Raw genomic sequence first — 57671 nt, 5'->3', positions numbered from 1 at the left:
GCTTCCCCAGAACACCTACAAGCTTGCACTGGCGCAACGCGCCATCGTCCGGGCGCTTGGCATTGCCGCAGGAGACACCACATGAGCGTGATTGGCGCCCCGCTTGACCGCACGGACGGCATTCTCAAGGTAACCGGGCAGGCGCGCTACGCCGCGGACCATCCGCTGCCGGGCCTGCTGCATGCCGTGCTGGTGACCAGCACCATCGCCAGCGGCGAGATCGCGGCCATGGACACCGCCATGGCCGAGCGCATGCCGGGCGTACGCAAGGTGATGACGCCGTTCAACGCGCCGCGGCTGCCGGAACACGGCAAGGCCGCATCGGGCACCCCGCCGGCCGGGCGCGTGCTGAACCTGCTGCAGGACCCGGTCGTCCACTACAACAACCAGCCCGTGGCCGTCGTCATCGCCGACACGCTGGAACAGGCGCGCGATGCCGCCGCGCATCTCGTCATCCGCTATCGCGCGCGGCGGCCAGCGCTGGATTTCGCCGCGGCGCGTGCGGGCGCCTACAAGCCGAAACAGGCCAAGGATGAGCCGGCGGATACCACGCGCGGCAGCCTGTCGGGCGCGGAAGGTGCGGCGGCGACGATCAATGCCACCTATTCCACGCCGTTCGAGAACCACAACCCGATGGAGCCGCACGCCACCGTGGCGGCCTGGCAAGGCGACATGCTCACGCTGTACGACGCCACCCAGTACGTCAGCGGCGTGCGCAAGACCGTTGCCAAGACGCTGGGCGTACCGCCCGCGCAGGTGCGCGTGGTCTGCCCCGTCGTCGGCGGCGGCTTCGGCTGCAAGGGTTCGACGTGGTCGCACGTGGTGCTGGCGGCGATGGCCGCACGCGAGACCGGACATCCGGTCAAGCTCGTGCTGGAGCGCCCGCAGATGTTCGGCCCGGTCGGCGGGCGGCCCCACACCGAGCAGCATGTCGTGCTGGCAGCGCGGGCCGACGGCACGCTCACGGGCATGCGCCACGAGGTCGTGGCCAGCACCTCGTTCATGGAAGACTGGCTGGAGCCGTGCGCGCTGCTTACACGGATGCTGTATGCCGTGCCGAACCAGCAGACCAGTCACCGGCTGCTCAAGCTCAATGTCGGCACGCCCACGTTCATGCGCGCGCCGGGCGAGGCCTCGGGCAGCTTCGCGCTGGAGTGTGCGATGGACGAACTGGCCTACAAGCTGGGCATGGATCCCGTCGCGCTGCGCCTGCGCAATTACGCGGACACGGACCCCGGCAAGGGACTGCCGTTCTCGAGCAAGTCGCTGCGCGAATGCTACCGCGACGCGGCCGAGCGCTTTGGCTGGGCGCATCGCAATCCCGCGCCGCGCTCCATGCGGGCCGAGGGCCGGCTGGTGGGCATGGGCATGGCCACCACGACCTATCCGGCCAATCGCTCGGCCGCCAGCGCGCTCGCGCGCATCCTGCCGGACGGCACCGCGCTGGTCCAGTCCGGTTCGCAGGACCTGGGCACCGGCACCTTCACCGTGATGACGCAGGTGTCCGCCGACGCGCTCGGCCTGCCGCCGGACAAGGTGCGCTTTGAACTGGGAGACACCAATTTCCCCGAAGCCCCCGTGTCGGGCGGCTCGCAGTCCGTCGCCAGCGTGTCGCCCGCGGTGCAGGCCGCCTGCGCGGCGGCGCGGCTGGAACTGGTGAAGCTGGCGGTCGCCGACCGGGCGTCGCCGCTTGCCGGGGCGTCGCCCGAGGACGTGGATATCGTCGATGGCTGGCTGCTGCGCCGCTCCGACCCGTCGCGGCGCGAGCCGATCGCGGCGCCGATCGCGCGCCGTGGCGGGCAGCCTGTCGAAGCCCGCGTGACCGCGCGGCCCGGCGACGAGCGCAAGGCGTTCTCGATGCACAGCTTCGGCGCCGTGTTCGCCGAAGTCCACGTCGATCCCGATCTCGGCGAGATCCGCGTGCAGCGGATCGTGGCGACCTACGGCGTGGGCCGGCTGCTGAACCGGAAAACCGCTCACAGCCAGCTCATGGGCGGTATCGTATGGGGCATCAGCATGGCGCTGCACGAGCAGGCCGAACTGGACCCGGCCAGCGGCCGCATCGCCAATGCCAACCTGGCCGAGTACCATGTGCCCGTCAATGCCGATATCGTCGCTATCGACATCGTCGTGCTGGACGAGGATGATCCGCATATCAACCCGCTCGGCACCAAGGGCATCGGCGAGATCGGCATTGTCGGCGTGGCCGCGGCGGTGGCCAACGCGGTGTATCACGCCACCGGCCGGCGCCTGCGCGACCTGCCGATGACGGTCGACAAGTTGATGACCTGAGCGGCCATGCGCCTGCAAGAACAACCAACGAATAAATGAATCAACGGGAGAAACCATTGGCAGAGCTGGAAACCCTCGGGCCGCGGGGCGGCTTGCGCGCGCTTGTGCCGCGCGCGGTACGGCCGTGGCTGTTCGCGCTGTCCGCCTGCGCGTCGGCTCCGGCCTGGGCCCAGACACCGGCCCCACTGGCCGAATGGCAATTCTCGGTCGGCATACCGCTTGAAAAGCTGTACGAAGACACGATTCCGGAATGGGAAGTCCGCCTCGGCGCCGCGGCAATGCTGCGCCCGCGCTATGACGGCTCGTCGAAATACATCGTGATCGCCGGGCCCAGCATCGATATCCGCTATCGCGATATCGCGTTCGCCTCGATCGGCGAAGGCTTCGGCGTCAACGTCCTGCGCGGCAAGAACTACCGGGCAGGGATTGCGCTGACCTACAACCTGGGCCGGCGCGCCGAGGAGAATTCGCCGCTGCTGGACGGCATGAAGAACATCAACCCGGCGCCGGAAGCCAAGCTCTTTGCGGAATACGCCGTGTCCAAGGAGTTTCCGCTGGTGATGCGCGTCGACGCGCGGCGCAGCATGGGCGGCTCGGACGGCTGGATCGGCGATATCGGCGCCTACATGCCGCTGCCGGGCAGCTCCGAGAAGTTCTACTGGTTCGCGGGCCCGACGCTGACGCTCGCGGACTCGCGCTACATGAATGCCTGGTACGGCGTGAGCGCGTCACAGGCGCGGGCCGGTCGCCCGCAGTTCAACCCCGCTGGCGGCGTGCGTTCCTACGGCTTCGGCCTCAGCGCGGTCTGGTTCTTCGACAAGCATTGGTTCGCCAGCAGCGACGTGTCAATCGTACAGCTCGTGGGCGATGCGAAGCGCAGTCCGCTGACGCAGAGTTCGACTGGCGGAGCCTTCGATCTGTCGATCAACTACCAGTTCTGAGCGGCGCGGCAAGAAAAGACGCGGCGGGCCTCCTGCCGAGGCCGCGCCGCGCGGCAAACCCATCAGCCGGGCACTTATTGCGCTGCTGCCTTGTCGGCGGCAGGCTTCTTCGCGTGCTTGTGAGCGTGGGTCTTCTCCTTGTGGGTGCTCTTCTCCACCTTGGCGGGTTCCTTCGACTCCGGCGCGGCAGCCGGCGCTTGCGCATACGCACCAGCGGCAAACAGGCCCAGGGTCAGGATGGCAAGTGCTTTCTTCATTGTCGGTCTCCGGATGGACGCGCGGTGTTGCGCGCTGATTGTGAAAACGTCGACCCGCGGCGCACTGTTGACGGTCCATCGACGGATGTGTGTAACGGAATATTTCAGTCCATCGGACTTCCTTGCGCTGCCGCAATGTTCTATGGATGTGACTTAAAGCTGGCAATCTGCTGCCGATAACGGTGAAATCCCCCGCGTAGACTTTTTACCCTCGTACCTACGTTGCCCCCGGCGTGGCGTGCGGCAACCCGCTGTCCGTCAACAGGAGCGCCTCATGAGCATGATCGAAGCCACCATGGCAAGCCCGCCTGCCTCCCTCTCCATGGAGGCCAGTGCCACGGCAGAAGACCTTTCCGCTGATCCCGCGAACGCCGCCAATGCGGCCGGCAACACGACGGGCAGCGCCACGGCGCAGCCCAGCGCCGATGTCAGGATTTCCATGCCCGGCAGCGCCCTGGCTTCCGGGCACGCGGCTGGCAAGTCAGCCGCCAGGGACAGCGACATCGACGACAGCAGCCTGCCCGACAACGTGAAAAAGCTGGTCAAGCGCCTGCGTGAACTGCGCGAGAAGCTTGAGCAGAAGGCCCAGGAACTGCAGGAACTGAGCAACAGCACCACGGGCAACGCCGAGCAGCGCCGCATGCGCATCGAAGCGCTACGGGCCGAAGTCGGTGCGCTGACCTCGGCCATGAACAGCGTCAGCGCCGACCTTGCCCAGGCTACGCGCAAGTTCAGCAGCGATGAGAAGGCCGCCTTGGCCGGGCTGATCATGGGCTAGACCTCGCGGCAAGGCAACGTCCAGGCCCCCACACCGCTCCCCAAATCGCCTAGTCTGAGAGTGACACCAGCGTTTCGGGGAGACCCAGTGCCCGCAGCCAGATCCACGCGCCAGTCCGGCAAGCAGCGCCGCCACGGCCGCCATGCGCGACGCTGGTCAAAGCAGGTCAGCGAGCACAGTGACGCGCTCGACCTGCAACCAGATCTCTTCAAGCATACCGACCCGAAGGAAATCGCCGCTTCGCTCAAGCGCTCGGCGGAACACAGCCGCCGGCGCAAGGGCACGGCGTTCCAGTCGGCCATGTCGATGCTCAATTTCTATATCAACCGCGCGGGCCGCAATCTGCCCAAATCGCAGCTGGCCGTCCTGCAGCGTGCCAAGGGCAAGCTGCGCGAGGCCTTCGGGCGCGCGCCGTGAACGCACTCCAGGAGATGCCATGGATACCGCAAGCGAACTGCAGGCCACGGTGAAGGCGATGGTGCAGCCAGGCAAGGGATTGCTCGCGGCCGATGAAAGCGGCCCGACCATTGCCAAGCGCTTCGCCACGATCGGCGTGGAATCCAATGAAGAGAACCGCCGTGCGTGGCGCAGCCTGCTGTTATCGACGCCGGGCCTCGGCGCGCATATCAGCGGCGTGATCCTGTACGAGGAAACGCTCGGCCAGCGCGCCGACGATGGCACGCCCCTGCCCGAACTGTGCGCGCGCCAGGGCATCGTGCCCGGCATCAAGGTCGACAAGGGCAAGGTGCCCCTGGTGAATGCGCCGGGAGACGAGATCACCGAAGGGCTCGACGGCTTGCCGAAGCGGCTGGAGACCTACCGCCAGCAGGGCGCGCGCTTTGCCAAATGGCGCGCGGTGATCAATGTCTCGGACACCTTGCCCGGCACGCTTGCGGTGCAGGCCAACGCGCAGGTGCTGGCCGCGTATGCGGCCATCTGCCAGGCATCGGGCATCGTGCCGATCGTCGAGCCGGAGGTGCTGATGGACGGCGACCACAGCATGGCGCGCTGTGCGGCCGTAACCGAACGCGTGCTGCACGCGGTGTTCCATGCGCTGCATCGCTATGGCGTGGTGTTCGAACACATGGTGCTCAAGCCTAGCATGGTGATTGCCGGCAAGAAGTGCGCGCAGCAGGCGGCCGTGCAGGATGTGGCCAGCGAAACCGTGCGCGTGCTCAAGCGCACGGTGCCCGCCGCGGTGCCTGGCATCTTCTTTCTCTCGGGCGGACAGACGCCCGAACAGGCGACGGCGAACCTCGATGCCATGAACCGGCTCGGCCCGCTGCCGTGGCCGCTGAGCTTTTCCTATGGGCGCGCGCTGCAGGAGCCGCCACTGGCCGCGTGGGGCGGGCAGGCCGCCAACGCCGGGCAGGCGCAGCAGGCGCTGCTGAAGCGCTCGCTGCTGAATGGCAAGGCGTGCCTGGGGCAGTATGATGCGATGCAGGAATCGATGGGGAAGGTAGGCTGATCCGGGTGCGTCCTGCATTCGCAACCCGCTCGCCTGTTGAACCGCACGCGTCCTCTGGTCCGTGGGGCTTCCGATCGACAAGGAAGCCCCATTCCGTTCGCTCGCCGGATGCACCCTTCAAGTCAACCACATGTTCCTTATGCGAGAACAGCCACCTTTTTCGCTGCTGCGCCTGTTCGACTATGGGCAAAGGCACCTGAGCCTTAACATCAAGCGCGGCCTGCTGGCGTTGTTCCTGCTGCTCCAGGCGATATTCATCGGTGGCTACCTTGCTCTCGAGCGTGCAAGAATCGAGGACGACGTGGTGCGAGTGCTGCGCAACACGGCCCTGCTGGCGTCGCAGAACTTCGAAACCAGTATGGATGCCATGCGTTTTCAGCTCCGCGGCATCGGCAGCGCGCTATTGCTGAATCATATTGTCGCCCCGCAAGCTTCTCAGGGGTACTTGTTACAGGAATTGAAGAAGGACTGGCTGGATGCGGTGATTGTCACCAATCCGGACGGGGATTTCGTCGCGAAGAGCAGCCTGTTTCCCTTTGAGCAAGCGTTGGATTCATCCATTCTCGGCCGCGCAACATTTCGAGACCGCCCTCAGTTCAGTGGCCTAACCCGCGATGATGCGAACGAACGGCTGCGTTTCTGGCGCGGCGATGGCACCGACCCGAATTTCAGGGGCTTCTTCATCTACAGTTCTGTGCGTGATAGCCTGGGCCAGAACCTTGGTGGCGTGATTGGCTTTCTCAATTCTGCCTCTCTCCAGCGCCAGTTCGCCGACCTGGAAAAGAGAGGCCTTTATCTCGGCCCCGGGGGTGTTGTGGTTGTGGTCGATCGCGACAGTGGCCAGCTCCTTGCCCGCATCGGAACGCCAGCGTCCGACACGCCGTCCGCCCAACACCTGATGGGATATGCAAGCGATACCGCGTTGCAGGCGCACCACTATGTGTCGCCGTTCGACGGAGTGAATCGCCTGGGGGTCTTCCTCAACATCAACGGTCACAGATGGGTGGTCCTGGTCGCCGCTGCGGAGCACGACTATCTTCGTGGGTGGTATCTTCGCACCGTTCTTGCCACTGCCGCGTTTGCCGTGATGGCAGTGTTGCAGTGGATGCTGCTGCATTATGCCCACGCCAACTTCGTGCAGCGCGAACGCCTCGCGCGCCAGGCCCGCTTTGATCCGCTGACTGACCTCGCCAACCGACGGCATTTCGACGAGTGGGCGCGGGGCGCATGCAACCTGGCTCGGCGCCAGGGACAACCACTGAGCGTCCTGTCATTTGATCTGGACCGGTTCAAGAATATCAACGACACATACGGGCACGACGCCGGCGACGTTGTACTTCAGCGCGTGTCACAGACTGTTCGCGGCATGCTGCGCGATGGTGATATCGTTGCCCGGTTCGGGGGCGAAGAATTCGTCGTGGCCCTGCCTCAGACCGCTCTGGACGAGGCGGCGCAAATCGCGGAGCGCATTCGCGTTGCCTTCGGTGCTCAGGAGGTGAAATTCAACGGCCAGATCATCCGCTTCACTGCCAGCTTCGGCGTCGCCCAGACGACGCCGGGCGAACTGGAAGCCAGCGATGGCATCCATGCCGCCGTGACCCGATCCGACCAGGCACTCTATCAGTCCAAGCAAGCCGGCCGCGATCGCGTGACGGTAGCGCAATAAGCCCCTGGAATCGCCCTGGGCCCGGTATCCAGCCAGGCCCGTGCGCTAATCGCGGGGATTCTTCCGCTTGCGACCGGTCACCATGGCCAGCACCAGGTTCTCCCTGCCGGCCACGCTGAAGACGATCGCAGCCAGCACATGCACGATGACCAACCCGGTCAGCATGTCCGCGAGCGCGGCGTGGAGGTCGATCGGCCAGTCCTCGCCCCACAGCGCATCGAGCCGCGACATCCATCCGGTAACGGCCAGCGCCAGGATCAGCGCCCACATCAGCAGCATCATGACTGCGCCGAGCGGCGTGTGGCTGAGGAATCGCGGCGCGCGGCGCTGCACCAGCGCCTTGCTGTAGGCCAGCACCCCAGCCGGCCGCGGCACCCAGGCGCGGAAGCGCGCGTGTTCGCTGCCGACGAGGCCCCAGACCATGCGCAACAGTACGAGACCGGCAGCCACATAGCCGAGCACGCGATGCAGGCGGCCGCCGGAATCTTCGATCAGGTCCCAGAAGACGATCGCGGCCACGCTCCAGTGCGTGATGCGGACGATCACGTCCCAGACACGGACCGATGCGGTGTCCGGCATGGTGGCAGCGAGCCGGAGGGGATTACTTTCCAATCTCGGACTTCACGATGTCCAGGGTCTTGGTGTCGAAGTAGATCTCGGCCTTCTTGCCGTCCTTGGTGGTGCCGTAGATCTCGTAGCAGTTGCCGTCCACCTTGAATTTCTTGATGACATAGCCCTGCGCTTCGATCTTGGCGCGCGCGTCGGTCTCCGTCATCCATTCGGTCTTGGGATGGGCCACGCATTTGGCGCTGGCCAGCGCACCGGTAGACAGCGCGGCGGCCGCGGCAAAGGCGATGATTTTCAGCATGGGAAGTCTCCGTCAGGGTCGCCCGGATCGGGCAATTGTCAGATCGTACCGCTAAACGGGAACCATTCTCAAATTCGGATTTCCCCACATTGCCTCGCGCCGCCATTTGCGTAGCTTCCCCTCCCATCCAAGGCGCCCGCCCGGGGCGATGGCGGTGACCCCCAGGCGGCGCGGAGCTCCATCAGAGCCCGAGGTCCGACAGCCCCGGATGATCATCCGGACGACGGCCGAGTGGCCAGCGGAACTTGCGTTCCGCCTCCTTGATCGGCATGTCATTGATGCTGGCGTAACGGTTGACCATCAGGCCGTCGTCACCGAACTCCCAGTTCTCGTTGCCATACGAGCGAAACCAGTTGCCCGAGTCGTCGTGCCACTCATAGGCGTAACGCACCGCGATACGGTTGCCGCCGAAGGCCCACAACTCCTTGATGAGGCGGTAGTCCAGTTCCTTCTTCCATTTGCGTTCCAGGAAACCGCGTGCCTCGTCGCGGCCATTGGCGAATTCGGCGCGGTTGCGCCAGCGGGTATCGGCGCTATAGGCAAGCGATACCTTCGCGGCATCGCGCGTGTTCCAGCCATCTTCCGCAAGACGGACTTTCTCGATGGCAGTTTCGCGCGTGAACGGCGGCAGCGGCGGACGGGTTTCAGCATTGGACATTGGCAGCACCTCAATGGTGGAAGGGAGATGGCCCGTTTCCGGACCGGGAAGATTCGAGCAGCAGGGCCGCGGCCCTGCCGGCGCTGTCGGCGGCACTGGCGTCGCCACTGACCATGGCGACAGCGGTGGCCCCGTCGATCAGGACCAGCAGCTGGCGCGCGGTCTCGCGCGGATCGGGCAGGCCGCAGTCCTGCGCCAGTACATCGAGATAGTCGAGCAGCCGTTGCTTGTGGAGGCGGGAAACGGCGCGGATCTCGCTGTCCGGATCTTCGATCTCGCCCGCGGCATTGATGAAGGCACAGCCGTGAAATCCGTCGGATTCGAACCATAGCCGCAGCGCCGGGAAAACGGACATCACCCTGTCAAACGGATCGTCCGTAGGCGGCGTCGAACGGATAAACCACGCCATCCAGCGCGCATCGCGGTTCAGCAACGCAGCCGCGACCAGTGCTTCCTTGGTCGGATAGAGCCGGTAGATGCTCTTGCGGGCCACGCCCGACGCCTTGACGATGGCGTCCATGCCTGTGGCATGGATGCCGCCGGAATAGACCAGTTGCTCGGTGGCCTCTAGCAGCCTGGATTGCGTGGAGGAGTCGTCGGACATAGGGTCTTCCTGCTTGCTTGAGAACGATCGTTCTCCGTATGCAGGATAGTAGAACGATCGTTCTCCAAGGTCAAGCCTTGCTCGCGGGGGCCCTGGCATGAAGCGCATCCGCCGCTCGCGCGAACGCGCCGTGGGCCGAGGTGCGGCTACTGGTTTATCCCTGCAGCGAAGCCTGTCCGCTGCGCAGCGCGTCGACGATCGGCGCGACGCTGGATTCGACGCGATGGATCGGCCCCGCTACGGACATTCCGTACACCACGCCGCCGATCTCCACCGGCACCGCGATCGCCCCCAGGTCGGGGAACGACTCGCCGAAGTTGGGATACCAGCCCTGCTGCCGCCACTGCGCGATGTCTTGCTCCAGGGCTGCGCGCGAGGCCACGGTGCGCGCCGTGCGGGGCTCGAACGAGACCTTCGCCAGTACCACGTCCCGCGCCGGCCCCGGCATGACTCCGAGGATCGCGCGTCCGATCGAATTGATATGCACATCGCGCAGTTCACCGGGCGTGGCAATGTAGCGCACCGGGTTCTGCGACTCGCGCACGTCGAGATAAAGCACGCGCCCGTCATCCTGCAGCTTGCCGAAGATGACGGTTTCGCCCGTGGCATCGCGCAGCGCTTCCAGCACGGGCTGCACGCGCTCCAGCAACGGGTCGTTGCGCGAGATGCGCTGGGCGATGCTGAGCAGGCGGCTGGTCGGGTAATAGCCCTGCCGCCGGCCAGTCTCGTAGAGATAGCCGAGCGATGCCAGCGTGCGGATCAGGCCGAGGCAGCTCGACATCGGCGCGCCGAGCAGTTTCGCCAGTTCCGTCAGCGTGAGCGAGCGGCCTTCGCGCGCATAGATCTCCATGATCTCGATCACGCGCAGCGCCGTCTTCACGCTGGCCTGCCCTGCCTTGTCGCCCGTCTCGGATTCCGCCATCTCCCTGTTCCTGTCAGCCTTGCCGTGCGCGGATTGTACGCGTCTTCAGGCGTCGTCCGACGACGCCGGCGGCAGCGGCTGCGCCCACGTGCGGATATTGCCGGGCGTGCGCGAGAAACGCGTCGGGATGCCGATGCCGCGCAGGCGACCTTCGCTCGGATGCTCGTACTCGAACACCATGCCGGTGGCGCGCAGGTGCGGGTCCTCCATCACCTCTTCGAACGCCGGCACTTCGCTGTGCGGGATATCGGCGCCTGCCAGCAATGCGAGCCACTGCGCCGTGGTCTTGCGGCTCACGATATCGGCCAGCGTCGCATACAGCTCGTCGATATTGGCGCTGCGCGCGGCCGGGTCGAGGTAGCGCGGGTCCCGCGCCAGTTCCGGGTGACCGGAGAGCGCGAAGAAACGCGCCCATTGCGGCGTGGTGTACGGCAGCAACGCGATATAGCCGTCCTGCGTGCGGTAAGGCTTGCGGTGCGGCGACATCACGCGCGGATAGCCGCACGCGCCCTGCCCGGGCACGAACGTCTGGCCGGCCAGTTGTTCAGGCGCCAGGAACGACACCAGCGTCTCGAACATCGGCACCTCGATGGCCTGCCCCTGCCCCGAGCGCTCGCGCTCGTACAGCGCCATCGGGATGGCATAGGCCACCGTCAGGCCGGCGACCTTGTCGGCCAGGATGGTGTTGACGTACTGCGGACCCTCGGTGCTGTTGGCGCCCTGGAACTGCGCCAGGCCGCTGCGTGCCTGGATGATGTCGTCGAACGCGGGCATGCCGGCATACGGGCCCGTTTCCGAGTAGCCATAGGCACCGCAGTAGATCAGGCGCGCGTTGGAAGCGCGCAGCGACTCATAATCCAGCCCCAGCTTGCGCAGCGATTGCGGACGCACGTTGGAGATGAACACGTCGGCCCCGGCGATCAGGTCCTTCAGCCGCGCCAGGTCTTGCGCGCGCTTCACGTCCAGCACCACGAACTGCTTGTTGCGGTTCAGGTTCAGGAAGGTGGCGCCCATGCCCGCGTGCAGCGCCGGCTCCGCATGGCGGAAGACATCGCCGGCCGGCGCCTCCACCTTGATCACTTCGGCGCCCATGTCGGCGAGGATCTGCGTGGCATACGGCCCCATGCCGACCGAGGTCATGTCGACCACGCGCACGCCTGCCAGCGGACCGGTTGCCTTTGCCGCTTCCGCGTTTTGCATCGTCATCGCTGGCTCCCGCTCAGTACGACTTTGGCAGGCCCAGCACGCGCTCCGCAATGAAGCACATGATGAGTTGCGGGCTGACCGGAGCGATGCGCGGGATATACGACTCGCGCAGCAGCCGCTCGACGCGGTATTCGCGCGAATAGCCCATGCCGCCCAGCGTCAGGATGGCGGTCTGGCAGGCGTTGTGCCCGGCTTCGGCCGCAAGGTACTTGGCGGTGTTGGCCTCGGCGCCGCAGGACTGGCCCGCGTCGTAGCGCGCGGCGGCCTTGAGCATCATCAGGTTGGCCGCTTCGAGCTGCATCCACGCCTGCGCGAGCGGATGCTGCACGCCCTGGTTCACGCCGATGGGCCGGCCGAACACCACGCGCTCCTTCGCGTACTGCGTGGCAATGGCGAGCGCCGCGCGGCCCAGGCCGATGGCTTCGGCCGCAATCAGGATGCGCTCCGGGTTCAGGCCATGCAGGATGTACTCGAAGCCTCGCCCTTCCTCGCCGATGCGGTCTTCATCGGGGATGAACAGGTCGTCGATGAACAGCATGTTGGTATCGACGGCCGAGCGGCCCATCTTGTCGATCTCGCGGATCTCGATCTTGCTGCGGTCCACCTTCGTGTAGAACAGCGACAGGCCTTCGGTCGGCTTCTTCACCGCTTCCAGCGGCGTGGTGCGCGCCAGCAGGAGCATGCGGTCGGCCACCTGCGCGGTGGAGATCCAGATCTTGCGGCCCGTCACCGAATAGCCGCCCTCCACCTTGCGCGCGTAGGTCTTGAGCTTTGTGGTATCCAGGCCCGCGTCGGGCTCGGTCACGCCGAAGCAGGCCTTCTCCTTGCCGGCGATCAGCGGCGGCAGGAAGCGCGCCTTCTGCTCGTCGGTGCCGAACACCACCACCGGGTTCAGCCCGAACACGTTCATGTGCACCGCCGACGCACCGCTCATGCCCGCGCCGGACTCGGAGATGGTCTGCATGACCAGCGCCGCTTCCAGGATGCCCAGCCCCGCGCCGCCATACTGCTCCGGCATGGCCACGCCCAGCCAGCCGCCTTCGCACAGGCTCTTGTAGAACTCGTGCGGATAGGTGTGGGAGACGTCGAGCTTGTTCCAGTACTCCATGTCGAACTGCGTGCAGACCTGCTGCACGGCTTCGACGATCGACTGCTGTTCGGCGGAGAGATCGAAATTCATATTGGTGTTCCTTCTGTTTTTTATTCGGCCTGGATGCCGGCATCCTTCACCAGCCGCGACCATTTCTGCAATTCCGCCACCACGAACTGGCCCAGTTCGCCCGGCGTGCTGCCGAACGGTTCGAAGCCGAAAGCGTGGAATTGCGGCGCGTATTGCTTGTTGGACGCAATCGCAACCAGCTCGTGGTTCAGGCGCTCGACCACCGGTGCGGGCGTGCCGGCCGGCGCAAACACCCCATTCCACGACGTAATGTCAAAGCCCTTGAATTCCGGCTCGCTCGCCAGCGGCGGCAAGTCAGGCAGCAGCGCGCTGCGCTGCGCGGTGGTCACGGCCAGCGCATGCAGCTTGCCGGCCCTGACGTTGGCGATGCCGGCCGCGAAGTCAACGAACATCACCTGCACTTGCCCGCCGATCACGTCGGTCATGGCCGGAGGCGTGCTCTTGTACGGCACGTGCAGCATCTTCAGCCCGGCCATCTTCGACATCGTCGCGCCAGCCACGATGCCGGTGCTGTTGCCGCTCGCATACGACATGCCCGGGTGCGCCTTGGCATAGGCGACGAATTCCGGCAGCGTCTTGACCGGCAGCGACGGGCTGACCACCAGCATGAACGGCAGGTTGCCCATGCGCGAGACCGGCGTGAAATCCTTCACCGGGTCATAGCGCAGTTGCTTCATCAGCGACGGGTTGGCCGAATGCGTGGTGTTGGTGGTCATGAACAGCGTGTAGCCGTCCGCCGGCGCCTTGGCCACGAACTCCGCGGCAATGGTGCCGTTGGCGCCGGGCCGGTTGTCGACCACCACCGGCTGCTTGAGTGCTTCGCCAAGGTACTTGGCCGTCAGGCGCGCGACGGCATCCGTGCCGCTGCCCGCGGCAAACGGCACCACCAGCCGCAGCGGCTTGGACGGGAATGGATCGGCCGCGCCCGCCGGGGAAATCATCGCCATGGCGGCACCACAGCCCACCGCCAGGGTGAGCAAAGCCTGTTTTGCGAACTTCACGATGCTGGTCTCCTGTTTTCAGCGTGTCCGTGCCGGTCTGTGGCGCCGGCTGCCGGACGGGTAAATCGGAAGCTGGGCGCGCGGCGCTATGCGGGCCGCACGACGCGCTCCGGGGATTCTTCGTAAGGCGGGGAATAGATCACGAGGATCTTGGCGGGCTTGTCGCTCACGACGGTGAAGATGTGCATGGTGTCCGGCGGGAAAAAGCAGCAATCGCCCGGCCCCATCTCCTTGCGCTGGCCGCCGACTTCCGCAATGGCGCGGCCTTCCAGCACGTAGACGACCTGCTCGATGCCGGGGTGCGCGTGCGGCAGTGCGCCCTTGCCTTGCTCGATCGTGCCGTGCAGCACTTCCAGGTGGCGCGCGCCGACCGTCTCGGGGGAAATAAGACGTCGGTTGAGCGTGCCGGTGTGGTTGGCCGGGTGATAGCCCGGGGTGTCCTCGGTGGAAACGAAGTAGACGGGAGGCTGCGGCATGTTGCGTGTCTCTAATTCATTTCTGTGAATTTAAGTTTATCACCATGAATTTACGAGGCAAGCCCGATGGGGCCCGATATCGGGTTTACACCGGTGCCGGATACTGCGCTCAGTTCTCCAGCGCCATGGCGACCAGCTGCCGCAGCCGCGGCACCACGTCGGTCTCGAACCATGGGTTGCGCCGCAGCCAGAGCCGGTTGCGCGGGCTCGGGTGCGGCAAGGGCAGGAATTGCGGCAAGTAATCGGCGTAGGCCGCGACCGTTTCGGTCAGCGTCGGCCTGGCGTTGTCCCGCAGGTAATACGCCTGTGCGTAGCGGCCGATCAGAAGTGTCAGCCGGATATGCGGCAGGGTCGCAAGCAACTGCGCATGCCAGAGCGGCGCGCACTCGGGCCGGGGCGGCAGGTCGCCACTGGCGCCCTTGCCGGGGTAGCAGAACCCCATCGGCACGATCGCCACCCGGCTGGCGTCATAGAACTCGTCGCGCGTCATGTTCAGCCACGCGCGCAACTGGTCGCCGGACGGATCGTTCCATGGGATGCCGGTTTCATGCACGCGCCGTCCGGGCGCCTGGCCGACGATCAGCACGCGCGCGCTGGCGGCGGCACGCACCACCGGGCGCGGTCCGAACGGCAAGTCGCAGGCGCGGCAGCCGGTGATGTCGTTGAGGAGGATGTCGAGCGGGGAACGGGGGTTGGCAGGCAATGTGGCGCGGCGGGGTTTCGGTCGGGAGTTTCAGTGTAGTCCCGCACCTGCGCCCACCACCGATCCGAAGGGACGGTCTCCGATGATCGTTGCGCGGTCCATCCGCCGGTGGCACGGCGGATAGTCCATGACGGCGTAATGCTGGGTCGACCGGTTGTCCCAGATCGCCACGCTGTTCTTCTTCCAGCGCCAGCGGACCTGGTACTCGGGGATGTATGCCTGCGTCACGAGGTAGCGCAGCAGGTCGGCGCCGCCGGGGTTGTGGTCCTGCCCGAAGCGCACGCGTGCCGGCGTGTGGAAGTTGGTGAAGTGCGTGGTGAAGCCATTGACGAACAGCACCTTTTCGCCAGTCTCCGGATGGGTTCGCACCACCGGGTGCTCCGCGTCGGGGAACTGACTCTTCAACGCCAGGCGCTTTTCGATCGGCATGGCGGCGCCAAAACTCGCCTCGATGCTGTGGCGCGCCCGCAGGTCGGCGACCTGCTCCTTGACGTGGGCCGGCAGGTTTTCGTACGCCAGCGCCATGTTGGCCCACATGGTGTCGCCCCCGAAGGGCGGGCACTCCCGGCACCGCAGGACGGCGCCGAGCGGCGGTGCTTCGCGCCAGGTGGCATCCGTGTGCCAGGCGTTCTCGTAACGATCCGGCGGGTTCTCGGGCGTCTTGTAGATCTGCACCAGCCCCGGGTTCTCCGGGTCGCTACCCGTCACGGGGTGATCCTCCAGGTCCCCGAAGCGGCGCGCAAAGGCCACGTGCTGCGCGGCCGTGATGTCCTGGTCGCGCAGGAACAGGACGCGATGCCGGAGCAGCGCTTCGCGGATGCCGGCGAACAGGCCGTCGTCATGGATCGCATCGGCCAGGCTGACCCCAATGAGTTCCGCGCCGATTGCGCAGGTAAGTTGTTCAACTCGCATGGTCGATCGGTGTCATTCCGGCTGGATATGGAAGGTCTTCACGATTCCGGCATTCCGCTCGAAATCGGCGCGCAGATCGTGGCTGAGCTGGCCAATGCTTTGAGGCGGCAGCGGCTCGAACCCGAGCGCGGCAATCCGTTCCTGCACACTGGCCCTCGAGGCTGCCTTGTAGACCGCGGCCTGGATCTTCTCGGTCAGCTCCGCCGGCATCCTGGACGACACGAACACGCCGGACCAGTTGCTGAAGTCGACTTCCGGATAACCGAGCTCGGCGAACGTGGGCACCTGCGGAAGCAGCGGCGACCGCTGCTTCCCTGCCACGGCATAGGCTTTCAGCTTGCCTGCCTTGAGATACGGCAGCGAGGTCACCATGCCGTCATACATCACGGCGATCTGCCCGCCCATCACCTGCGTCAGGGCCGGCGGCGATCCAGGGAACGGAACGTTCTGGAGGTCCATGCCGGCCTTCTGGTTCATGATCATGCCGGCGTACTGCGAAGCCGTGCCCGGGCCATAGGTGGCGAAGCTCAGGGTGCCCCGATGCGCCTTCGCATAGCTGATCAGCCCCGGCAGGTCCTTCGCCGGCAGGCTGGGCGCACTGACGAGCAGCAGCGTCGATCTGGCCACGGCTGCAACCGGTTTCACGTCCTTCATCGGATCGTAGGGCACCTTCATCACGTGCGGGATTTCCGCCAGCACATTGGTCGCCGACACCAGTATGGTCTGCCCGTCGGGCGGCGCCGCCAGCATTGCGCCGATCGCGATGGCGCCGCCGGCTCCGGGCTTGTTGTCGACGATCACCGGCTGCCCCAGGTCCGCCGTGAGTTGCTCGGACAGCATGCGGGCCATCACATCCATCGTGCCGCCGGCCGGTGCGGGCACCAGCACCCGCACCGGTTTGCTGGTCCACGCCATGGCGGCAGGCATGGCAAGCGCCAGGATCGTCGCGGCGGCAACGCGGCGCGCGCGCGGGAAGGCAGGTCGATTCGACATCTCTAGTCTCCGTTTCGGAACTTCCGGCAATGTGCACTTGCCTTGTTGGAAGCAGGCGCCTTGCCAGGTGAGCGAGGCGCCTGCCGGTTGGATTGCGTCAGCACTGCATCCGCTGGAACAGCAGCCTCGCCTTAAGGCACCAGTACCGTCGCGCCGCTCGTCTGCCGGTTCTCCAGCGCGCGATGGGCCTGCGCGGCGTCCTCCAGTGCAAACTGCTGCTTCGGCTCGCTGGTGATCTTTCCGGCCATCACCATGTCGAACACCTCGTTGGCCATGGCGAGCATGTGCGAGCGCGGCGTGGCGTAGTGCACCATGGCCGGACGCGTGACCCACAGCGAGCCTTTCGCCGCAAGCGTGCGGCTGTCGATCTCGACGGGGCCGGAAGTCGTGCCGTTGCTGACCAGCGTGCCGCGCACCTGCAGGCAGGAGAGCGACGCGTCCAGCGTCGACTTGCCGACCGAATCGAACACCACCGGGACCTTCTTGCCGTCGGTGAATTCCATCACGCGCTCGACGATGTTCTCGCGCGAGGTGACGATGACGTGCGAGCAGCCGCTGGCCCTGGCCAGTTCCGCCTTCTCGTCGGTGCTGACCGTGCCGATCATGTTCACGCCAAGCGCGCGTGCCCACTGGCAGGCGATCAGTCCCACGCCGCCGGCCGCGGCGTGATAGAGGATGGTCTCGCCGCCCGTGAGCGGATAGACCTGGCGAAACAGGTATTGCGCCGTCATCCCCTTCATGATGAGCGTGGAGGCAACGCGGTCAGAGACGCCGTCCGGCAGAGGGATCAGCCACTCGGCGGGCATGACGCGCACATCCGAGTAGGCGCCCTGCGGGCCGAGCAGGTAGCCCACGCGGTCGCCCACGCGGACGTCCGTCACGCCCGGCCCCACCGCCTCGACGACACCAACGGCGTCGGAGCCCAGTCCGTTAGGCAGTTCCAGCGGATAGTGGCCAGTGCGGAAATAGATGTCGATGAAGTTGACGGCGATATAGGTATGGCGTACGCGAGCCTGCCCCGGGCCGGGATCGCCCACCTCCACGGACTCAAGCTTGAGGACATCAGCGCTGCCTGTTTCGTGAAATCGAATTGCCTTTGCCATGCTTTGTCTCCTGCAAACTTGGCCGGCTCAGGCGGCGTTGCGCAGCGGCACGTTCTTGACACCAGGCTTGCGGTTCGGCGTCATACCGTTGGCGGCCAGGGTTTCATCGACATCGCTGTACCAGGTACCAATGCGGTAAATTTCACGCGCTTCCTTGCCATTGGCGATTTCGCGGCCCAGTTCCTTGGCGATACGCACGATCTGCTGAATCTGCTGCACCGAGGTGAAGCGATTGCCGTGCTGGTCGATGAGGGTGTCCTCGATGCCGCAGCGCACGTGCATGCCCATTGCCAGCGCCATCGTGTTCCACGGCAGTACGTTCTTGAACAACGACTCGGCGGTGATGGTGCAGCCATCCGGCGCACGCTGGATAAAGTCGAACAGGTTGTACGGATGCGGTCCGTGGTGGCCACCGCCGATGCCGATGCAGGTCAGGTTCAGCGGGCCCTTGTAGAGGCCTCTGCGCACCATGCGGTCCAGCGTTTCGAGCGCATGCATGCCGACCAGCTGGAAGTGCGGCTGGATGCCGGCCTCCTGCAGGCGGCGCAGGTGCTCTTCCGCCCAGGCCGGACCGGCCGGAACGATCATTTCCCGGTACGCGTCGTAGACGGCCGGGTTGGCCATGTGCGTGCTCTCGTAGAACTCCGGATAGATCAACTCCATGATGTTCATCTGGATGGTGTTGAGTGCTACCGTCACCTGGTCCGGCTTGGGGTCGAGGTCTGCCAGCGCGTGACGCGTGTCATCATCGAGCCATTTCGCCGCCTGGCCTTCGTCTTCCGGTGCGAACGAGATCGAGCCGCCGACCTGGATGATCATGTCCGGCACCGCCTTGCGCACGCCGGCGATCAGTTCGTTGAACATGGACAGGCGCTTGGAGCCCTTGCCATCCGGCTCGCGCACGTGCAGGTGCAGCACGCTGGCGCCGGCTTCATAGCAATCCACCGCCTTCTGGATCTGCTCTTCCATGGTCACCGGGATGTCTTCCGGGAAATCCTCAGGCATCCACTCGGGGCCATACGGGGCCACGGTGATGACGACCTTGTCCATGTTTTCCGGGTGCAGCGAATCGTCCAGGAATTGCATTGCTCTTCTCCTTGATAAGGGATTTATTGATTGGCGTTGCAGCGAGTTGCGCCGGCCGGGCCGGATATGTGAATGCCGCCCGTTACGGCGAAGCCGACCAGGAGCTTGTTCCGAGGGGCTGCCATCGGGTTCCGCCGGTCGTCGATTTACGCGATCAGTCTAGTAATCCCGGGGCGGCCGTATCCTCTCATTTCACGACATTCGTGTCTCATTTCGTGACAGAATGTCGAAGCCTTCGGGTTTCCCCGGAATAATGGTTCCGGGGAAACCCGGATAAGGGAGCGGCAATGGGCACACTGATTCGCACTGGCGTACTGACGCACTATTTGAAGGTTGCACAGCAACTGAAGCTGGAACCGCGGCCGTTGCTGCGCAAGCTTGGGTTGAGCAGCGAGATGCTTGCGGATCCGGACCACTGGATTTCAGGAAGTGCGGCCGTGACCTTGCTGGAAGCGTCAGCGCGACTCGCGCAATGCCCGACATTCGGGCTGCGCATGGCCGACCTGTGGCAACTGTCCGACCTCGGTGTCGTCAGCGTGTTGCTCACGCATCAGAAAACGCTGCGGGACGCGCTTGGAACCATGGTTCAGTATCGGCACCTGATGAATGAGTTCCTGGTCATCCGCATCGAGGAAACACGCGGGAAGGTCATCGTGCGGGAGGACGTCGTCGCGGATGAAGCGGGACCGACCGTGCAGTCGGTCGAGCTGGCACTGGGCACGCTTTCACGTCTGTGCAGCACCCTGATCGGCACGTCCTGGCAACCGATTGGCGTTCATTTCACCCATGACGCTCCCGATGATCTGCGGCTGCACCGCCGCATCTTCGGGGGAAAGCTTGAGTTCGCAAGCGCTTTCAACGGCCTGCTCTGCCGCGCTGCCGACCTGGACTTGCCCAATCCCATTGCCGACCCTGTCATGGCACGCCATGCGCAACGCCTGCTTGCAGGTCTGCCAGGGGCCAACGAGCCGTCAATCGTGCTCGAGGTACGCAAGGCAATCTACCTGATGCTGCCGGCAGGGCGCGCGACGATCGAGCAGGTTGCCCAGGGCCTGGGGATGAACGTGCGTACCCTGCAGCGCCAGCTCGAAGGCGCCGGGAAGGTCTTCTCGGACATGGTCACCGGCGTGCGGCGCGATCTCGTTATCCACTACATGGAAAACCGAAGCGACTCGCTCGGACGCATTGCCGAATCGCTTGGCTACTCCACTTATGGCTCGTTCGTGCGCTGGTTCGCTGCGCAGTTCGAGATGACGCCGACGCAGTGGCGCAACAGCAGGCCGGCAAGAACGAAGTGAGCTGCAAGCCCTGGCTGGCGCGCCCTTCCCGCGCCGCGCTCAGAGCTCAAGCACGATCTTGCCGAAATGCCGCTGTGCCGCCTGGTAGCGAAACGCCTCGGCGATCTCATGCAGCGGAAACTGGCGGTCGATGACAGGCCGGATGCCCGTGGCGTTCAGCGCCCGCACCATGTCGAGCTGGTGGCGGCGGCTGCCGACAAGCAGGCCCGTGATCCGCAACTGCTTGCGCAGGATCATCCTGACGTTGAACGGCGAATCCGCGCCCGACAGGACGCCGATGATGGCCACGTGCCCGCCCGTACGTACCGCGGTGACCGACTGTTCCAGAGTCGCAGCACCACCCACTTCAATGACGTGGTCCACGCCGGCGCCGCCGGTCAGCGCACGTACCGTCTCGCCCCACGCGGGGTCGTCGCGGTAGTTGATCACATGGTCCGCGCCAAGACTGCGCAGGCGTGCAAGCTTGTCGTCCGAGCCGGAGGTCGCAATCACGCAGGCACCTGCGGCCTTGGCAAACTGGAGCGCGAAGATCGACACGCCACCGGTACCGAGGACCAGCACGGTTTCTCCGGGCTTGAGCGCGCCGTCAACGAACAGTGCGCGCCAGGCAGTCAGTCCCGCAGTCGTCAGCGTCGCAGCCTCGGCATGGCTATAGCCAGCGGGCGCATGCGTGAAAGCGGTTGCGGGCAACGTCACGATGTCCCGTGCAAAGCCGTCGATGCCATCACCGGGAACGGTGGCAAAGTCGGACAGGGAAGGCTCACCATCGAGCCATGTCGGGAAGAACGTGCTGACCACGCGGTCGCCCGTCGAGAATCCCTTCACGCCTGCGCCCACTTCCGTGATGACCCCTGCGCCATCCGACATCGGAATGCGCCGCACGTCCCCGACTCCGCGGCTGACGACGCCAAAGTCGTGATAGTTCAGCGAGCTTGCGTGAATACGCACCGTGACTTCGCCAGTTCCAGGCGGCTGCGCTGCGGCGGTTCCCAGGACCAGGCGGTCAAGCCCTCCAGGTGGATCGAGGTAAACGGCTTTCATGACGGTCAACGTTGTTTCCTCCGCAGGCTTTCACAACGGAACCTGCTTGCTCGTAACGGCTCATGAGTATGGGCGAAGATGCGGCTCGCCGTTTGACAACTCGGGACCGCCGCTTGATGCGTTGGGACACCCCAGGGGAAACCCCGACACCGAGGCTTCTGGCGCACCGGCCCGTCAACTCAGTGAAAATCACGACTCCCCACCATCAACCGCCCCAGCATCGGACTCAGATCGATCAGCTCCTGCGCCACCAGATGACGCACCTCGCCCTGCCGCTGCCAGATGCCGACCACGCCCAGCAGCGTCGCCCCAAGCACTTCCTTGCGCTGCCGCTCGATCAGGTCGGGCCAGTAGATCAGGTTGACGGTGCCGGTTTCATCCTCGATGGTGGCGAAGATGGTGCCGCTGGCCGTGGCGGGCCGCTGCCGCACGGTGACGATGCCGCAGGTGCGCACGCGCCGGCCATTGCGGCAGTGGGACAGCTGCTCGGCCGTGGCGTAGTCCATGGCATCGAGCTTCGCTCGCAGCAGCGCAAGCGGATGGGACTTGAGCGACAGCCCCGTGGTGGCATAGTCGGCGGCCACCTCTTCACCGAGCCGGGGCGCCGGCAGCGACAACTGCTGCTCGATCAGCGGCGCTTCATGGAGCAAGTCCCGATGCGCCACCTGCAGCGCCGCGGCGCTGGCCTGCCAGCGGGCCTGGCGCCGGTTGCCGGCCAGTGCCGAGAGCGCGTCGGAGGCAGCGAGGACATCGATATCGTGCCGGTCCAGCCGGGCGCGCAGGGCCAGGTCTTCCACGCTGTCGAACCGGCGTTGCGCACGCGCGGCCTCGATGCGCAGCGCGGCGTCTTCGCGCATGCCCTTGACGCGGTTCATGCCCAGGCGCACCGGCGGCTTGCCGGCGCCGGTCTGGCCGGGCGCGGGTTCCAGCGTGCTGTCCCAGTTGCTGACCGTGACATCGACCGGCAATGCCACCACGCCATGACGCGCGGCATCCTGCACGAGTTGCGACGGCGAATAGAAGCCCATTGGCTGGCTGTTCAGCAGCGCGCACAGGAACGCCGACGGATGGTGGCGCTTGAGCCACGCGCTGATATAGACCAGCTTGGCGAAACTTGCCGCATGGCTTTCCGGAAAGCCGTATTCGCCAAACCCCTCGATCTGCTTGCAGATGCCCAGTGCGAAGGACATCGGGTAGCCGTGCCCGGTCAGGCCCTTGATCAGCGCCTCCTGATGACGGCCCAGGTCGCCGCGGCGGCGCCAGGCAGCCATCGAACGGCGCAGCTGGTCGGCCTCACCAGGCGTGAAACCCGCCCCGTCGATGGCCAGCTGCATCACCTGTTCCTGGAAGATCGGAATGCCCAGCGTGCGGCCCAGCACCTTCTCGATCACGTCGTCATAGTAGGCCGGCGGCTTCTTCGTGCGGCGAAACGCTTCACGCCGCTTCAGGTACGGATGAACCATGCCGCCCTGGATCGGGCCCGGACGCACGATGGCCACCTCCACCACCAGGTCGTAATAGGTGCGCGGCTGCAGGCGCGGCAGCATCGATTGCTGGGCGCGCGATTCGATCTGGAACACGCCGACGGTGTCGGCGCGGCAGATCATCTCGTAGGTGGCCTTGTCTTCCTTCGGGATATCTTCCATCCGCGCCGGCACGCCGGCGCGGGCCAGGTTTTCGTCCGGATTCGGAATCATGGCCAGCCCGCGGCGGATGGCCGACAGCATGCCCAGCGCGAGCACGTCCACCTTGAGCAGGCCCAGCGATTCCAGGTCGTCCTTGTCCCACTGGATCACGCTGCGCTCGGCCATGGCCGCGTTCTCGATCGGCACCAGCCGGGACAGCTTGTCGCGCGCCATCACGAAGCCGCCCACGTGCTGCGACAGGTGGCGCGGAAAGCCATGCAGTTGCGTCGTCAGGCTGGCCCACTGCTGCACCGCCGGCGATTCGCGATCCAGCCCATAGCGGCCGATCCGATCCAGGAAGCCCTGCCCGCTTTCCCACCACGCCTGGCCCTTGACCACCTGCTCCACCACGCTGGCATCGATGCCCAGCGCGCGCCCGACGTCGCGCAGCGCGCTGCGCGAGCGGTAGGTGATCAGCGACGCGGCCAGCGCGGTGCGGTCGCGGCCGTACTTGCCGTAGATGTACTGGATGATCTCTTCGCGCCGCTGGTGCTCGAAGTCGACGTCGATATCGGGCGGCTCGTCACGTTCGCGCGAAAGAAAGCGGCCGAACAGCAGGTTGGCCTGCTCGGGGCTGACCTCGGTGATGTAAAGGCAGTAGCAGACCAGTGAATTCGCCGCGGAGCCGCGGCCCTGGCACAGGATGCCCAGCCTGCGCGCCTCGCGCACGATGTCATGCACGGTGAGGAAGAAATGCTCATATTTCATTTCCTCGATCAGCTTCAGTTCGTTTTCGAGCTGTTCCTCCCACTCCGGCTTCAGCCCGTTGGGGAAGCGCACGCGCTTGCCGGCCTCCACTTCCTTGCGCAGGTAGCTGATCGGCGTCTCGCCTTCGGGCACCAGTTCCTGAGGGTACTCATAGCGCAGCGAATCGAGCGAGAAATCGCACAGTGCGGCAAGCTTCAGCGTCTGCGCCAGCGCCTCGCGCGGATACAGGCGCGACAGCACCTGGCGCATGCGCAGATGCTGCTCCGCATTGGGCGCGAGCGCCATGCCGCATTCGGGCAGCGGCTTGCCCAGCCGGATCGCGGTCAGCACATCGGACAGCGGCTTGCGCGAACGCACGTGCATGGTCACCGCGCCCGATGCCACCAGCGGCACGCCGGACTGCGCGGAAGCCGCCTCGATGCGGCTGCGATGGAGCGCATCGGCATGGCCTTGCAGCTGCTCCAGCGCGATCCATGCGCGCTCGCCAAAGACCTCGCGGCACCATTGCGCCTGCGCCAGCAAATGCGTCGGATCGGGGCAGTAGTCGGGCAGCAGCACGGCCAGGCAACCCGGCATGCCGCGCAGGTGCTCCAGCTTTTCGCCTGGCGCGGACAGGTCTTCCGGATGCAGCCGGTAGCTGCCCTTCTGCGCGCGCATGCGGCCCAGCGTGATCAGCTCGCACAGGTTGCCGAAGCCTTCGCGATGCTGCGCAATCAGGACCAGCCGCAGCGGCGGCCGTTCGTCCGCGCCCCATGGCGCGGTCAGGCTGAAGCGGCTGCCGATCAGCAACCGGAAGGCATTGGCGGCGGCGGCGTGTTCCTTCAGCGCGTTGAGTTCGCCGTCGTCCTGCGCGTCGCCGGCGGCCTCGCAACGTTCGACTGCTTCGTGCAGTTGCTTGCGCAGTGTCTTGATGGCGTCATGCGCACGCGCGGTGCCGGCCACCGAGCATTCGTCGGTCAGCGCGATGCCGCGGTAGCCGAGCTGGAAGGCGCGCTCGACCAGTTCGACCGGATGCGACGCGCCGCTGAGGAACGTGAAATTGGAGATGCAGTGCAGTTCCGCGTAATCGGGCAGCGTGGGCAGCCATGCGGACAGCTCGGGTACGCTCATGCGAACAACCCATGCAGGAACCAGCGGTACTCGCCGCCATCCTCCTGGCCGTCGCGTCCCGGATGGCCGGGGCGCTCGCGATAGACCCAGCAACGCAGGCCGTCGGCGCGCTCGGCGATGAAATAGTCGCGCGTGGCCAGCGCGCCGTCCCACCAGCCGGCTTCGATGCGCTCCGGCCGGGTCAGCATGGATAGCGGCCCGCCGTGGTTCGGACGGTGGTTGCGCACCGGCAGCGGCTGCGGTTGCGGCAACAGCCACAGCGGGCGCTCCGGCCATGGCGGCAGCGGCGCGTCCGCCGGCTTGCCGGCGGCCTCGTCGAGCGGGCGCCAGCGGTTAGCGCACTCGGGCCGGTGGTCGGCCAGTGGCTGCGGCTGCAGCACGTTGTCGCGGCCCAGGCGGGCCACCAGCGTGTCGAGCACGCGGCCGAGTTCGGCCGGCGTGCCGCCGGGCTCGGGGAACAGCGCGTCGCTTTGCGGCAGGTACTCGGCCATGGCTTCCACGCGCAGCGCCAGGCCTGTTACCGGGGCATGGAAATTCAGCTTGTCGAGCTTTTCGCGCAGCAGGCGCGACAGGTGCGCCGGATCGCGGCTGGGCTGGGCCAGGCCCACCATCACGGGCGTGCCCACGGTATCGGCGCCGAGCCGGTAGCGCTCATGTTCGAGCACCAGCACGCAGCGCGTCACGCCGGCCTGCTGCACCACCAGCCAGCCGGCCAGCGCCAGCAGCAGGCGCTGCGCGCCGGCCAGCACGCCTTCGGCCGATTCGATGCGCCCCGGCAGGTCCATGCGCTGCGCGAACGCGGGCGGCGCGGCGAACCAGGTGAAGCTGGCCGTGGCGTCGCCATAGGCCTGGTCCAGCCGGGCCAGCAATTGCGGGCCCAGCCGGCGTGACAAGCCGGCGCGCGGCAGGCGCCGCACCTCGCCCAGCGTGCGGCAGCCGATGCCGTCGAGCCAGGCCGGATCCGCCAGCAGGCGCAGCGCCTCGACCGGCAAGCGATCCAGCAGGCGCCCCATGCGCGCGGCCTGCACTGCCCGCCGCGCCGGCCGCACGATGCCGCGTCGGGTGCGGCGCATGGGCTGGCGCGCGAGCCATGCCGCGCCATGGGCCGTGGCCCCGCTGCCCACCTGCGCGAACGTGCCGAGCTGCCGCACGCACGCGCGCACCGCCCGGCACAGCGCGCGGTGGCCGCCGAACAGGCGCAGGCTGGCGCTGACGTCGAGCATCAGCGTGGCCGCTTCCGGGTCTTCATCGAACGTGACGAGCGGCGTGAAATGCAGCAGCGCCAGCGCCGCCGCGTGCAGCAGCCCGGCTTCGGCGGCCGGGTTGCGCTCCAGTTGCACCACCTCGGCCGAGAGCGCCTGCACGCCGCCGCGCCGCATGCCGAAACTCACGCCCAGCGCCATGGCCGGGGCGTTGGCCAGCATCACGCGCTCGCGCTCCATCACCACCACCGGCAGGGCATGGTGCAACGTGCCGAGGGGGGAGGAAGGCGTGGAGGAAGGCGCCGTGGCCAACTCAGGCCAGCTCGGCTGCAGCGCGTCCAGCGACAGGCGCGGCAGATGCACCGCGATCCAGTACGACATGGGCGGAACCTCCCGCAACAACAGGTGAAACATTTGGGGCCGGCGTGGCATGGCCGCCGCGGCGGGCGCCCTCCAGGCCATCCAGCCGCAAGCGCAGCGGTGCTTCGCGCACCGGGCCGCGCCGCTTGTGGAAAACGATGGACAGTTCGTTGCCCGGCAACGGCGACAGCAGCAAGCGCAGCACGGCCGGCGACGACTCGCGCAGTGCCGCGGCCGGGCGCATGGCCCACACCGCGGCGTCGCCGGCCTGTGCCAGCACTTGCAGGCGGCGCATCGCCTCGGGCCGCGCGGCCGGCAGCCACACCAGCACTGCGCCGAACGCCTGGCTGCGCAGCATCTGTTCGGCTGCCCACAGCACATCGGCCTGCTGCGCGTGCTTGCCGGCGCCAGCGGCCGGGCGCACCCAGTAGAGCTGGCGTGCCGGCAAACCCGCCGCGGCCAGCCCCAATGCATTGGGCAGGTAAGGCGGCCCCACCAGCCCGATGCGCCGCCCCGCCGCCGCCAGTGCCCGCAGCGCCGGCAGGAGCAGGCGCAACTCGCCCGACCCGCCCTGCGTGGTCAGCAACTCCGTCACCCCGCCCACCGGCCAGCCGCCGCCGGGCAGTTCCGCCGCCAGCCCGGCATAGCCGGCCGGCCACACCGGCTGGCTGCCGGCGCGGCCAAGCTGGCCGGCGCGCCACAAGCTGGGGTAACGATGCTCGAGCGCCGCCATGGCCTCCTCCCGGCTTGGCGGGGGCTGCTGGTCAGGCGAAGGGAAAGCGGGAGCCTCCGCGGCGGGGGCTGCGGGTGCGGTCATGGGGATGTTTGGGTTTCGCCTGGAGGGGCGGTGGTGATTTTTACGATAACTGTATATTTATACAGTATTCGCAGGAACGCAAGGGGCTACGTGGAATGTGACGGGGTCGGACTTTCGAGGGGCATCGGCGGGGGCTTCTGGTTATGACAGGCCCGTCGCTCTTGACGCCGGCGTAGCCGGCGAAACAGCAGTGCCTGCCAAGAGCGACGCCCCAGTCATAACCAGAGAACCTCTCCCCTCTCACTTCTCCGGCATCGCCGAAGAATGATGACTCGTAATCAGCCACTGCGATCCGTCCCAGCGATAGGTATAGGTATATCGCGCCTTAACAACAGCCCCCGTCCGCGCAAACGTAAACGTATAAAGCCCCGCATCCACCGCCGAATTGCACCCCAGCTCGATCCGCCGGAAATCGATCCTCCCCGAAGGCCGGTCCTGCAGGAAATGCTGGAAGTAATCTTCCCGCTCCGCCACCGTCAGCCGGGGCTTGTTGGATACCGTCGCCAGCAGAATCGACCGTTCCGCATAATTGGCCGCGACCTTGCGCGGATCTCCCGTCTGCAGCGACTGGTTCCACCGGTCGAACAACGCCGCGATCTCCTGTTCCGAGGTCGCCTTGCAGCTTGCCGCGGGCGCTCCCTGCGCGTTGCCCTGCGTACCCTGATTCATGGCGCACCCTGCGAGCGCGGCCGCCAGCACTGCAATGGGAATCAGCTTCATGGCAACGTTCTCCGTTTGGTATCCGGCGCCTGACCCAGGCTCACCGCATCAAAAGTATGGAACATCCCGCCAGCAAGTGTTAGGCCTATCCGGCGGGCCTGTCCGGCGAGCACCATCGCCGCGCCGGATGCCCCGCCACCCTCAACGGTCCCCTGCGCTGTTGTATCCTCCCGGCACTGTTTCCGGAAATGGCATGTCCGACCCCAACACCCCCTCTTCGTCCGGCCCGGCCGACAGGCCGCGCCGCCTCACCATCCACGATGTCGCACGCGCGGCCGGCGTTTCCCTGACCACCGTTTCGCACGCGCTCAATGACCGTGGCGTGGTGGACCCGGAAACGCGCGCACGCGTCAAGCGCATTGCGGCCGAGCTTGGCTACCGGCCCAGCGTGCGCGCGCGGCGCCTGCAGTCGGGCCGCGCGAACTGCATCGCGCTGCTGTCGTCGATGCCGTTCGCCGTGGCCGGCGGCACGTCGCGCCTGGGCTTCATGATGGAAGTCGCGGCCATCGCCGCGGAAGCGGCCATGGCACGCGGGCTGGGCGTCGTACTGGTGCCGCCGCTGGAAGGCGCCGGCGGCTTGCTGGAAACGCTCGACATCGACGGCGCGGTGGTGATCGAGCCCGTGGCCGGCGACCCGCATATCGCACGCCTGCGCGATCGCGGCGTGAGCATCGTGTCGATCGGCCGCGAACCGCTGACCGATCATCCGGTGCCGTATGTGGACCTGCAATCGGCGCAGACGGCACGCCTGCTGCTGGAACATCTCCATGCGCATGGCCGCAGAAGAATCGGACTGATGATCGGCGAGACCGCGCGGCAGTCCTATGTGGAAACCGAACGCGTCTACCGCGAATTCACGCGCGACATGGATCTGCCGTGCGAACTGGTCAAGGCGCCCGAGGCGCTCGGCGAGGCCGCCGGCGCCGAGGCTTGCGCGCAGTTGCTGGCGCGCATGCCAGGACTGGATGCGCTGTGCGCGCCCGTGGATGCGTTCGCCGTCGGCGCCATGGGCCATCTCCATGCAATAGGCAAGCGCATTCCGGAAGACGTGCAGGTGGTGACGCGCTACGACGGCATCCGCGCGCGCACCGCGCAACCACCGCTCACCGCCGTGAACCTGCACCTTGAACGCGTCGCCGCGCTGGCCGTGGAACTGCTGTTCGCGCACCTGTCGGGCGATCGCAGCCAGCATGCCATTGCCGCGCCGGCACCTGAGTTGATGGTGCGCGCGTCGTCGGCAACGGCCTAGCCGCGCAGCAGCACCACCGCGCCCGATACCAGCGCAAACACCAGCACGCCCACGCGCAGCATGCGCTGGTTGATGCGCCGGTGGACCAGGTGGCTGGCCACCATGCCCGCCGCCAGCACGGGCAGCAGTTCCATCGCATAGACCACTTGCTCCATACCGAGACGGCCGCCGACGGCCAGCACCACGAGCGAAAGCGTCTCGCCCACCAGGAAGCACAGCGCCACCGTGGCACGCAGCGTCGCCACGGGCGCGTGCTGGTAAGCCAGCGCCAGCGGCGGCCCGCCGACACCGGTGGCGGTTTCGGTCACGCCCGTGATCAGCCCGGTGGAGGCGAAGGTCAGCCGGCCCGGCGTGAACGCCGGCGCCAGCAACGACACGAGCGCGGCGGCAATGGTGCTGCCGCCCACGATCATGTTGAGCCAGGCCATCGGCATCGCCACCAGCACCCACAGCCCGCCAAACGTGCCGGCCACGCGCCCCGCACTGATCCACCCCGCGCCGCCGAGGTCGATGGCGTGACGCTCGCGCCAGGCCACGTAGGCGTTGAGCGGCAGCATGGCGAGCAGCAGCGCGCCGGGCAGCATGTCCGGCGCCGCCAGCGCCAGCACCGGCACGACGATCAGCGCGAAGCCCATGCCGGTCGCGCCCTGGATCAGCGCGCCGGAGAACACCGCGACGCAGACACTGAACAACGTCATATCCATGGTCATGCTCCCGCCTGGCCAAAACGCGGCGTTTGCGCGTGGCGCGCGCGGTGCGCATCGGCGGGCTCGTGCAGCTTGCGGATCGGCGCGCCGGCAATGGTGTCGCCGGCCATCGCGCGGATATCGCGCATCAGCGCGCGCGCGTCCCAGTCCACCGGCCAGCCGTCCCACAAGCGCAGCCTGCCGTCGACGAACACCGCGCGGATCTGGTCGCGGCTGGCCAGGCGCACCAGTTCCCACGTCAGGTCCCACGAAGGCGTCAACTCCGGCACGTCGAGGTCGACCAGCAGGAAGTCGGCGCGCTTGCCGGCGGCAATCTCCCCGGTCACGGTGCCAAGGCCCGCGGCGTCGGCAGCATCGTGCGTCGCCATGTCGAGCCAGCGCCAGCCCGCCCCGCAGGAAGAATCGCCCACGCCGATGCCGAAGGCGTAGCGTTGCGCCGCTTCGGCATGGTCGAGCAGCCGGAAGCCGTCGCTGCGCGTGCCATCGGTGCCCAGCCCCAGCCGCACGCCGAACGTCGCCATGGCTTCGGCCGGCGCCACGGCATTGCCCTTCCACGCGCTCGCCACCGGGTTGTAGGCCACGGCGGCGCCGCTATCGGCCAGCAGGCGGATTTCATGCGGCGTGACCAGCGTGGCATGGGCCAGCAGCGCGGCCGGCCCCAGCGCGCCGACGGCCGCCAGGTGTTCGATCGGCCGGCGGCCACACGCATTGAGCGAACGCTCCACTGCCACCAGGTGCTCGTTCGCGTGCGTCTGGAAGACGCGGCCCGATTCCATGCACAGGTGATGGGCGTGGTGCAGCATGGCATCGCTCGCCACTTCGGGGATCGAGATCGCGAGCGACGGCGTCACCAGCGCATGGTGATCGTAGCGGCCGAGGTGGTCGACAGCGCGGCGCAGGATGGGACCGGCATCGAGCGTTTCGGCACCCGGCCTGTCATTGCAGATCAGGCCCAGCACGCAGCGGCCCCCTGCATCGGTCACCGCCCGCGCGATGGCGTCCAGCCCCGCGTCGCTGCGCGTGCCCGCATCGACCACCGTCGTGAAGCCGCCGCGCAGCGCCTCCAGCGCCGCGAGCTTTGACGACAGGTAGAGATGTTCGGCCTTGAGGCTGCCTTCCAGGGGCACCCAGACGCGCCGGAAGATCTCCGACGGTTCGCCGAAGACGAGCGACTTGCCGAACGATTGCGTCAGGTGGTGATGGGTGTCGATCATGCCCGGCATCAGCAGCATGCGCGGCAACGCCAGCGTCTTCAGCGACGGAAACTGCGCGGCAACGTCCTCGGAACGACCCACTGCCGTGAAGCGCCCACCTTCGACCACGGCCGCATGGTCGCGCACGGCACCGTGGCGCAAGAGCATCCATTCGGGTTGCAGGATATGCGGTTCGGCAAAGCTTGCCGGGTCCAGGGAAGGCGCCACGGCGCCGGGCCATGCAGGTTGGAATTCAGCTTGATAAGTCATACGGATTGACGGATACGGGTTCAGTGCGTGGCAGGTGCCACCTCGGCCACGCGCCGGGCGCCCGTGTGGAAGAACAGGAAATTGAGCAGGGCCGCGGTGAAGGCGCCCATCGCCACGCCATTGCCCAGCAGGATGCGCAGGTTGGCCGGCAGTGCGCCGTAGATGCCGGGCACGAGGATCGGCAGCAGGCCCGCCGCCAGCGCCACGGCCACCACGTACATATTGGCGTGGTCGCGCAGGTCGACGCGGCGCAGCACGTCGATGCCCATCGTGCCGACGATGCAGAACACCACCAGACCCGTGCCGCCGACCACCGCCTCGGGGATCGCGCTGATCAGCGCCGACACCGGCACCAGCAGCCCGAACGCGACCAGGATCGCACCCGACATCGCCGTGACATAGCGCGAGCGCACGCCGGTGGCGCGCACGATGCCGATGTTCTCGCCGCTGGTGATGATCAGCGACGTGCCGAACACACCGCCAAGCAGCGACGTCAGCGCATCGCCGCGGATCGTGCGCGGGACGTCGCGCTCGCCGTCGACGGGCCGGCCCACGGCATCGCTGATTGCCAGCGTCTGGCCGGTCGCCTCGACCATCGAGATCACGGCGAACACCATCAACGGGATGGCTGCGATGACATCGAACTGCGGCCAGCCGAACGGGAACGGCGTGGGCAACGCCAGCCACGGCGACATCGCCACCTGGCCGGTGTGGAACGCGCCGAGCGCCATCGCCGACAGCGCACCGCCCACCAGCCCGAGCAGGATTGCTAGCCGTGCGAGCGTGCCGCCGAACCAGCGTGACGCGGCAACGGTGCAGGCGATGGTCACGAAGGCCAGCAACAGGTTCAGCGGGTCGACCGCCGCGCCCGCCGCCGGGTGCCCGGCGATGAGCCGGCCGGAGACCTGCGCGAGGTTGATCGCCACGAGCAGCAGCATGGTCCCCACCACCACTGGCGGGAAATAGCGCAGGCAACGCCGGAACACCGGCAACGCGCAGAAATAGAACACGCCGGTCAGGATCACCGCGCCGGCCGCGGTCTGCACGCTGGTCTGCTGGGCGATCAGGATGAACAGCACGATGGGCGCGCCACCGGGCAGCATCACGAACGGCAGGCGCGCGCCGATGCCGCGCCGCCCCAGCGACTGCAGCAGCGTGCCGAGCCCGCAGACCACGAAGGTCGCGCTCAGCAACTGCACCGACAGCGCGGGCGCAAGGCCCAATGCCTTGCTCATCAGGAAGACCGCCGCGATCGGCGATGCGGCCATCACCAGCACGTGCTGGAGGCCGAAGACGAACAGCTGCCGCCAAGGCAGGCGTTCGTCCACGGGGGCGGGGGCGGTTTGGGACATGTCGTTTTGCTCCTCGATTTGGTGGGTCAGTCGTGCACCGGTGACCGTCTCGGGCGCTGTCTTGCGTGCATGCGCAATTCGCCACTTATTCTGACGTTTTTTCTTAACCAAAACGTTTTGGTTAATGTAATCGATGCTGGATGGAAGCGCAAGGAACGACTTCGCGAATTGGCGACAGCGGAATTGACGCCCGTGAATCGGCGCTGGGGTGGCGAAAAACCCATATCATGAAACTTTGGTTTCACACTTTCTTTTTTTTGACACCAAAGTTTCATTCACCTATATTTCTGAAACCGAAGTTTCATTCGGACCCGATCATGACCCCATCGTTGCAAGACAAGATCCTCGCGCTGAACGACCAGCTCACCGAAAGCGAACGCCGCCTGGCCGCCGTCACCCTGGAGTGCATCGGCAACCTGGCCGCCTATTCGGCGACGGAACTTGCGCAGAAAGCCGGCGTTTCGAAAGCGACGGCCGGGCGCTTCTTCCGCCGGCTGGGCTATGAGAACTTCAACGAGGTCCGCGCGCTGGTGCGCGACGAGGCAGACCGTGGTTCGCCGCTGTATGAACTCGCCGGCGTGCAGGCGCCTTCGGAGGAAGACCAGACGCCGCTGGCGTGCCATCTCTCCAACGACCTGCAGAACCTGGCGCAGACCTTTGACCGGCTGAACGTGGCCGACGTCGAACGCGCCATTGCGCTGTTCGCCGAGTCGAAGCGCGTCTTTATCGCGGGTTTCCGCAACGGCCGCGTTCTCGCGCAATACGCGTGGGCGCTGCTCACGCAGTTGCGCCCCGGCGTAACGCTGGCCCCCGGCGCGGGTCTGAACCTTGCCGAAGACCTGGCCGACCTCGGCGCGGGCGACGTGCTGCTGGTGATGGATTTCCGCCGTCGCGTGACGCTGCTGTGGCCGATGGTCGCGCACGCCAACCGCGTCGGCGCCAAGGTCGTGATCCTGACCGACCCCAGCGCCACGGACCTGCCCGCGCGCTCGCACGTGGTGCTTCGCTGCGTCAACCATGGCGCGGCGGTATTCGACTCCTACGTCGCCGCCGTCAGCCTGATCAACCACCTTTGCACGAACCTCGCGCTCGTCCTTGGCGACGCGGCGCGCGAGCGGCTTGAAGAAATCGAGTCGCTGCATGACCACTACGGCGATCTGCATCGCTAGCGGATCGCTGCCCCAACCCGAACCCAGGAGACTGTCTTGAACCATCCGCTCCCCAACCTGAAGCTGCAATGCGCGCTGAACCCGGCCGCCCGCCCCCGCACGCCATACGGCGCGCGCCAGCAGGCCGTGCTCGGCGGCGAGGCTTTTGCCCGCGCCGCCACGCAGATCCGCCGCTGGCCCGGTTACGCGCCGACGCCGCTGGTCGCGCTCGATGGCCTCGCCCGTGCGGCCGGTGTCGCGCGGATCCTCTACAAGGATGAAGGCGGCCGCTTCGGGCTGGGCAGCTTCAAGGCACTGGGCGGCGCCTACGCCGTCAGCCGCCTGCTGGTGCGCGAGATCGGCAGCCGGCTCGGCATCGCCAACGTATCGTTCGACGACCTGCTCGCGGGCCGCTACGCCGACACGGTGCGCGACATCACCGTGACCTGCGCGACCGACGGCAACCACGGCCGTTCGGTGGCCTGGGGCGCGCAGCGCTTCGGCTGCCAGTGCGTGATCTATATCCACGCCACCGTCAGCGAAGGCCGCAAGGAAGCCATCGAGCAATACGGCGCGCAGGTAGTCCGCACCGCGGGCAACTATGACGACTCCGTGCGCCAGGCTGCGCAAGACGCGGCACGGCTGGGCCGCTTTGTGGTGTCCGACACCTCCTACGAAGGCTATATGGAAGTGCCGAAGGACGTGATGCAGGGCTACGCCGTGATGGCCGATGAAGCGCTGCAGCAACTGCCGGCAGGCGAGCTTCCGACCCACGTATTCCTGCAAGGCGGCGTGGGCGGCCTGGCCGCCGCCGTCAGCGCGCATTTCTGGGAAGTGCTGGGCGACGCGCGCCCGCGCTTCATCGTGGTGGAACCGGACAAGGCGGCCTGCCTGTACGAAAGCGCGCGCGCCGGCAAGCCGGTGGCGGTGCATGGCGATCTCGACACGGTGATGGCCGGCCTGGCCTGCGGCGAGGTCTCGCTGCTGGCCTGGGAAATCCTGCATCCGGGCGCGCATGCGTTCCTGACCATCGACGATGACTCGGCACTGGACAGCGTGCGCCTGCTTGCTGACAGCCCTTATGGCGACGTCCCTGTGGTGGCCGGCGAATCGGCTGTCGCCGGCCTGGCCGGATGCCTTGGCGCCCTCGCCGATCCCACCACGCGCGACGCGCTCGGCCTCGATGCCAACAGCCGCGTGCTGGTGTTCGGCAGCGAAGGCGCCACCGATGTCGCGCTGTATGAACGTATCGTAGGCCGCCTGCCTGAAGATGTGCGGAACGTGAGGAAAGCAGCGTGATCCCGAACCACGACCTCCAGCAGACAGCGCGGATCGACCTGCCCCGCCTGCTGCGCCGGATTGCCGCACTCGGCGAAGTCGGCGCGATTGACGGCGGCGGCGTCTGCCGGCTCGCGCTGACCGACGAGGACCGCGCCGGGCGCGACCTCGTGCTGTCGTGGATGCGCGAACTGGGCCTCTCGGTCAGCGTCGACGGCATCGGCAACGTGGTCGGCGTGCGTGCCGGACAGGAAGACCTGCCACCCGTCATGACCGGTTCGCACATCGACACCGTGCGTACCGGCGGGCGCTACGACGGCAACCTGGGCGTGCTTGCGGGACTGGAAGTGATGGCCGCGCTCGACGATGCGTGCATAGTCACGCGCCGTCCGCTCGCGGTCGCCTTCTTCACCAACGAAGAAGGCGCGCGCTTCGCCCCCGACATGATGGGCAGCCTCGTCTATCAGGGCGACCTACCGCTGCAGCAGGCACTGGACACGCGCGGCATCGACGGCACCACGGTCGGCGACAACCTCGCCCGCATCGGCTATGCCGGCCCGGCGCCGGTTGGCTGCAACAGCGTGCATGCCTTTGTCGAACTGCATGTGGAACAGGGCCCGGTGCTGGAGCATGAGGAAGTCACCATTGGCGCCGTTACCGGTGTGCAAGGGATCCACTGGACCGAGTTCACCGTCGAAGGCACATCGAACCATGCCGGCACGACGCCGATGCGGCTGCGCCATGACGCGGGGCTGGTGGCCGCGCGCGTGGCCTGCTTCGTGCGCGACCTGTCGCGCGAACTGGGCGGCGCCCAGCTCGCGACGGTTGGACAGGTGCAGGTTTTCCCGAACCTCGTCAACGTCATTCCCAACCGCGCGGTGTTCACGGTGGACCTGCGCAATACCGACGGCGCGTTGCTTGCCGAAGCGGTGGCCCGCACGCTTGCCTACGCCAGCGAGGTGGCGAAGGCCGAGGGCGTGCGCCTGTCCCAACGCACGCTGGCCGATTTCGCGCCGGTGGCGTTCGACGATGGCATGGTCGCCCGCGTCGAGTCCATCGCGCGACAGCACGGCCACAGCGTGCGGCGCATGCCCAGCGGCGCCGGGCACGATGCGCAGATCCTGGCCCGCCTGTGCCCCGCCGGCATGATCTTCGTGCCAAGCGTGGCCGGCCTGTCGCACAACGTCGCCGAACTGACCCACGACCACGACATCGGTGCCGGCGCCGGCGTGCTGCTCGACCTGATGCTCGAACTGGCCGCCTGACGGCCGGACAAACTGACATTCACCGCATAACAGGAGACTCCCGCTCATGTCCCGCCTTGTCCATGTCGCCGCAGCGCAACTCGGCCCGATCCAGCGCAGCGACTCGCGCCGCGACGTCGTCGCGCGCCTGCTGGCGCACCTGCACCACGCCCATGAAATGGGCTGCCATCTCGTGGTGTTTCCCGAACTCGCGCTGACCACCTTCTTCCCGCGCTGGTTCATGGAAGACCCCGAGGAACTGAACGCCTTCTACGAACGCGAGATGCCCGGCCCCGAGACCCGCATCCTGTTCGACACTGCCGCCCGCCTGGGCATCGGCTTCTATCTCGGCTATGCGGAGCTGGCAGTCGAACAGGGCGTCGAGCGCCGCTACAACACCGCGATCCTGGTCGGCCGCGACGGCAAGATCATCGGCAAATACCGCAAGGTCCACCTGCCCGGCCATGACCAGCACGAACCGTGGCGTGCGTTCCAGCACCTGGAAAAGCGCTACTTCGAGCCGGGCGACGACTTCGGCGTCTGGCAAGGCTTCGGCGGCGTCATGGGCATGGCGCTGTGCAACGACCGCCGCTGGTCCGAGACCTACCGCGTGATGGGCCTGCAAGGCGCCGAGATGATCCTGCTCGGCTACAACACGCCCGTGCATAACCCGCCCGCGCCGGAGCACGACGACCTGTCGATGTTCCACAACCACCTGGTCATGCAGGCCGGCGCGTACCAGAACGGTACGTGGGTGGTCGGCGTGGCCAAGGGCGGCAAGGAAGAAGGCTGCGAGATGATCGGCGGCACCTGCATCATCGCGCCGTCCGGCGAGATCGTCGCGGCGTGCTCGACCAAGGGCGACGAACTGGCCATCGCACGCTGCGACCTGGACCTGTGCCAGTCGTACAAGAGCACCACCTTCAATTTCGACCGGCACCGCCGCCCCGAGGCCTACGGCCGCATCACCAGCCAGCGCGGCGCCACGCCGCCGCAAGCCATGGCCGCATGAAGAAGCGCTAGCCGCCCCCTTCCCCCGACCCATAAAAAAACCACGATGCAGGCGCTTCCGGGCGCCCGCAGGGGGGCGTTTTTGTCTCACCAAATCCAAAGGAGGAACATAGTGAGCGATTCCCTGCATTCCGCGCAGACGCTGCGCAACCCGGCCACGACCACGGCGACGACGGACACGATGGATGCGTACGACAACACGCTCTACCGCAAGGTGGCCTGGCGGCTGCTGCCGTTCCTGATGGCCTGCTATATCGCGGCCTTCCTGGACCGCGTCAATGTCGGCTTCGCCAAGCTCCAGATGCTGGACCAGCTGAACTTCAGCGACACGGTCTATGGCCTGGGCGCGGGCATCTTCTTTATCGGCTACTTCCTGTTCGAAGTGCCGAGCAACGTGCTGATGCACCGCATCGGCGCGAAGAAGACGCTCGCGCGCATCATGATCCTGTGGGCCTGCATCTCCGCCGCCATGGCGCTGACCCAGACGCCGACGCAGTTCTATATCCTGCGCTTCCTGCTTGGCGCCGCCGAGGCCGGCTTCTACCCGGGCATCATCCTGTACCTGACCTACTGGTTCCCGTCGCACCGCCGCGGCCAGGTCATCGCCGTGTTCATGACGGCGGTGCCGTTCGCCGGCATCCTCGGCGGCCCGCTGTCTGGCTGGATCATGGAATCGCTGCATGACCATCACGGCTTCGCCGGCTGGCAGTGGATGTTCCTGATCGAAGCGATTCCGTCGATCGTGCTAGGCCTGGCCGTGCTCTGGTATCTCGACGACCGCATCACTGACGCCAGCTGGCTGAGCACAGCCGAGAAGAACCGGCTTGCGCACAACATTGCAGCGGAGAAGACCACCAAGGTCGAGCACGTGTCGCTGCTGAAGCTGTTCCGCGACCGTCGCGTGATCCATATGGCGCTGATCTGCTATTGCACGGTGTCCAGCCTGTCGGGCCTGGCCTTCTGGATTCCGTCGGTGATCCGCTCCACGGGCGTGGTCTCGCTGCTGGATGTCGGGCTGCTGACCGCGATCCCGAACGCTTGCGCGGTCGTGTCGATGATCCTGGTGTGCCGCCATTCGGACCGTACCCGCGAGCGCCGCTGGCATATGGTCATCCCGTTCCTGGTCGGCGGCGCCGGCCTGGCGCTCAGCACGCTGTTCAGCCACAACCCGACGCTCGCGGTGGCCATGCTGTCCGTCGCCGCCGCAGGCTGCATGGTTTGCTCGCCGCTGTTCTGGAGCCTGCCGACCGCGTTCCTCGAAGGCCGCAGCGCGGCGGCCGGGATTGCGGCGATCAACGCCTTCGCCGGACTTGCCGCATTCGCCAGTCCGTATGCGATCGGCTGGATCAAGGACCTGACCGGATCGACCGACTGGGGCATGTACTTCCTCGCCTCCTTCACCGTGATCGGCGCGCTGCTGGTGCTGCGCGTGCCGGCCACGCTGGTCAACCGTTGATTGCACAAGACCTCCCACCATGATTGATCAGACTACAAGCAACCCCGGTGAACTCAGCGACGTCACCGCGCTGACGGGCGAGCTGGTGCGCATCCCCAGCCTCTCCGGCCGGGAAGGCGATGTGGCCGCGCTGCTGGCGCACCGCATGACGGAAGCCGGCTTCACCTCGGTGACCACGGATCGCAATGGCAGCGTGCTTGGCTATATCGGCCCCGAAGACGCCGAGGTCGCCCTGCTCTTCGACGGGCACATGGATGTCGTGCCCGTGACGGGACAGTGGCGCTTCGACCCGTTCGGCGGCACCGTCCACGACGGCCGGCTCTATGGACGCGGCAGCACCGACATGAAGGGCGGCATTGCCGCGGCCATCTGCGGCGTGGCGGCCGCCGCGCGCGAACGTCCGCTGCGCCGGCGCATTGCCGTCTCCGCGAGCGTGCTCGAGGAAGTCATCGAGGGACACGCGCTGTCCACCGTGCTCGATCGCTGCCAGCCCGCGGCGGTCGTGATCTGCGAGCCCTCGCAGCTGCAGGTCAAGCGCGGACAGAAAGGCCGGCTCGAGATCCTGCTGACAATCCACGGCAAACCCGCGCACGCGGCCACGCCGCATCTCGGCGTGAACCCGCTGCATGCCGCCGCGCGGGCGCTTGACGCGCTGGAAGGACTGCGCCTGCCGACCGATCCGGTGCTCGGCCCCGCGTTGCTGGTGCCGACGGATATCGTGTCGTCGCCCTACCCGTCGATCTCGATGATCCCGACATCCACGACGATCCGCTTCGACCGCCGCACGCTCGACGGCGAAACGCGCGAGGACGTGCTGGGCGAGATCGACGCCTGCCTGCGCACCGCCGGCCTGCATGATTTCACGCTGACCGTGTCGGACGATGAGGTCCGCACCTTCACCGGCGAATCGGCGCGGCCAACGCGCTGGCTGCCGGCGTGGCACCAGCCGGACAACGCGCCGCTGGTGCAGGTTGCAGTGCGGGCCATCGAGCAGGCCGGCCGCACGCCGCAAGTCGGGACCTGGGCCTTCTGCACCAACGGTTCCGAATCCGCGGGACGTCGCCAGATCCCGACCATCGGGCTGGGGCCTGGATGCGAGGAAGATGCGCACACCATCGATGAATCGATCGCGCTGGAGCAGCTGGAAGGCGCTCGGGAGATCTACCGCAACCTCGTGCTGGCGATGGCGTGACCGGCCGGCCCGAGGTCATTCGCCAGATGAACACGGCCGACCTTTCGTCGGCCTTTTGAAAAGCCCCCTGGCGCGGGTGGCTGCGAGATGCCGAAGGCCTGTCGCAGGAGGACGGCGCCTGCGCGGCCATTGTTCTGCGGCTGCCGGCACCGAGCCTCACCCTGTCCATCCCGATCCATTCGCGCCCTGCCGAGCCTCCGATCGGGCTAAGCGCCTAAAGCCTGGGCAAGTCCGCGATCAGCTCAAGAGCGCCGTCGTAATCGAAATTATCGACAACCGACACCAGCTTGCCTGTTGCCGATTCGAGCTCACTTCCCTTCACCGTGTCAGCCAACTCCTTAACGATGCCTCCGGCACGGGAATCGCTGGCTTCGAGCAAGACCTTCAGGCTTTCCAGCAATTCGGACACCCGCCTTGCATCAAACGGCTGGCCGGAAGCTTCCGTCCCACGTGCGCCGGCCAGGCGGTCCAGCCCCGCCAGCACTGGCTGCAGTTCGGCCAGGACATGCGCCAACCGTTCCGCGATCACGGGTTCGCTGCCTGCGTCCATGCAGCTTTGCTCCAGCAGAGCCGCCGCAGCTTGTACGCGTTTGGCTCCGATGTTGCCAGCGGTTCCCTTGAGCGTGTGCGCCACTCTTGTGGCGGCAGCCGGGTCCGCCTCGGTACGCGCCGCCGAAAAGATCTTCGCGAAGTCGCGCTGGCTGTCACGGAATCTGAGAAGCTGCTTGCGATACAGCGGTTCGTTGTCCATGGTGGTCGCGAGTCCGACGCGTGTATCGATTCCCGGCAGGCTCGCCAACTCTGCGCAGGCCGTCAGTACCGGCGAAGCCGGCACCGGACTCCCCCGGTCTGCGTTGGGGCTGGCCGGAGTCACCCAGCGCGCGATCGTGTCAAACATCTCGGCGATCTTGAGTGGCTTGGCAATATGGTCGTTCATCCCCGCTTCCCGAACTTTCTCGCGGTCGCCGACCATGGCGTTGGCCGTCATGGCGACGATCGGGAGATGCTTCCAGGATGGGTGTTTGCGGATTTCCCGGGTCGCCGTGTAGCCATCCATGACGGGCATCTGGCAGTCCATCAGGATGCCGTCAAAGCGGGTATCGAGCCCGAGGATCTCCAGCGCCTCCTGACCATTGTTCGCCAGCACCGCGTCGATGCCGGCATTGGCCAGCAGTTCGAGCACCAGTTCCTGGTTCATCTCGTTGTCCTCGACCAGAAGCAGTCGCGCCCCCCTCAGCTTGTCCATCGCCCCCTGGCGAATGTCCGCCTTCTCGTGTGCCCGCGTTTCGGTCACGAAGCCCTTGTCCAGTGCCTGGCCGATGGCTTCGAGGAGCGTCGACGGCGTCACCGGCTTGGCGAGAAAGTGCCGAAGCTCGACGCCACGCATTTCGGCTTCTGACAGCGCTTCCTCGCGACCATAAGCCGTGACCATGATCACCGCGGGAGAATTGGGCGGGACATCCTTCTGAAGCTTGCCGACGGTCTGGATTCCATCCATGACCGGCATCTTCCAATCCATCAGGGTGAGATCGTAGGGACACGCATTCGCCGCAGCTTGCCTGATCATGCGCAGCGCCTGGGCACCGTCGCTGGCCACATCGGCCTCCAGGCCAAAACTGCGGACCATGGTGGACAGGATCTCGCGGGCCGAAGCGTTGTCATCCACGACCAGCAACCGCGCCCCCTTCAATTCCTCGGCCCGGAACATCCGGCGCGGCATCGGTTCGGCCTGCATCTCGAAGCGGGCAAGGAAGTGGAACGTGGAACCCCGGCCGGGTTCGCTTTCCACCCAGATGCGCCCGCCCATCATTTCCACCAGGTTCCTGGAGATGGTCAGGCCCAGACCGCTGCCGCCGTACTTTCGGGTCGTCGAGGCATCGGCTTGACTGAACGACTTGAACATCTTTGCGCACTGCTCCGGCGTCATGCCGATCCCGGTATCCCTGACCCAGAAATGCAGTTCGATATTGGCACCCTCTTGCGCCACCTTCTCGATGCCGATCACGACCTCCCCGGCTTCCGTGAATTTCACGGCGTTGTTCCCGAGGTTGGTCAGCACCTGGCCCAGGCGCAGCGGGTCGCCGATCAGCGCCGTGGGCACATCAAGTGCGGCACTGAACAGCAATTCAAGCCCCTTGTCTTCGGCCTTCATGCCCACCAGGTTGGCCAGGTTCTCCATGACGTCTTCCAGACGAAACTCGACGCTTTCCATGGACATCTTGCCGGCTTCGATCTTGGAAAAATCCAGGATATCGTTAATGATGCCAAGCAGGTTCTCGGCGGCGCGGTTCACCTTTTCGATGTAACTGCGCTGTTTCTTGTCGAGCTTGGTTTCCAGCGCCAGTTGTGACATGCCGATAATGGCATTCATCGGCGTGCGTATTTCATGGCTCATATTGGCCAGGAAATCGCTCTTGGCCCGAGTGGCCTCTTCGGCCAGCTCCTTGGCACGCAGGATCTCGGCTTCGGCCTGCTTGCGCTCCGAGATATCCACGATCCAGCCCAGGATGCCCTCTTCGCCGTCGTACACGATCGGCAGGTACGTGACCAGCATGTCGCGGGGCTCGTCATTTCGATCGAACATCCGGGTTTCCCTGTTCTGCACAATGCCGTCGCGCTTGAGCATGTCGACCAGTGCGTCGCGGTCCCCAGGGTTCACGTAGAGCTGTGGCGATGCCTCTCCGGCCTTCGCGCCAAACGTCTCGATGAACTTTGGATTGGCGAACCGGATGCACCCCTGAGTGGAGAACGCGATATTGACGGGGCTGGTATCGAGGATGTTCTGAAGCCGTTCACGCTCGTCGGCAATCGCCTTGTGCACGGCCTTGCGTTCCGTGATGTCGCGAAAGACGATAACCGTCCCGGTCAGCACAGCGTCCTTGAAAACCGGCGTGGTCGAGTATTCCGCCGGAAAAGCGACGCCATGCTTGCGCCACAGCACTGCGTCGTCAACCGTACGCGGCTTTCCGTCCCGAGACGTGAGGTACAGCGCGCAGTCTTCGCGGGGAAGAACCCTGCCATCGTGGCGGGAATGATGAACCAGGGCATGCATTTCCGCGCCGATCAGTTCTTCAACGGCGTAGCCGAGCATTTGGCCGGCCGAGTGGTTGGCGAAGGTCACGGAACCGCTCTCGTCCATGCCAACGATGCCGTCGTTCACGGATTCCAGAATCAGGCGACTCCGCTCTTCGAGGATGGCCAAGGTTTCGGCGGTGTCCTTGAGCGATTCGCGCTGCGCTTCCAGTTCCTCGGTCTGCTCCTCCAACAGTGCTGCCTGTTGCTCCATGTGCCGGGCCTGGCGTTGAGTGTCCTCGAGCAGTTGCTGCGTCCTGGCGCTGCGCTCCTGGATTTCGAGGCTCATGGCGAGGATGGGCATCAAGCCATCCAGTAGCGCTTGCCCGTCGGCGCCTATCGCTTCCAGGGTTGCCAGTTCGACTACACCCAACAGGCGCTCGGCGCTTAGCACCGGCAACACGGTGATTTCCCTGGGAACCGCCTCACCCAACGCCGAACCGATCCGGACATAGTCAGCCGGCGGGCGCGTGATGACGATCGGCTGACGCTCCATGGCACATTGGCCCACCAGTCCCTGGCCAAGGTCGAAATACTGGTCGATGTCTTTCAGCTCCCGGCAGGCATACCCTCCCAACCGGCGAAGTTGCCGCCGCTCGTCATCGTAGACATAGAAGACGCCATGCCCGACATGCAGTAGCGCCGCAATGCTCGACAGGAATTTCTGCGCCAGTTCGGTAAAGGACCGAGCTGACTGGAGTTCGGACTGGATCGCCGCCTGATGGCTCTTGAGCCAGCGCTGCACTTCCATCTGACGCGCCTCGACTTGCAGGACCGCGATGGAACGGGCGAGATCACCCATTTCGTTCGCCTGATCCGTGTAAGGAACCGAAACATTCAGGTTGCCCGACGCCAGCTGCTCGACCGTCGAACGCAAATCATCCGTGGGTCGATGGATCGAGCGCCAGATGACCCAACCGATGCCTGCACCGAATCCCAAGCCGGCAACCAGCAGTGCCACGGTTGACCGCAGGCCATGCCGGAGGATTTCCTGCGACTGGCGCGCGGAACTCTGCGCTCCCGCTTCCTTGACTTGTCCGACCTCGGCAAGCAGATCGTCTGCGGCCGACCCGGTCTGCTGGAATTCGCGCGAAGACAGGATCGCTACCGCCGCATCCAGATTGCCGGATTTCGCCGCGATCATCACCTTGTCGGCACCCATCCGATAAGCGGAAAATGCTTCCCGGAACCTGGCCAGGCGTGCCTGATTCTCTGACCGGAAAATGCGCCCGGCTGCATCGTCCACGCTTTTGCGCATGCTCGCTTCGGCAGCCTCCATCTGCTTGATTGCCCGCTCCTGATCCACCTCGGTCGGTGCCAGCACCGCTTGCCGCAAGGCTCGCCCCAGTTCCGCGAAATGGACCCGCGCCTCCTTGAGATGGGACAGGCCGACAAACTCCTTCTCGTAGAGAATCTGGACGTTCTGATCGATTCGCAAGAGATTGGCGAGACTGAAAACCCCGATCACCCCGACTATGGCCAATAGCCCGGATAAGCCCAACGCCAGCTTGCGCCCCAAGGATTGCCGCTCGAGGGCAGCGATGAAGGTCTTCATATACTTCGCTCCGATGGCCACCGCCAGGTCGTTATCCTTCGTCTACTGGTCGGCATCCGAATCCGCGTAGCGCAGGGCAATCGCCAGGAACTCGTCCTGAATCGCCTCGAATGCATCCACGACGTCCGGATCGAAATGGCTGCCGCGTCCCGAAGCAATAATGGTCACCGCTCTTTCGTGCGGCATGGCGTCCTTATAGACCCGTTGACTGATCAAGGCGTCGTAGACGTCAGCCACCGCCATCAGGCGCGCGGAGACAGGGATGTCGTCCCCGGCAAGACCCTCCGGATACCCGGACCCGTCCCACTTTTCGTGGTGGGAGTAGGCGATTTCCTTGGCCACGCTGAGAAACTCGACATCGGTGCCAAGCGCCCGCTCGGCGTGCTCGATGGCGTCGCGTCCGAGCGTGGTATGGGTTTTCATGATCTCGAATTCATGCGGCTCCAGGCGCCCCGGCTTCAGGAGAATATGGTCCGGAATCCCGACTTTGCCAATATCATGCAATGGAGCCGACTTGAACAGCATGTCGATATTCCGATCGGACAGGTATTGGTCGGTCAGGTATTGGAAGAAGCGCGGATGCATCTGAAGCTTCTTGGCCAATGCCTTGATGTAGTGCTGGGTGCGGCGGATATGGTTGCCGGTTTCATTGTCACGGGTCTCCGCCAGCGATGCCATCGCCAGGATGGTCACATCCTGGATTGCGATCACTTCCTGCGTCCGCTTGGCCACCAGCCGCTCCAGGTAGCCATTCTCGTCCCGCAGAAAATCTTGCGCCGCCTTGTTTTCGAGCTGCGTTTGCACGCGGGCCAGGACGATGGGCGGGCTGATGGGCTTGGTGATGTAATCCGCCCCGCCCATCTCCAGTCCCGCTTTCTCGTCCTCGACGCCGGTCATGGCGGTGAGGAAGATAATGGGAATGTTCCGGGTTCCCGGATCGGCCTTGAGCTCCCTGCAGACGTCGTAGCCGGAAAGGCCGGGCATCATGATGTCCAGCAGGATGAGATCCGGTGGGTCGTTCCCCCGCACAATCTTCAGTGCCTTGTCGCCATTGTTGGCCAGTTTGACCTTGTATTTTTCTTCAAGCAGGCCTGCCATCAGGGAAAGATTGTCGGGCGTGTCATCCACGACGAGGACCGTCTGTTTGTGGTCAAACTCGAATGCGTCTGTCATGTTATTCCTCCGGCGATGTAGAACATCCGAAAGCTTTGGCCGCGTTCATATGAGATGCCGCTTAAACCCTTGGGAATCCAGTCGAGTCCATAGTCGGGACATGGGGCGGGGGACGGTTGTCAATGCAGGGCGTTTCATTATTGGCACCACCATCCGTTTGCAGCCTTAAGTCACCCAGGCAGGATCACTGCCGCAGCCCATCTTAGTTTGCGAAATTTGCAAACTCAACGAAGCAAGCGTCAGTTGTGCGGCCGCAACGCGCCCTGCATGCGCCGCGTGGCGCCCTTCTTCGTTGGCGACGGCTCTGGCAGTGCAAAGAAAATGCCCCTCGGCGCGGGAACCACTCCGAGGGGCTGAAGGCCTATAGGCAGGAGGAGATCCAGCGCCTACATGGCTAGTGTACGGACCCCCGCGCATGGACTGCATCCCCCAAGTGGGTCAGACCGCGGCGGCGTCCTGGCGCGGCTATGCCTGGCCTGATGCACGCGCACGCCAGCCAGCGCCGGCTGCCGGCAGCATTCGCGCTCATCGACGACCTTGCCGGGGATGGTCAGCTTGCCCGGATAGTCGTAGGCGTACAACGCGTGCGCCGTGTTCGAGGCCTGGTCGAGTTCATAGATGGTGACCCGCTCCTTCTCGAATTCCCGGTAGAGCTGGCCCCAGCTCGCCGCCACGTTGGCGCCGAAGCGGAAGCGCGGAATCATCTGCAGGTAGCGGACTTCCAGCACATCGCCGGGCTTCGCGTCCTCGATGTAGATCGGCCCGGTCATGATGTGGACGCCAGGATTGCGGTCGTCATGCGGGACCTTGTTGCAGATCTCGCGGATGGCGGCATCCATCATCAGGTCGGGTGCGTCGCCGGCGTGATGGGTCACGGCCTCGGCGCGGATGAAATCGCCGCTTTTCACGGTCAGGGCGGGCGCCCGGCGGCTCATGTCCGGGCAAGAAGCCCCGGGTACCGCGCTGCATGTTTCCCGGCGCCGCACGTGGTTCCATACTAGGAACACCGCCCGCCGCACCGGTAGGCCGAGACGCCCCAAACTCTTGTGCTGGCGCGTACTAGGGTAAACCTGCGCGCATTCAACGCGTCCCGGCAGCCTTTGCCGGTGCGCAGCAACGCTGGATATCGATGGCTCGGCCCAGGCATGCAGGCAGCCCCGGCTGGCTCTTGCACAAGAGGCGCGCGGCCGGGCCGGCATACGTGAACCGCTGTCCGACCATGCACAGTTCGGCCGCGGCGCTGTCATTCAGCAGCATGTTGTCGAACGGCCTGCCGACCTCGGCATAGCCGCACGCAAGCATGGCGCGCTTGACACCTTCGCTGTCGGTATCGGCGCGGCTCCAGTAGGAATAAGCGGGAGGCGCCGACGCGTGCCGACTGACCTTGGCCGGATCGAAATCCGGGTCCGAGCCGAAGGTCTTGCCGCGCGGCGCGCTGGCGCACGCGGGCAACTCCGGGTTATCGGCACACAGGATGCGCCGGTCCTGGTAAAGGAACCCTTTGTCCAGCATGCAAAGCTCCGCGCGGGCCTGGGCGTTGGTCGTCATCATGGTCTTGTCGACATACGCCGGATCCGCATAGCCGCAGCCAAGCATGGCGCTGCGCACGCCCTGCTCGCTCACGCCCGGTTTGGCCCACAGCTTGTACAGCGGCGGGGGCGGCTGGAACGGCCGCGTGGTGCAGGCCGTCAGGGCAAGAACGATGGCGGCGAACCCCGCAAGCCGGAGGGCGTTCGCATGGCGATGCAATGAGGGTTTCGACATATTGTTGGCAGCCGGAGTCCCGGCGGTCCGGTCACTCCAGGTTTGATCGGATGGCGCGACTTCGCCCTTCAGGGAGGGAAAGGATAGCGCGGACGCCGCAGGCGTCCTTTGTACCCCCTCCCCGGGCCTGCAGGCGCCCGAACGGCAGCACCCGAGGTTGTTGGCAAAATAATACAAAGCCTACGTAGCATTTGACGTAAGACCCGATTGACAAGACAATCGCGGCCGCGCTGCTGCTTCACTGCCGGTGCACCCCTGCTGATGCCGGGTTGCCCGTCGCACAGTCGCTTTGTGCCCTTTCCGCACCGGTGTCAATCATCCCCGAGGCTGACAGACACCCTTCGCTGCAATCGCTGAGACATGGTTTCGGGGGAAACCGGATCACCGCGGCGGGGCGATGAGTCTACCTCCTGTCATGACCTGCTTCGCCTGAAGATGTTGTGACGTGCAACGCGTAAAACAATACAAAATGGCGGAAGTCGGGTCCGGCAAATCATCGCGCCTCTATCTTTCGGTGCGAGTCAAGTTTGCGATTGCCTTTGGCGTGGCGGTCGGCTGGACCGCCTTCTCCGTGTGGGCGGCGCAAGACTGGCTGACATCGCTTGGGTCCCACATCGGCATGGCGGCCGCCTGGGTGATCATCGGCGGTATCGCCATTGTCCCGGGCTTCATGAATGCCTTCCTGATCGGCAGCCTGACCATGGACCGGCGTCCGATGCGCCGCCACCTGGACACCTACCCGCCGCTGACGATCCTGATCGCTGCCTATAACGAGGAAGCCTCGATCCTGGACACGATTGCCAGCATCGATCGCCAGAAGTATCCGGCACCGCTGCAGGTCATCGTCATCAACGACGGCTCCCGCGACCAGACCGCTACGCTGGTGCGCGAAGCCGAAGCCACGTATCCGTGGCTGCGCCTGCTCGACATGCCGAAGAATGGCGGCAAGGCCAAGGCGTTGAACGAAGGGCTGAAGCTGGCCACGAACCAGCTGGTCGTGACCATCGACGCGGACTCCTACCTGCATCGCCAGGCGCTGACCAGTATTGTCGAGCGCTACCACCTGGACCCGCCCGACACCCGCGCCGTAGCCGGCAAGATCCTGGTGCGCAATTCGCGCCGGAACTGGCTGACGCGCTGCCAGGAATGGGATTACTTCCAGGGCATCGCGGCCATCAAGCGCATGCAGTCGCTGTACCACGGCACGCTGGTCGCGCAGGGCGCCTTCTCGATCTACAACCGCGAGGCCCTCAATGAAGTTGGTGGCTGGGAGGACTGCGTGGGCGAGGATATCGTGCTGACGTGGGCCCTGCTCAAGGCCGGCTACCGAGTAGGCCACTGCGAGGACGCCTGTATTTTCACGAACGTCCCCGAGAACGTCGGCCAGTTCGTGCGCCAGCGCCAGCGATGGGCGCGCGGCATGATGGAAGCGTTCCGCCAGCACCCCGACATCCTGCTGGTACCGCGCCTGTCGACGTTCTTCGTCTACTGGAACCTTTTGTTTCCGTGGCTGGACCTGGCGTTCACGCTGTGCTTCGTCCCCGGAATCGTGCTGGCCCTGTTCGGTTACCACTGGATCGCCGGGCCCATGACGCTCGCGCTGCTGCCGCTTGCGGTGCTGATGAGCTACCTGATGTTCTCGATCGAGAAAGAAATGTTCGATCGCCTGGGCCTGAAGGTAAGGCGCAACCGCCTTGGCCTGTGCATGTACATGCTTTTCTACAGCCTGCTGCTGCAACCCGCCAGCGTGCTGGGCTATATCGACGAGATTTTCAAGACCAGAAAGACCTGGGGTACCAAGTGAAACGCAGCGCATTCGCGATTCTGAACACGGTGCTGGCGTTGCTGTTCACCAAGGCGGCGCTGGCTGAGGAAGAAAAAGTCCTCGATCAGGGCATCGGCCCCGAATTCCTCGCCAGCTACGATAGCGAGAAGTTCTCGATCCACAAGGTGTCGCTCGAATACCTGCCGAGCATGTCGCACGCCGACAACCTGTTCGGCGTACGCGCGAGCGACTATCGCTACCAGCAGGACGACTGGACCCGCCACGGCCAGAAGATCAGCGTGCTCGGGCGCCAACTGGACCCCGCCACGCTGAACGGCTGGAACCTGGAGGGCGGTGTCTTCACGCAGGGCGGCCACACGCTGGCGACCGTCGACGGCAACTACCGGCTGTCGCTGGCCAAGCGCACCTCGCTCGAGGTCTTCGTCAACCGGGACTGGGTGGAAACGCAGACCGCACTGGATCGCGGCGTCAGCTACACGTTTGCCGGCCTGGCGCTGGACCAGGGCATCGGGCCGCACGTCACGCTGGTGGGCGTGGCGGGCCAGCAGTATTTCTCCGATGGCAACCGCCGCGACCATGGCCGCGTGCGCATCATCTACCAGCCGCTGCTCGATCTGGGCCTGACACTGCAGGCGCGTTACCGGGCCTATCACAGCTCGCAGGAAGATGTCGGCCGCGCCTACTTCAACCCGGATCACTACGCCGAAGGCATGCTGGCGATCGGCTGGCGCCAGCGCTACAAGGGCTGGACCGGACTGCTGGTCGCGGGGCTGGGCCGGGAAAAGGTCGCCGATGCCACGCAGCAGCCGACACGGCTGTTTGAAGTCGGGCTGCAGAGCCCGGTCCGCGGCGCGCAGTCGCTGCGCCTGCGTGCAGGCTACAACCGCAGCGCCTCGTTCAACGGGCCGAACTACCACTACCGCTACGCCCTGGGCGAGTGGATCATTCGCTTCTGAGCAGGCTGCCCTGGCGCTCGCGCCAGGCCTCATAAAGATCCGGGCCCTTGTCGCGCGCGGGCACATAGGCCAGCTTCATCTCGCGCAATTCAGGCGGCCGCGCCAGTTCGACATAGCCGCGTTCCGCGGACAGGTCATAAGGCGCGCCGTCTTCGTTGGAATAGGCGTAGTAGACCGCCCCGACGCCGGCCAGGTACATCGCCGTCAGGCACATCGGGCACGGATGGCCGCTGGCGTACACCGTGCAACCGGTCAGGTCCGGCTTGCCGAGAGCCCGGCTGGCAGCGCGCACGGCCTGCATCTCCGCATGCGCGCTCGGGTCGCAGGTGGCGTCCACCTCGTTGACCGCTCGCGCCACCACCTCTCCATCCTTGACAACCACGGCGCCGAAGGGCCAGGTATTGCGCTCGCGCACGTTCTCCATGGCAAGGCGGATGGAGTCGATCAGATAGGTCTCCGTGTCAGACACGCGTTGTCTCCCGTCAATAGCCTGGCCCCGGCAGGTGACTGGAAAGGGGCCTGCCGACTATAGGACAGTGCGGGCCAGCGGCGTGCGCCGGGTTGTTATACGGCGTATTCGATTCGCCGCGATCAGCGCGACCTCATTGCCTGCCCCATGAACGCCTCGATCTGCGGCAGCGTCACATAGCCATTGCGCTGTGCGTCGATCTGGTCGAAGTGCTGCGCGACCCTCGGCATGCCGGCGGCGGCCTGCTCGCGCGTGAGCTTGCCGTCATGCGTGGTATTGGCACTGGCAAAGCGCGCCTGCAATTGCTGCATCGCACGCTCCATACGCGGACCGGCGGCGGGCATTGGCGCGCTTTGGGCAAACGCCCCCGCGCAAGCCATGCACAGGGCGAGCACTGCAATCATCTTCTTCATCATGTTTTCTCCGTAAAGGACGGCCGGGCCTTGCCGGCGAGCGTTGAACGTTGGCCAGTGCGGCGGCAACGGACCGAACTATAGGGGGCCATCGCGCGCCTGTCGCCATGGAAGACATGTCGCGGTATTTCACGGCTCGGCGCGCCCGCGGGCATGACACATGGCGAAATATTTGATGCATGGCGCCCGGCGCTGCCGCCCACTACATTGGCCTCACCGACGCAGCGATGCGGCTCCGCAAAGCCAGGCGTCCCCCGCCCCCAAACAGGACGATCATGCACAACCTCCACAAGCTCACCCTCCTCGCCACGGCCTTCGTCGTGTCGGTCTCTCTGGTCGAGGCCTTCTTCCTGGCACGCAAGGCACGCCGGCAAGGCAAGGCCTATCCCTGGCATGAAATGGGACTGTCGCTGGTCGACATGATCGGCCGCAAGCTGATGGTCCTGCTGCCGCTGTCGCTGGCCACGCCGATCTTCGCCTTCGCCTGGGACCACCGCCTGTTCACCGTCGAGATCAACAGCGTGCTGGCCGTGCTGCTGCTCTTCATCGGCCAGGAGTTCTGCTACTACTGGTACCACCGCGCGTCGCACCGCATCCGCTTCTTCTGGGCGACGCACGCGGTGCACCACTCGCCGAACGAACTGACGCTTGGCACCGCGTATCGCCTGGGCTGGACCGGCAAGCTCACCGGCACCGCGATCTTCTTCACGCCGCTGGTTCTCCTTGGTGTGCGTCCTGAAGTCGTGCTGGCCACGCTGAGCCTGAACCTGCTGTACCAGTTCTGGCTGCACACCACCTGGATCCCCAAGCTCGGCTGGTTCGAATATGTGTTCAACACCCCGTCGGCGCACCGCGTGCACCATGCCTCGAATGTCGATTACCTCGATGCCAACTATGGCGGCGTGCTGATCGTCTTCGACCGCCTGTTCGGCACCTATGTGGAAGAGCGCGAAGACGAGCCGTGCCGCTTCGGCCTGGTCCACCCGACCACCACGCATAACCCGCTGGTCAACCAGTTCGAGCACTGGGTCAGCCTGGGCCAGGACATGAGGAAATCGGGCAGCGTGATGCATGCGATCGGCTACCTGACGATGCCGCCGGGCTGGGCACCGGATGGAAAGGGGCAGACGACGGAAGCGCTGCGCCGGCAGCAAGCCGACGAGCGGCTGGTGGCGAGCGTGCGGTAACGGAAGCGGGTGGGAAAAACAGAACGGGCAGCCTGAGCTGCCCGTTCTGTTTGCGGGAACCCCCGCCCCTCAGTCCCGCGCAGCGCGCGCAAAGGCCTCGCGCGCGGTCACCCGGCCGACATAGTCCTGGATCACCTTGCTCTCCCCCACAAGTGGCGCCCCGAATCTGCCCGCCCAGGCCAGCGACGCCCCGAGATAGACGTCCGCGGCACTGAACGCCGCGCCAAGCACGAACGGCCCGGGTGTCAGGGCCTTTTCGATGGTGGCGATGACATCGTCGTAATCGCCCCAGCCAACCGCCTGCCTGGACAGCGGCGCATCCTTGCGCATCATGCGGTCCGTCAGCGCGGGCTCGAAGCAACTGCCACAGAAGAACAGCCACCGCAGGACAGTCCCGCGTGCGGAAGCCCCCGGCGGCGGCATCAGCCCGGCCTGCGGAAAGGCGTCCGCCAGCCAGGCGATGATCGCGCCGTTCTCGGTCAGAACCGTGCCGTCATCCAGCACCAGCGTCGGGATCTTTCCCATCGGATTGATGGCGAGGAATTCCGGCGACCGGCTCTCCCCTTTGGTGAAATCGATGTGCTGCAACTGGTAGTCAGCCCCGACCTCCTCCAGCATCCAGCGCGCTACCGACGCGCGGCTCTGGGGGTTGTAGTAGAGCGTCATGGTCATACCGTTCTCCTGCTGGTTGTCGGGTCAGGTAATGCAACCGCAGCAGGATAGCACCCTGCACTACGCAGGTGGATCCAGCCGCCGCAGCGCCTCGGCCAGGCGCCGGACACCCTCGACGATGGCCTCGCGCTCCAGCAACGCGTAGCCCATGACAAGACCGGCGGGCCGCGGTCGCGCGGCCTGCGGCCCCGAGCGATGGAACAGCGGACTGACGGGATGGACGCGTACCCCGAGCCGGCCGGCCTCCCTGACCAGGGCGGGCTCCGCACTCGACTGCAAGGCCGGGATCCACACGACAAGATGCAGCCCGCTGGCCAGCCCCTGCAGTGCGATCCGGCCGGACAGGTGCTCCTGCAGCGCTTCGACCAGGGCGCGTTGCCGCGCATGCTGCAGGCGCCGCATGCGCCGGACGTGGCGATCGTAGCTGCCATCCTCCAGCAGCAAGGCCAAAGCGCGCTGGACACCTGTCGCCGCGTGGCGGTCCGTCAGGCGCTTGGCCGCGGCAAAGGTCTCCACCAGCCGCTCGGGGACCACCATATAGCCCAGCCGAAGCTGGGGCGAGAGCGTCTTCGAAAACGTGCCGACGTGGATTACGCATCCGTGCGTATCGAGCGACAGGAGCGAGGCTTCCGGCCGCCCCGAATAGCGGTATTCGCTGTCGTAATCGTCCTCGATGACCCACGCCCGCCGGTCGGCAGCCCACGCCAGCAACTCCCTGCGGCGCCCGATGGGCAGGAACGATCCGAGGGGAAACTGATGGGTCGGCGTCACGTAGACCATCTGGGCCCGGCGCAATGAACGGAGCTGGTCGGTCCGCAAACCATGCTCGTCCACATCGACGCATTGCAGATCCCCGCCATACGCCTCGAAGACATGGTGTGCCATGCGGTAGCCCGGATTCTCTACCGCCACGGAATCGCCGGGGTCGAGCAGCAGGCGCGCGCAGAGGTCCAGCGCCTGCTGGGAACCGTTCACGATCATCAGTTGATCGGTGGAGCACGATAGCCCGCGTGTCTTGCTGAGGTGCGCCTGCAGCGCCCTGCGCAGTTCAAGGTTGCCGCGCGGGTCCTCGTAAGCCAGCCGGGGCATGCGCTGTCGCTCGACGGCACGCAATGCCTTGAGCCATGTCAGCGTCGGGAAGTCGCGGCCGGCCAGCGGGCCGTAAAGGAAGTCGATCTCGCCCTTGGCCGCTACGCCCGTGTCTTGCAGTGCCATGCCCGCCACCCGCACACCCCATGCGGAAAGCCGTCCGGGGTGCGGGTCCGCCCGAACAGTGCCGGCCGGGCCGTGCGGATGGCGACGAACCGGACTGCCCGGCGCAGCGCCAGCCGCCACGCGACTGACCGCGCCGCCGCGTGTTTCGATGAAGCCATCCGCCGCAAGCTGCTCATAGACGAGCGACACGGTCGCCCGCGAAAGCCCGCGCTCAGCCGCCAGCGCGCGGCTCGACGGGAGCGGTGCGCCGACGGCGTAGGTGCCGTCCGCGATACGCGCGCGGAATTCGTCGTACAGGGCACGGCCGAGGCCACCCTGGCCATGCTTGCTACTGGGCATCCTATTCCCCGGCCGGCTCAACTGGCATGGTCAAATGGTATCAAACTGGCTGTTTTCACCCAACCGGAAGCACGGCACACTGTCGATCGGCGTCGCATCGTGGCGACGCGCGTTCAAAGTGGACCAGTCCCATGTACCTGCCGAAACATTTCGCCGAGCCGCGCGCCGAAGCCCTGCATCGCATCATGCAAGAGCATCCGTTTGCCACGCTCGTCACCCAGACCGCCGCGGGACTCGATGCCAATCACCTGCCCTTCCTGTTCGAACCAGCGGAAGGCGCGTGTGGCGTGCTGCATGCGCATGTGGCACGCGCCAATCCGGTCTGGCGCGAAGTGGCCGACGGATCGCCGGTGCTTGTGATCTTCGCCGGCGCGCAAGGCTACATCACGCCCAACTGGTACCCCGGCAAGCAGCAGACGCACCGCCGTGTCCCGACGTGGAACTACGAGGTCGTGCATGCGCACGGCACGCTGCATATCCGTGACGATGACAAATTCGTCCGCGGCGTCGTGGCCCGCCTGACCCGGCAGCATGAAGCCAGCCAGCCGCAACCGTGGAAAATGGGCGACGCGCCTGCCGATTACATCGCGGAGCAACTGCGCCACATCGTGGGCATCGAGGTCCGCGTGTCGCGGCTCGAAGGCAAGCGCAAGCTGAACCAGCACCATGAGGTGCCGGATCGGGAGGGAGCGATCCAGGGGCTGGAGGCGCGAGGGAACTGTGAACTGGCCCAGGCAATGAAGGACACGGCCAAGCCGGTGCAATGAAGGCAACAGGCGCCCGGGCGCCTGATGAAGATCGTTCCTAAAGCTCCCTGAAAGCCCTCTTTCGGATTGCGAAATTTGCCGCGACGGAGAAATCACCGATCCTTTAGCCGAGGGCCGCACTCCCCGCTCCCACGGCGCGGCGGGAGACGGCGCCACCATGAAACTACGAAGACAAGACAAATGATGCAATCGCGTACCGTCGGCGATCTCAAGATCACCCGCATTCTGGAGTACGCGGGTCCGACGCACGATCCCGCCTTCCTCTTTCCCGACATCGACCGCGGCGTGCTGGATGCCAATGCGGATCTGATGGCGCCGCATCATTGGATACCGCACATGAACAAGTTGATCGTGACGATCCAGTTCTGGGTGGTGCATGCCGGCGACAGCATCATCGTGGTCGATACCGGGGTCGGCAATTTCAAGCCGCGGGCCGGCATTGCCCGCATGAACATGCTCAATACACTGGTGCGCGAGTGGATGATCGCGGCCGGAGCCCCGCCGGAAAAGGTCACGCATGTGGTCATGACGCACCTGCACGCCGATCACGTCGGCTGGAATACCACGTGGCAGGACAACCGCTGGGTCCCGACTTTCCCGAACGCGCGCTACTACATCCCGAAGGATGACTTCCTCTTCTGCGACGAAGGCCGCAACAAGGAGGCGGGCGTGGTCGATGTGTTCGGCGAGTCGTTCTTCGACAGCGTGATGCCCGTAGTCAACGAAGGCCTTGCGGAGATGATGAAGCCCGGAGAGGAAATCGCCGGCTGCCTGCAGGTCGAACCCGCCGTGGGCCACAGTCCTGGCCAGGTCGCGTTCCGCGTGCGCTCCCGCGGCGAAGAGGCAATCTTCTGCGGCGACATCCTGCACAGCCCGCTGCAAATCGTGCGCCCCGACGTGAACTCCGGCTATTGCATACGGCCGGACCTGGCACGCAGCACTCGCCTCGCGTTCTTAAACCAGGCCGCCGACACCGGCGCGCTGATTCTACCGGTGCACTTCGGCGAGCCCTATTGCGGCTTTATCAGGCGCCAGGGCAGCGGCTTCCGCTTCGAGCCCGCGACGTGGTAGCCAACCAGGCAATCAGCCTGGCCTGCGCGGTTATCATCGTGGCTCAGTGAGTTTGCCGCGAGACCAGCCGCATGCCTGTTCCGTTTGATATCACCGATTTCCGCCTCTTCGTCAACGTCGCGGAGACGCGCAGCCTGACGCGCGGCGCGGAACGCTCGTTCCTGTCCGTGCCGGCGGTCAGCAACCGGATCAAGAACCTTGAAGACACGCTCGGCGTGCGCCTGCTGGAGCGCTCGCCGCAGGGCGTGACGCTGACGGCTGCCGGCGAGGTCTACCTGCAGCACGCGCGCGTCGTACTGACCGAACTGGAACGCCTGACCGGCAACCTGCAGCCATTCACCGCGGGCCTGAGCGGACAACTCAAGCTGGTGGCCAATACCACCGCCATCACGGAATACCTGCCACCGGTGATCGGCGATTACCTAGCCACGCACCCGGATGTCCGCATCGAGGTACGCGAACGCCTGAGCGACGATATCGTGCGCCTGGTACGCGAAGGCGGCACCGATCTCGGCATCATCTCGGGCAACATCCCCACCTCAGGCCTGCAGGCCGTACCGTTCGTCAAGAGTTCGCTGATCCTTGTCGCGCCGCTGGGCCATCGCCTGCTGGCCCAGCGCGACATCTGGTTCGAGCAGGCGCTCGACCATGCCTTTGTCGCGCTGCTCGAAGGCAGTGCCTTCCAGATGTTCTTGACGCGCGCAGCCGGCGCGCTGCACAAACCGATGACCATCCGCGTACATGTGGCGAGCCACGACGCCACATGCCGGATGGTGGCCGCCGGCGCCGGCGTGGCGATCATGCCCAAGGCCGCATTCACCCGCCTGAAGGGCGACCAGCAGATTGGTTCCTGCAACCTGCGCGATGACTGGGCCGTGCGCACCTTCCAGGTCTGCGCACGCGACCTGGACGGCTTGTCCAGCTTTGCCCGGGAGTTTGCCAATCTGCTGATCGACCGCTACGCCGCGGACGGCGAACCGGGCTAGCGCATTCGCGCACGGCGCGCTGCACCGGCTGCGTTAAGCCATCGCTAAGGACGGTTGCAGAAGTCGAAATTGTGTGCCCCCGGACAGCATG

The 57671-nt window shown here is 65.8% G+C and carries 51 protein-coding genes and 1 pseudogene (1 of these 52 cut by a window edge); 21 read left to right on the top strand and 31 right to left on the bottom strand.

From position 1 onward, the window contains the following. The 3 genes in view from AC3FKG_RS13275 to AC3FKG_RS13265 are tightly spaced (at most 56 nt apart) and all read left to right on the top strand, a layout consistent with a single transcriptional unit that may run on beyond the window. Positions 1–85, top strand: the 3' portion of a protein-coding gene (locus AC3FKG_RS13275) for an FAD binding domain-containing protein (RefSeq protein ID WP_488743309.1). It extends 905 nt beyond the left edge of the window; 85 of the gene's 990 nt are visible here — the last part of the coding sequence; its start codon lies beyond the left edge, outside the window; its stop codon occupies positions 83–85. Continuing rightward, positions 82–2292 (top strand): xanthine dehydrogenase family protein molybdopterin-binding subunit, encoded by a 2211-nt coding sequence (locus AC3FKG_RS13270; protein ID WP_488743308.1) that lies wholly within the window; start codon positions 82–84, stop codon positions 2290–2292. Before AC3FKG_RS13275 ends, AC3FKG_RS13270 begins: the two co-directional genes overlap by 4 nt. A gap of 56 nt (positions 2293–2348) precedes the next feature. Next, positions 2349–3233 carry a MipA/OmpV family protein gene (locus AC3FKG_RS13265; protein WP_488743307.1) on the top strand — a complete coding sequence of 295 codons (885 nt, stop codon included), beginning with the start codon at positions 2349–2351 and terminating at the stop codon, positions 3231–3233. Between the two features lie 74 nt (positions 3234–3307). Here AC3FKG_RS13265 and AC3FKG_RS13260 read toward each other — a convergent pair whose 3' ends face one another. Next, the gene (locus AC3FKG_RS13260; RefSeq protein WP_483713977.1) at positions 3308–3490 is read right to left on the bottom strand and encodes a hypothetical protein; all 183 of its coding nucleotides are present in this window, start codon (positions 3488–3490) and stop codon (positions 3308–3310) included. 274 nt (positions 3491–3764) lie between these two features. Between AC3FKG_RS13260 and AC3FKG_RS13255 the strand changes: the two genes are divergently transcribed. The 4 genes from AC3FKG_RS13255 (at position 3765) to AC3FKG_RS13240 (ending at position 7402) form a co-directional block, all read left to right on the top strand. Then, positions 3765–4268, top strand: coding sequence for a hypothetical protein (locus tag AC3FKG_RS13255; RefSeq protein ID WP_488743306.1), 504 nt, complete (start codon positions 3765–3767; stop codon positions 4266–4268). Positions 4269–4355: 87 nt separating this feature from the next. After that, a complete protein-coding gene (locus tag AC3FKG_RS13250) occupies positions 4356–4685 on the top strand; it encodes a DUF3175 domain-containing protein (protein ID WP_483713975.1) in 330 nt (109 codons plus the stop codon). A 19-nt stretch (positions 4686–4704) separates the two neighbouring features. After that, positions 4705–5736, top strand: coding sequence for a class I fructose-bisphosphate aldolase (locus AC3FKG_RS13245; protein WP_488743305.1), 1032 nt, complete (start codon positions 4705–4707; stop codon positions 5734–5736). A 61-nt stretch (positions 5737–5797) separates the two neighbouring features. Continuing rightward, entirely contained in the window at positions 5798–7402 is a 1605-nt protein-coding gene (locus AC3FKG_RS13240; protein WP_483713972.1) for a sensor domain-containing diguanylate cyclase, read from the top strand. A 45-nt stretch (positions 7403–7447) separates the two neighbouring features. On the opposite strand, the gene AC3FKG_RS13235 is transcribed toward AC3FKG_RS13240, so the two are convergent. From AC3FKG_RS13235 to AC3FKG_RS13170, 14 genes are all read right to left on the bottom strand, one after another. Continuing rightward, positions 7448–7981, bottom strand: a complete 534-nt coding sequence (locus AC3FKG_RS13235; protein ID WP_483714486.1) for a cytochrome b/b6 domain-containing protein — start codon at positions 7979–7981, stop codon at positions 7448–7450. 22 nt (positions 7982–8003) lie between these two features. Further along, the gene (locus AC3FKG_RS13230; protein WP_483713971.1) at positions 8004–8270 is read right to left on the bottom strand and encodes a PepSY domain-containing protein; all 267 of its coding nucleotides are present in this window, start codon (positions 8268–8270) and stop codon (positions 8004–8006) included. A 181-nt stretch (positions 8271–8451) separates the two neighbouring features. Beyond that, a complete protein-coding gene (locus tag AC3FKG_RS13225) occupies positions 8452–8928 on the bottom strand; it encodes a nuclear transport factor 2 family protein (protein WP_483713970.1) in 477 nt (158 codons plus the stop codon). A 10-nt stretch (positions 8929–8938) separates the two neighbouring features. After that, the gene (locus AC3FKG_RS13220) at positions 8939–9532 is read right to left on the bottom strand and encodes a TetR/AcrR family transcriptional regulator (protein ID WP_488743304.1); all 594 of its coding nucleotides are present in this window, start codon (positions 9530–9532) and stop codon (positions 8939–8941) included. A 154-nt stretch (positions 9533–9686) separates the two neighbouring features. Beyond that, on the bottom strand, positions 9687–10454 hold the full coding sequence (locus AC3FKG_RS13215) for an IclR family transcriptional regulator (RefSeq protein ID WP_483713968.1): 768 nt from the start codon (positions 10452–10454) through the stop codon (positions 9687–9689). A 45-nt stretch (positions 10455–10499) separates the two neighbouring features. Continuing rightward, a complete protein-coding gene (locus tag AC3FKG_RS13210; protein WP_488743303.1) occupies positions 10500–11660 on the bottom strand; it encodes a CaiB/BaiF CoA transferase family protein in 1161 nt (386 codons plus the stop codon). Positions 11661–11673: 13 nt separating this feature from the next. After that, positions 11674–12840 (bottom strand): acyl-CoA dehydrogenase family protein, encoded by a 1167-nt coding sequence (locus AC3FKG_RS13205; RefSeq protein WP_488743302.1) that lies wholly within the window; start codon positions 12838–12840, stop codon positions 11674–11676. A gap of 20 nt (positions 12841–12860) precedes the next feature. Next, the gene (locus AC3FKG_RS13200) at positions 12861–13841 is read right to left on the bottom strand and encodes a Bug family tripartite tricarboxylate transporter substrate binding protein (RefSeq protein WP_483713964.1); all 981 of its coding nucleotides are present in this window, start codon (positions 13839–13841) and stop codon (positions 12861–12863) included. 86 nt (positions 13842–13927) lie between these two features. After that, complete coding sequence (locus tag AC3FKG_RS13195; protein WP_488743301.1) at positions 13928–14317, bottom strand: cupin domain-containing protein; 390 nt, start codon at positions 14315–14317, stop codon at positions 13928–13930. A gap of 109 nt (positions 14318–14426) precedes the next feature. Then, entirely contained in the window at positions 14427–15020 is a 594-nt protein-coding gene (locus tag AC3FKG_RS13190; protein WP_488743300.1) for a uracil-DNA glycosylase family protein, read from the bottom strand. 30 nt (positions 15021–15050) lie between these two features. Beyond that, positions 15051–15932 (bottom strand): TauD/TfdA dioxygenase family protein, encoded by an 882-nt coding sequence (locus AC3FKG_RS13185; RefSeq protein ID WP_483713960.1) that lies wholly within the window; start codon positions 15930–15932, stop codon positions 15051–15053. A gap of 12 nt (positions 15933–15944) precedes the next feature. Further along, positions 15945–16925 carry a tripartite tricarboxylate transporter substrate binding protein gene (locus AC3FKG_RS13180; protein WP_483713959.1) on the bottom strand — a complete coding sequence of 327 codons (981 nt, stop codon included), beginning with the start codon at positions 16923–16925 and terminating at the stop codon, positions 15945–15947. Positions 16926–17056: 131 nt separating this feature from the next. Next, a complete protein-coding gene (locus AC3FKG_RS13175; protein ID WP_488743299.1) occupies positions 17057–18028 on the bottom strand; it encodes a quinone oxidoreductase family protein in 972 nt (323 codons plus the stop codon). Positions 18029–18055: 27 nt separating this feature from the next. Further along, positions 18056–19114: a beta-keto acid cleavage family enzyme gene (locus AC3FKG_RS13170; RefSeq protein ID WP_483713957.1), complete on the bottom strand. Its 1059-nt coding sequence runs from the start codon at positions 19112–19114 to the stop codon at positions 18056–18058. A gap of 287 nt (positions 19115–19401) precedes the next feature. On the opposite strand from AC3FKG_RS13170, the gene AC3FKG_RS13165 reads away from it, so the two are divergent. Further along, on the top strand, positions 19402–20412 hold the full coding sequence (locus AC3FKG_RS13165) for an AraC family transcriptional regulator (protein ID WP_488743298.1): 1011 nt from the start codon (positions 19402–19404) through the stop codon (positions 20410–20412). A 39-nt stretch (positions 20413–20451) separates the two neighbouring features. On the opposite strand, the gene AC3FKG_RS13160 is transcribed toward AC3FKG_RS13165, so the two are convergent. From AC3FKG_RS13160 to AC3FKG_RS13140, 5 genes are all read right to left on the bottom strand, one after another. Beyond that, entirely contained in the window at positions 20452–21453 is a 1002-nt protein-coding gene (locus AC3FKG_RS13160; protein ID WP_488743297.1) for a zinc-dependent alcohol dehydrogenase family protein, read from the bottom strand. A 179-nt stretch (positions 21454–21632) separates the two neighbouring features. Continuing rightward, positions 21633–24956 (bottom strand): error-prone DNA polymerase, encoded by a 3324-nt coding sequence (locus AC3FKG_RS13155; protein ID WP_488743296.1) that lies wholly within the window; start codon positions 24954–24956, stop codon positions 21633–21635. After that, positions 24953–26539, bottom strand: a complete 1587-nt coding sequence (locus AC3FKG_RS13150) for a Y-family DNA polymerase (protein WP_488743295.1) — start codon at positions 26537–26539, stop codon at positions 24953–24955. Before AC3FKG_RS13150 ends, AC3FKG_RS13155 begins: the two co-directional genes overlap by 4 nt. Next, complete coding sequence (gene imuA, locus AC3FKG_RS13145; protein WP_483713952.1) at positions 26472–27335, bottom strand: translesion DNA synthesis-associated protein ImuA; 864 nt, start codon at positions 27333–27335, stop codon at positions 26472–26474. The genes AC3FKG_RS13150 and imuA overlap by 68 nt, the downstream gene beginning before the upstream one ends. Positions 27336–27575: 240 nt before the next feature. Then, positions 27576–28055, bottom strand: coding sequence for an SgcJ/EcaC family oxidoreductase (locus tag AC3FKG_RS13140; RefSeq protein ID WP_483713951.1), 480 nt, complete (start codon positions 28053–28055; stop codon positions 27576–27578). Positions 28056–28248: 193 nt separating this feature from the next. Here AC3FKG_RS13140 and AC3FKG_RS13135 point away from each other — a divergent pair, with 193 nt between their 5' ends. Further along, the gene (locus AC3FKG_RS13135) at positions 28249–29304 is read left to right on the top strand and encodes a LacI family DNA-binding transcriptional regulator (RefSeq protein WP_488743294.1); all 1056 of its coding nucleotides are present in this window, start codon (positions 28249–28251) and stop codon (positions 29302–29304) included. Here AC3FKG_RS13135 and AC3FKG_RS13130 read toward each other — a convergent pair. The 3 genes from AC3FKG_RS13130 to AC3FKG_RS13120 are packed head-to-tail and all read right to left on the bottom strand — an operon-like array spanning position 29301 to position 32826. Further along, positions 29301–30008, bottom strand: coding sequence for a sulfite exporter TauE/SafE family protein (locus AC3FKG_RS13130; protein ID WP_483713949.1), 708 nt, complete (start codon positions 30006–30008; stop codon positions 29301–29303). The genes AC3FKG_RS13135 and AC3FKG_RS13130 overlap by 4 nt on opposite strands. 2 nt (positions 30009–30010) lie before the next feature. After that, complete coding sequence (locus AC3FKG_RS13125) at positions 30011–31474, bottom strand: amidohydrolase family protein (RefSeq protein WP_488743293.1); 1464 nt, start codon at positions 31472–31474, stop codon at positions 30011–30013. Positions 31475–31494: 20 nt separating this feature from the next. After that, on the bottom strand, positions 31495–32826 hold the full coding sequence (locus AC3FKG_RS13120; RefSeq protein ID WP_488743292.1) for a uracil-xanthine permease family protein: 1332 nt from the start codon (positions 32824–32826) through the stop codon (positions 31495–31497). A gap of 317 nt (positions 32827–33143) precedes the next feature. On the opposite strand from AC3FKG_RS13120, the gene AC3FKG_RS13115 reads away from it, so the two are divergent. The 6 genes from AC3FKG_RS13115 to AC3FKG_RS13090 all read left to right on the top strand — a co-directional run bounded on the left by AC3FKG_RS13115 (position 33144) and on the right by AC3FKG_RS13090 (position 40155). After that, positions 33144–33995, top strand: coding sequence for a MurR/RpiR family transcriptional regulator (locus AC3FKG_RS13115; RefSeq protein WP_488743291.1), 852 nt, complete (start codon positions 33144–33146; stop codon positions 33993–33995). A 36-nt stretch (positions 33996–34031) separates the two neighbouring features. Next, positions 34032–35273 carry a diaminopropionate ammonia-lyase gene (locus AC3FKG_RS13110; RefSeq protein ID WP_488743290.1) on the top strand — a complete coding sequence of 414 codons (1242 nt, stop codon included), beginning with the start codon at positions 34032–34034 and terminating at the stop codon, positions 35271–35273. Then, the gene (locus AC3FKG_RS13105; protein ID WP_488743289.1) at positions 35270–36517 is read left to right on the top strand and encodes a M20 family metallo-hydrolase; all 1248 of its coding nucleotides are present in this window, start codon (positions 35270–35272) and stop codon (positions 36515–36517) included. Before AC3FKG_RS13110 ends, AC3FKG_RS13105 begins: the two co-directional genes overlap by 4 nt. A 46-nt stretch (positions 36518–36563) precedes the next feature. Further along, positions 36564–37508 carry an N-carbamoyl-D-amino-acid hydrolase gene (locus tag AC3FKG_RS13100; protein WP_488743288.1) on the top strand — a complete coding sequence of 315 codons (945 nt, stop codon included), beginning with the start codon at positions 36564–36566 and terminating at the stop codon, positions 37506–37508. A gap of 180 nt (positions 37509–37688) precedes the next feature. After that, the gene (locus AC3FKG_RS13095) at positions 37689–38963 is read left to right on the top strand and encodes an MFS transporter (protein WP_488743347.1); all 1275 of its coding nucleotides are present in this window, start codon (positions 37689–37691) and stop codon (positions 38961–38963) included. Between the two features lie 19 nt (positions 38964–38982). Beyond that, positions 38983–40155, top strand: a complete 1173-nt coding sequence (locus AC3FKG_RS13090; protein WP_488743287.1) for a YgeY family selenium metabolism-linked hydrolase — start codon at positions 38983–38985, stop codon at positions 40153–40155. A 214-nt stretch (positions 40156–40369) separates the two neighbouring features. Here the strand turns inward: AC3FKG_RS13090 and AC3FKG_RS13085 are convergent, their stop codons facing one another. From AC3FKG_RS13085 to AC3FKG_RS13070, 4 genes and pseudogenes are all read right to left on the bottom strand, one after another. Then, a complete protein-coding gene (locus tag AC3FKG_RS13085; RefSeq protein ID WP_488743286.1) occupies positions 40370–44782 on the bottom strand; it encodes a response regulator in 4413 nt (1470 codons plus the stop codon). A gap of 42 nt (positions 44783–44824) precedes the next feature. Further along, positions 44825–45955 (bottom strand): response regulator, encoded by a 1131-nt coding sequence (locus AC3FKG_RS13080; RefSeq protein WP_483713944.1) that lies wholly within the window; start codon positions 45953–45955, stop codon positions 44825–44827. A gap of 467 nt (positions 45956–46422) precedes the next feature. Further along, positions 46423–46890 (bottom strand): annotated as a pseudogene (locus tag AC3FKG_RS13075) (acetamidase/formamidase family protein); the annotation flags it as partial. Between the two features lie 145 nt (positions 46891–47035). After that, positions 47036–47719, bottom strand: coding sequence for a hypothetical protein (locus tag AC3FKG_RS13070; protein ID WP_488743285.1), 684 nt, complete (start codon positions 47717–47719; stop codon positions 47036–47038). Between the two features lie 469 nt (positions 47720–48188). Here AC3FKG_RS13070 and AC3FKG_RS13065 point away from each other — a divergent pair, with 469 nt between their 5' ends. After that, the gene (locus AC3FKG_RS13065) at positions 48189–49523 is read left to right on the top strand and encodes a glycosyltransferase family 2 protein (RefSeq protein WP_488743284.1); all 1335 of its coding nucleotides are present in this window, start codon (positions 48189–48191) and stop codon (positions 49521–49523) included. Continuing rightward, a complete protein-coding gene (locus AC3FKG_RS13060) occupies positions 49520–50461 on the top strand; it encodes a hypothetical protein (RefSeq protein WP_483713941.1) in 942 nt (313 codons plus the stop codon). Before AC3FKG_RS13065 ends, AC3FKG_RS13060 begins: the two co-directional genes overlap by 4 nt. Here AC3FKG_RS13060 and AC3FKG_RS13055 read toward each other — a convergent pair. Both AC3FKG_RS13055 and AC3FKG_RS13050 read right to left on the bottom strand, forming a co-directional pair. After that, the gene (locus tag AC3FKG_RS13055; protein WP_483713940.1) at positions 50448–50930 is read right to left on the bottom strand and encodes a nucleoside deaminase; all 483 of its coding nucleotides are present in this window, start codon (positions 50928–50930) and stop codon (positions 50448–50450) included. The genes AC3FKG_RS13060 and AC3FKG_RS13055 overlap by 14 nt on opposite strands. A 122-nt stretch (positions 50931–51052) precedes the next feature. Beyond that, positions 51053–51343 carry an EF-hand domain-containing protein gene (locus AC3FKG_RS13050; protein ID WP_483714485.1) on the bottom strand — a complete coding sequence of 97 codons (291 nt, stop codon included), beginning with the start codon at positions 51341–51343 and terminating at the stop codon, positions 51053–51055. 275 nt (positions 51344–51618) lie between these two features. Here AC3FKG_RS13050 and AC3FKG_RS13045 point away from each other — a divergent pair, with 275 nt between their 5' ends. Further along, positions 51619–52530 (top strand): sterol desaturase family protein, encoded by a 912-nt coding sequence (locus AC3FKG_RS13045; RefSeq protein ID WP_488743283.1) that lies wholly within the window; start codon positions 51619–51621, stop codon positions 52528–52530. A 69-nt stretch (positions 52531–52599) separates the two neighbouring features. On the opposite strand, the gene AC3FKG_RS13040 is transcribed toward AC3FKG_RS13045, so the two are convergent. Then, the gene (locus tag AC3FKG_RS13040; RefSeq protein WP_488674282.1) at positions 52600–53202 is read right to left on the bottom strand and encodes a glutathione S-transferase family protein; all 603 of its coding nucleotides are present in this window, start codon (positions 53200–53202) and stop codon (positions 52600–52602) included. A 60-nt stretch (positions 53203–53262) separates the two neighbouring features. Further along, complete coding sequence (gene pdxR, locus AC3FKG_RS13035; RefSeq protein ID WP_488743282.1) at positions 53263–54756, bottom strand: MocR-like pyridoxine biosynthesis transcription factor PdxR; 1494 nt, start codon at positions 54754–54756, stop codon at positions 53263–53265. A gap of 131 nt (positions 54757–54887) precedes the next feature. On the opposite strand from pdxR, the gene AC3FKG_RS13030 reads away from it, so the two are divergent. The 3 genes from AC3FKG_RS13030 (at position 54888) to AC3FKG_RS13020 (ending at position 57580) form a co-directional block, all read left to right on the top strand. After that, positions 54888–55523 carry an FMN-binding negative transcriptional regulator gene (locus AC3FKG_RS13030; protein ID WP_488743281.1) on the top strand — a complete coding sequence of 212 codons (636 nt, stop codon included), beginning with the start codon at positions 54888–54890 and terminating at the stop codon, positions 55521–55523. Positions 55524–55703: 180 nt separating this feature from the next. Beyond that, a complete protein-coding gene (locus AC3FKG_RS13025) occupies positions 55704–56594 on the top strand; it encodes an MBL fold metallo-hydrolase (RefSeq protein ID WP_483713935.1) in 891 nt (296 codons plus the stop codon). A gap of 71 nt (positions 56595–56665) precedes the next feature. Beyond that, entirely contained in the window at positions 56666–57580 is a 915-nt protein-coding gene (locus AC3FKG_RS13020) for a LysR substrate-binding domain-containing protein (RefSeq protein WP_483713934.1), read from the top strand. Positions 57581–57671: the final 91 nt, after the last annotated feature.

This window comes from Cupriavidus sp. 22TCCZM04-2 (assembly GCF_057798895.1).
Note: the sequence above shows the minus strand (reverse complement) of the source record. Positions and strands in the feature narration are given on the sequence as shown.

Bases quoted from the DNA above. Each gene is read 5' to 3' on its own strand.
- AC3FKG_RS13135 (WP_488743294.1), top strand. From the start codon at position 28,249: ATGTCCGACCCCAACACCCCCTCTTCGTCCGGCCCGGCCGACAGGCCG.
- AC3FKG_RS13100 (WP_488743288.1), top strand. From the start codon at position 36,564: ATGTCCCGCCTTGTCCATGTCGCCGCAGCGCAACTCGGCCCGATCCAG.
- AC3FKG_RS13125 (WP_488743293.1), bottom strand. From the start codon at position 31,474: ATGACTTATCAAGCTGAATTCCAACCTGCATGGCCCGGCGCCGTGGCG.
- AC3FKG_RS13210 (WP_488743303.1), bottom strand. From the start codon at position 11,660: ATGACGATGCAAAACGCGGAAGCGGCAAAGGCAACCGGTCCGCTGGCA.
- AC3FKG_RS13030 (WP_488743281.1), top strand. From the start codon at position 54,888: ATGTACCTGCCGAAACATTTCGCCGAGCCGCGCGCCGAAGCCCTGCAT.
- AC3FKG_RS13225 (WP_483713970.1), bottom strand. From the start codon at position 8,928: ATGTCCAATGCTGAAACCCGTCCGCCGCTGCCGCCGTTCACGCGCGAA.
- AC3FKG_RS13170 (WP_483713957.1), bottom strand. From the start codon at position 19,114: ATGCAATTCCTGGACGATTCGCTGCACCCGGAAAACATGGACAAGGTC.
- AC3FKG_RS13025 (WP_483713935.1), top strand. From the start codon at position 55,704: ATGATGCAATCGCGTACCGTCGGCGATCTCAAGATCACCCGCATTCTG.
- AC3FKG_RS13050 (WP_483714485.1), bottom strand. From the start codon at position 51,343: ATGAAGAAGATGATTGCAGTGCTCGCCCTGTGCATGGCTTGCGCGGGG.
- AC3FKG_RS13140 (WP_483713951.1), bottom strand. From the start codon at position 28,055: ATGAAGCTGATTCCCATTGCAGTGCTGGCGGCCGCGCTCGCAGGGTGC.
- AC3FKG_RS13215 (WP_483713968.1), bottom strand. From the start codon at position 10,454: ATGGCGGAATCCGAGACGGGCGACAAGGCAGGGCAGGCCAGCGTGAAG.
- AC3FKG_RS13065 (WP_488743284.1), top strand. From the start codon at position 48,189: ATGGCGGAAGTCGGGTCCGGCAAATCATCGCGCCTCTATCTTTCGGTG.
- AC3FKG_RS13090 (WP_488743287.1), top strand. From the start codon at position 38,983: ATGATTGATCAGACTACAAGCAACCCCGGTGAACTCAGCGACGTCACC.
- AC3FKG_RS13180 (WP_483713959.1), bottom strand. From the start codon at position 16,925: ATGTCGAATCGACCTGCCTTCCCGCGCGCGCGCCGCGTTGCCGCCGCG.
- AC3FKG_RS13235 (WP_483714486.1), bottom strand. From the start codon at position 7,981: ATGCCGGACACCGCATCGGTCCGTGTCTGGGACGTGATCGTCCGCATC.
- AC3FKG_RS13130 (WP_483713949.1), bottom strand. From the start codon at position 30,008: ATGGATATGACGTTGTTCAGTGTCTGCGTCGCGGTGTTCTCCGGCGCG.
- AC3FKG_RS13195 (WP_488743301.1), bottom strand. From the start codon at position 14,317: ATGCCGCAGCCTCCCGTCTACTTCGTTTCCACCGAGGACACCCCGGGC.
- AC3FKG_RS13040 (WP_488674282.1), bottom strand. From the start codon at position 53,202: ATGACCATGACGCTCTACTACAACCCCCAGAGCCGCGCGTCGGTAGCG.
- pdxR (WP_488743282.1), bottom strand. From the start codon at position 54,756: ATGCCCAGTAGCAAGCATGGCCAGGGTGGCCTCGGCCGTGCCCTGTAC.
- imuA (WP_483713952.1), bottom strand. From the start codon at position 27,335: ATGACCGCACCCGCAGCCCCCGCCGCGGAGGCTCCCGCTTTCCCTTCG.
- AC3FKG_RS13150 (WP_488743295.1), bottom strand. From the start codon at position 26,539: ATGTCGTACTGGATCGCGGTGCATCTGCCGCGCCTGTCGCTGGACGCG.
- AC3FKG_RS13120 (WP_488743292.1), bottom strand. From the start codon at position 32,826: ATGTCCCAAACCGCCCCCGCCCCCGTGGACGAACGCCTGCCTTGGCGG.
- AC3FKG_RS13175 (WP_488743299.1), bottom strand. From the start codon at position 18,028: ATGGCAAAGGCAATTCGATTTCACGAAACAGGCAGCGCTGATGTCCTC.
- AC3FKG_RS13085 (WP_488743286.1), bottom strand. From the start codon at position 44,782: ATGAAGACCTTCATCGCTGCCCTCGAGCGGCAATCCTTGGGGCGCAAG.
- AC3FKG_RS13245 (WP_488743305.1), top strand. From the start codon at position 4,705: ATGGATACCGCAAGCGAACTGCAGGCCACGGTGAAGGCGATGGTGCAG.
- AC3FKG_RS13080 (WP_483713944.1), bottom strand. From the start codon at position 45,955: ATGACAGACGCATTCGAGTTTGACCACAAACAGACGGTCCTCGTCGTG.
- AC3FKG_RS13095 (WP_488743347.1), top strand. From the start codon at position 37,689: ATGGATGCGTACGACAACACGCTCTACCGCAAGGTGGCCTGGCGGCTG.
- AC3FKG_RS13070 (WP_488743285.1), bottom strand. From the start codon at position 47,719: ATGTCGAAACCCTCATTGCATCGCCATGCGAACGCCCTCCGGCTTGCG.
- AC3FKG_RS13155 (WP_488743296.1), bottom strand. From the start codon at position 24,956: ATGAGCGTACCCGAGCTGTCCGCATGGCTGCCCACGCTGCCCGATTAC.
- AC3FKG_RS13205 (WP_488743302.1), bottom strand. From the start codon at position 12,840: ATGAATTTCGATCTCTCCGCCGAACAGCAGTCGATCGTCGAAGCCGTG.
- AC3FKG_RS13185 (WP_483713960.1), bottom strand. From the start codon at position 15,932: ATGCGAGTTGAACAACTTACCTGCGCAATCGGCGCGGAACTCATTGGG.
- AC3FKG_RS13270 (WP_488743308.1), top strand. From the start codon at position 82: ATGAGCGTGATTGGCGCCCCGCTTGACCGCACGGACGGCATTCTCAAG.
- AC3FKG_RS13220 (WP_488743304.1), bottom strand. From the start codon at position 9,532: ATGTCCGACGACTCCTCCACGCAATCCAGGCTGCTAGAGGCCACCGAG.
- AC3FKG_RS13230 (WP_483713971.1), bottom strand. From the start codon at position 8,270: ATGCTGAAAATCATCGCCTTTGCCGCGGCCGCCGCGCTGTCTACCGGT.
- AC3FKG_RS13020 (WP_483713934.1), top strand. From the start codon at position 56,666: ATGCCTGTTCCGTTTGATATCACCGATTTCCGCCTCTTCGTCAACGTC.
- AC3FKG_RS13260 (WP_483713977.1), bottom strand. From the start codon at position 3,490: ATGAAGAAAGCACTTGCCATCCTGACCCTGGGCCTGTTTGCCGCTGGT.
- AC3FKG_RS13255 (WP_488743306.1), top strand. From the start codon at position 3,765: ATGAGCATGATCGAAGCCACCATGGCAAGCCCGCCTGCCTCCCTCTCC.
- AC3FKG_RS13160 (WP_488743297.1), bottom strand. From the start codon at position 21,453: ATGAAAGCCGTTTACCTCGATCCACCTGGAGGGCTTGACCGCCTGGTC.
- AC3FKG_RS13115 (WP_488743291.1), top strand. From the start codon at position 33,144: ATGACCCCATCGTTGCAAGACAAGATCCTCGCGCTGAACGACCAGCTC.
- AC3FKG_RS13045 (WP_488743283.1), top strand. From the start codon at position 51,619: ATGCACAACCTCCACAAGCTCACCCTCCTCGCCACGGCCTTCGTCGTG.
- AC3FKG_RS13165 (WP_488743298.1), top strand. From the start codon at position 19,402: ATGGGCACACTGATTCGCACTGGCGTACTGACGCACTATTTGAAGGTT.